Annotated in this window: 60 protein-coding genes, 1 tRNA gene and 1 pseudogene (2 of these 62 running past the window's edge); 51 read left to right on the top strand and 11 right to left on the bottom strand. The window is 29.5% G+C overall.

The window, feature by feature from the left end; translation table 11 throughout:
• Both sdaAB and sdaAA read left to right on the top strand, forming a co-directional pair.
• Positions 1 to 351: the 3' portion of an L-serine ammonia-lyase, iron-sulfur-dependent subunit beta gene (sdaAB, locus tag ACEXNK_RS11975; RefSeq protein WP_373598775.1), read on the top strand. It extends 324 nt beyond the left edge of the window; 351 of the gene's 675 nt are visible here — the last part of the coding sequence; its start codon lies off the left edge, out of view; the stop codon is at positions 349 to 351.
• Between the two features lie 23 nt (positions 352 to 374).
• The gene (sdaAA, locus tag ACEXNK_RS11970) at positions 375 to 1,253 is read left to right on the top strand and encodes an L-serine ammonia-lyase, iron-sulfur-dependent, subunit alpha (RefSeq protein WP_373598774.1); all 879 of its coding nucleotides are present in this window, start codon (positions 375 to 377) and stop codon (positions 1,251 to 1,253) included.
• A 31-nt stretch (positions 1,254 to 1,284) separates the two neighbouring features.
• Here sdaAA and ACEXNK_RS11965 read toward each other — a convergent pair whose 3' ends face one another.
• A complete protein-coding gene (locus tag ACEXNK_RS11965) occupies positions 1,285 to 2,676 on the bottom strand; it encodes a D-alanyl-D-alanine carboxypeptidase family protein (protein ID WP_373598773.1) in 1,392 nt (463 codons plus the stop codon).
• Positions 2,677 to 2,753: 77 nt separating this feature from the next.
• Between ACEXNK_RS11965 and ACEXNK_RS11960 the strand changes: the two genes are divergently transcribed.
• Genes ACEXNK_RS11960 through selB form a run of 4 tightly spaced genes read left to right on the top strand, consistent with a single transcriptional unit; the run spans position 2,754 to position 7,935 of the window.
• Positions 2,754 to 3,506, top strand: a complete 753-nt coding sequence (locus ACEXNK_RS11960) for a helix-hairpin-helix domain-containing protein (protein ID WP_373598772.1) — start codon at positions 2,754 to 2,756, stop codon at positions 3,504 to 3,506.
• A gap of 60 nt (positions 3,507 to 3,566) precedes the next feature.
• On the top strand, positions 3,567 to 4,613 hold the full coding sequence (gene selD / locus ACEXNK_RS11955; protein ID WP_373598771.1) for a selenide, water dikinase SelD: 1,047 nt from the start codon (positions 3,567 to 3,569) through the stop codon (positions 4,611 to 4,613).
• Between the two features lie 26 nt (positions 4,614 to 4,639).
• On the top strand, positions 4,640 to 6,049 hold the full coding sequence (selA, locus tag ACEXNK_RS11950; RefSeq protein WP_373598770.1) for an L-seryl-tRNA(Sec) selenium transferase: 1,410 nt from the start codon (positions 4,640 to 4,642) through the stop codon (positions 6,047 to 6,049).
• A 2-nt stretch (positions 6,050 to 6,051) separates the two neighbouring features.
• Complete coding sequence (gene selB, locus ACEXNK_RS11945; protein WP_373598769.1) at positions 6,052 to 7,935, top strand: selenocysteine-specific translation elongation factor; 1,884 nt, start codon at positions 6,052 to 6,054, stop codon at positions 7,933 to 7,935.
• Between the two features lie 367 nt (positions 7,936 to 8,302).
• On the opposite strand, the gene ACEXNK_RS11940 is transcribed toward selB, so the two are convergent.
• The gene (locus ACEXNK_RS11940) at positions 8,303 to 9,253 is read right to left on the bottom strand and encodes an FAD:protein FMN transferase (RefSeq protein WP_373598768.1); all 951 of its coding nucleotides are present in this window, start codon (positions 9,251 to 9,253) and stop codon (positions 8,303 to 8,305) included.
• 166 nt (positions 9,254 to 9,419) lie between these two features.
• Here ACEXNK_RS11940 and ACEXNK_RS11935 point away from each other — a divergent pair, with 166 nt between their 5' ends.
• The 4 genes from ACEXNK_RS11935 to ACEXNK_RS11920 all read left to right on the top strand — a co-directional run bounded on the left by ACEXNK_RS11935 (position 9,420) and on the right by ACEXNK_RS11920 (position 11,823).
• Positions 9,420 to 9,785 (top strand): NusG domain II-containing protein, encoded by a 366-nt coding sequence (locus tag ACEXNK_RS11935; RefSeq protein ID WP_373598767.1) that lies wholly within the window; start codon positions 9,420 to 9,422, stop codon positions 9,783 to 9,785.
• 16 nt (positions 9,786 to 9,801) lie between these two features.
• A complete protein-coding gene (locus tag ACEXNK_RS11930; RefSeq protein WP_373598766.1) occupies positions 9,802 to 10,476 on the top strand; it encodes a uracil-DNA glycosylase in 675 nt (224 codons plus the stop codon).
• A gap of 251 nt (positions 10,477 to 10,727) precedes the next feature.
• Positions 10,728 to 11,540 (top strand): G5 domain-containing protein, encoded by an 813-nt coding sequence (locus ACEXNK_RS11925; protein WP_373598765.1) that lies wholly within the window; start codon positions 10,728 to 10,730, stop codon positions 11,538 to 11,540.
• Between the two features lie 186 nt (positions 11,541 to 11,726).
• Positions 11,727 to 11,823 (top strand) — tRNA-Sec (locus ACEXNK_RS11920).
• A 60-nt stretch (positions 11,824 to 11,883) separates the two neighbouring features.
• Here the strand turns inward: ACEXNK_RS11920 and ACEXNK_RS11915 are convergent.
• Positions 11,884 to 12,606, bottom strand: a complete 723-nt coding sequence (locus tag ACEXNK_RS11915) for a hypothetical protein (protein ID WP_373598764.1) — start codon at positions 12,604 to 12,606, stop codon at positions 11,884 to 11,886.
• 79 nt (positions 12,607 to 12,685) lie between these two features.
• Between ACEXNK_RS11915 and ACEXNK_RS11910 the strand changes: the two genes are divergently transcribed.
• Positions 12,686 to 13,390, top strand: coding sequence for a tRNA threonylcarbamoyladenosine dehydratase (locus ACEXNK_RS11910; protein ID WP_373598763.1), 705 nt, complete (start codon positions 12,686 to 12,688; stop codon positions 13,388 to 13,390).
• A 419-nt stretch (positions 13,391 to 13,809) separates the two neighbouring features.
• On the opposite strand, the gene ACEXNK_RS11905 is transcribed toward ACEXNK_RS11910, so the two are convergent.
• A complete protein-coding gene (locus tag ACEXNK_RS11905) occupies positions 13,810 to 14,634 on the bottom strand; it encodes a ComEC/Rec2 family competence protein (protein ID WP_373598762.1) in 825 nt (274 codons plus the stop codon).
• 162 nt (positions 14,635 to 14,796) lie between these two features.
• Between ACEXNK_RS11905 and ACEXNK_RS11900 the strand changes: the two genes are divergently transcribed.
• The 5 genes from ACEXNK_RS11900 to holA all read left to right on the top strand — a co-directional run bounded on the left by ACEXNK_RS11900 (position 14,797) and on the right by holA (position 20,617).
• Positions 14,797 to 15,747 (top strand): DUF2156 domain-containing protein, encoded by a 951-nt coding sequence (locus ACEXNK_RS11900; protein ID WP_373598761.1) that lies wholly within the window; start codon positions 14,797 to 14,799, stop codon positions 15,745 to 15,747.
• A 1-nt stretch (position 15,748) separates the two neighbouring features.
• A complete protein-coding gene (locus ACEXNK_RS11895; RefSeq protein WP_373598760.1) occupies positions 15,749 to 16,915 on the top strand; it encodes a GNAT family N-acetyltransferase in 1,167 nt (388 codons plus the stop codon).
• A 154-nt stretch (positions 16,916 to 17,069) separates the two neighbouring features.
• Positions 17,070 to 18,092: a BMP family lipoprotein gene (locus ACEXNK_RS11890; RefSeq protein WP_373598759.1), complete on the top strand. Its 1,023-nt coding sequence runs from the start codon at positions 17,070 to 17,072 to the stop codon at positions 18,090 to 18,092.
• 259 nt (positions 18,093 to 18,351) lie between these two features.
• Positions 18,352 to 19,632 carry a ComEC/Rec2 family competence protein gene (locus tag ACEXNK_RS11885; RefSeq protein ID WP_373598758.1) on the top strand — a complete coding sequence of 427 codons (1,281 nt, stop codon included), beginning with the start codon at positions 18,352 to 18,354 and terminating at the stop codon, positions 19,630 to 19,632.
• Entirely contained in the window at positions 19,586 to 20,617 is a 1,032-nt protein-coding gene (gene holA, locus ACEXNK_RS11880; RefSeq protein WP_373598757.1) for a DNA polymerase III subunit delta, read from the top strand. The genes ACEXNK_RS11885 and holA overlap by 47 nt, the downstream gene beginning before the upstream one ends.
• Positions 20,618 to 21,105: 488 nt before the next feature.
• Here holA and rpsT read toward each other — a convergent pair whose 3' ends face one another.
• On the bottom strand, positions 21,106 to 21,372 hold the full coding sequence (rpsT, locus tag ACEXNK_RS11875; RefSeq protein ID WP_021129043.1) for a 30S ribosomal protein S20: 267 nt from the start codon (positions 21,370 to 21,372) through the stop codon (positions 21,106 to 21,108).
• Between the two features lie 276 nt (positions 21,373 to 21,648).
• On the opposite strand from rpsT, the gene gpr reads away from it, so the two are divergent.
• The 18 genes from gpr (at position 21,649) to ACEXNK_RS11785 (ending at position 42,044) form a co-directional block, all read left to right on the top strand.
• Complete coding sequence (gene gpr, locus ACEXNK_RS11870; protein WP_373598756.1) at positions 21,649 to 22,605, top strand: GPR endopeptidase; 957 nt, start codon at positions 21,649 to 21,651, stop codon at positions 22,603 to 22,605.
• A 10-nt stretch (positions 22,606 to 22,615) separates the two neighbouring features.
• Positions 22,616 to 23,617 (top strand): stage II sporulation protein P, encoded by a 1,002-nt coding sequence (gene spoIIP, locus ACEXNK_RS11865; RefSeq protein ID WP_373598755.1) that lies wholly within the window; start codon positions 22,616 to 22,618, stop codon positions 23,615 to 23,617.
• A 9-nt stretch (positions 23,618 to 23,626) separates the two neighbouring features.
• A complete protein-coding gene (locus tag ACEXNK_RS11860) occupies positions 23,627 to 23,884 on the top strand; it encodes a hypothetical protein (protein WP_373598754.1) in 258 nt (85 codons plus the stop codon).
• A 134-nt stretch (positions 23,885 to 24,018) separates the two neighbouring features.
• Positions 24,019 to 25,824 carry a translation elongation factor 4 gene (lepA, locus tag ACEXNK_RS11855; RefSeq protein WP_373598753.1) on the top strand — a complete coding sequence of 602 codons (1,806 nt, stop codon included), beginning with the start codon at positions 24,019 to 24,021 and terminating at the stop codon, positions 25,822 to 25,824.
• 146 nt (positions 25,825 to 25,970) lie between these two features.
• Positions 25,971 to 26,243 carry a hypothetical protein gene (locus tag ACEXNK_RS11850; protein ID WP_373598752.1) on the top strand — a complete coding sequence of 91 codons (273 nt, stop codon included), beginning with the start codon at positions 25,971 to 25,973 and terminating at the stop codon, positions 26,241 to 26,243.
• A gap of 392 nt (positions 26,244 to 26,635) precedes the next feature.
• Positions 26,636 to 27,781: a hypothetical protein gene (locus ACEXNK_RS11845; RefSeq protein WP_373598751.1), complete on the top strand. Its 1,146-nt coding sequence runs from the start codon at positions 26,636 to 26,638 to the stop codon at positions 27,779 to 27,781.
• A gap of 341 nt (positions 27,782 to 28,122) precedes the next feature.
• A complete protein-coding gene (locus tag ACEXNK_RS11840) occupies positions 28,123 to 28,377 on the top strand; it encodes a hypothetical protein (RefSeq protein WP_373598750.1) in 255 nt (84 codons plus the stop codon).
• A gap of 902 nt (positions 28,378 to 29,279) precedes the next feature.
• Positions 29,280 to 30,608 (top strand): APC family permease, encoded by a 1,329-nt coding sequence (locus ACEXNK_RS11835; RefSeq protein ID WP_373598749.1) that lies wholly within the window; start codon positions 29,280 to 29,282, stop codon positions 30,606 to 30,608.
• 200 nt (positions 30,609 to 30,808) lie between these two features.
• Positions 30,809 to 31,939: a radical SAM family heme chaperone HemW gene (hemW, locus tag ACEXNK_RS11830; protein ID WP_373598748.1), complete on the top strand. Its 1,131-nt coding sequence runs from the start codon at positions 30,809 to 30,811 to the stop codon at positions 31,937 to 31,939.
• 106 nt (positions 31,940 to 32,045) lie between these two features.
• On the top strand, positions 32,046 to 33,065 hold the full coding sequence (gene hrcA / locus ACEXNK_RS11825) for a heat-inducible transcriptional repressor HrcA (protein ID WP_373598865.1): 1,020 nt from the start codon (positions 32,046 to 32,048) through the stop codon (positions 33,063 to 33,065).
• A gap of 15 nt (positions 33,066 to 33,080) precedes the next feature.
• Complete coding sequence (grpE, locus tag ACEXNK_RS11820; protein ID WP_373598747.1) at positions 33,081 to 33,638, top strand: nucleotide exchange factor GrpE; 558 nt, start codon at positions 33,081 to 33,083, stop codon at positions 33,636 to 33,638.
• A 69-nt stretch (positions 33,639 to 33,707) separates the two neighbouring features.
• Positions 33,708 to 35,543 (top strand): molecular chaperone DnaK, encoded by a 1,836-nt coding sequence (gene dnaK, locus ACEXNK_RS11815; RefSeq protein ID WP_373598746.1) that lies wholly within the window; start codon positions 33,708 to 33,710, stop codon positions 35,541 to 35,543.
• Positions 35,544 to 35,647: 104 nt separating this feature from the next.
• Positions 35,648 to 36,802, top strand: coding sequence for a molecular chaperone DnaJ (gene dnaJ / locus ACEXNK_RS11810; protein WP_373598745.1), 1,155 nt, complete (start codon positions 35,648 to 35,650; stop codon positions 36,800 to 36,802).
• Between the two features lie 237 nt (positions 36,803 to 37,039).
• Positions 37,040 to 37,531, top strand: coding sequence for a hypothetical protein (locus ACEXNK_RS11805; RefSeq protein ID WP_373598744.1), 492 nt, complete (start codon positions 37,040 to 37,042; stop codon positions 37,529 to 37,531).
• Between the two features lie 215 nt (positions 37,532 to 37,746).
• The gene (locus tag ACEXNK_RS11800; protein ID WP_373598743.1) at positions 37,747 to 38,454 is read left to right on the top strand and encodes a YjjG family noncanonical pyrimidine nucleotidase; all 708 of its coding nucleotides are present in this window, start codon (positions 37,747 to 37,749) and stop codon (positions 38,452 to 38,454) included.
• A 137-nt stretch (positions 38,455 to 38,591) separates the two neighbouring features.
• On the top strand, positions 38,592 to 39,299 hold the full coding sequence (locus tag ACEXNK_RS11795; protein WP_373598742.1) for a YjjG family noncanonical pyrimidine nucleotidase: 708 nt from the start codon (positions 38,592 to 38,594) through the stop codon (positions 39,297 to 39,299).
• 164 nt (positions 39,300 to 39,463) lie between these two features.
• A complete protein-coding gene (locus ACEXNK_RS11790) occupies positions 39,464 to 40,168 on the top strand; it encodes a response regulator transcription factor (RefSeq protein WP_373601604.1) in 705 nt (234 codons plus the stop codon).
• Complete coding sequence (locus tag ACEXNK_RS11785; protein ID WP_373598740.1) at positions 40,155 to 42,044, top strand: sensor histidine kinase; 1,890 nt, start codon at positions 40,155 to 40,157, stop codon at positions 42,042 to 42,044. The genes ACEXNK_RS11790 and ACEXNK_RS11785 overlap by 14 nt, the downstream gene beginning before the upstream one ends.
• A gap of 54 nt (positions 42,045 to 42,098) precedes the next feature.
• Here the strand turns inward: ACEXNK_RS11785 and ACEXNK_RS11780 are convergent, their stop codons facing one another.
• Both ACEXNK_RS11780 and ACEXNK_RS11775 read right to left on the bottom strand, forming a co-directional pair.
• Positions 42,099 to 42,860, bottom strand: coding sequence for a CPBP family intramembrane glutamic endopeptidase (locus ACEXNK_RS11780; protein WP_373598739.1), 762 nt, complete (start codon positions 42,858 to 42,860; stop codon positions 42,099 to 42,101).
• Positions 42,861 to 42,872: 12 nt separating this feature from the next.
• Entirely contained in the window at positions 42,873 to 43,118 is a 246-nt protein-coding gene (locus ACEXNK_RS11775) for a hypothetical protein (protein WP_373598738.1), read from the bottom strand.
• A gap of 268 nt (positions 43,119 to 43,386) precedes the next feature.
• Between ACEXNK_RS11775 and ACEXNK_RS11770 the strand changes: the two genes are divergently transcribed.
• The 4 genes from ACEXNK_RS11770 to ACEXNK_RS11755 all read left to right on the top strand — a co-directional run bounded on the left by ACEXNK_RS11770 (position 43,387) and on the right by ACEXNK_RS11755 (position 47,204).
• Positions 43,387 to 43,821 (top strand): hypothetical protein, encoded by a 435-nt coding sequence (locus ACEXNK_RS11770; protein ID WP_373598737.1) that lies wholly within the window; start codon positions 43,387 to 43,389, stop codon positions 43,819 to 43,821.
• A gap of 109 nt (positions 43,822 to 43,930) precedes the next feature.
• On the top strand, positions 43,931 to 44,449 hold the full coding sequence (locus tag ACEXNK_RS11765) for a sigma-70 family RNA polymerase sigma factor (protein ID WP_373598736.1): 519 nt from the start codon (positions 43,931 to 43,933) through the stop codon (positions 44,447 to 44,449).
• Entirely contained in the window at positions 44,436 to 45,740 is a 1,305-nt protein-coding gene (locus ACEXNK_RS11760) for a hypothetical protein (protein WP_373598735.1), read from the top strand. Before ACEXNK_RS11765 ends, ACEXNK_RS11760 begins: the two co-directional genes overlap by 14 nt.
• Positions 45,741 to 45,917: 177 nt before the next feature.
• Positions 45,918 to 47,204 (top strand): transcriptional regulator, encoded by a 1,287-nt coding sequence (locus ACEXNK_RS11755; RefSeq protein WP_373598734.1) that lies wholly within the window; start codon positions 45,918 to 45,920, stop codon positions 47,202 to 47,204.
• Between the two features lie 82 nt (positions 47,205 to 47,286).
• Here ACEXNK_RS11755 and ACEXNK_RS11750 read toward each other — a convergent pair whose 3' ends face one another.
• From ACEXNK_RS11750 to ACEXNK_RS11740, 3 genes are read right to left on the bottom strand one after another with little or no spacing between them, the layout of a single operon-like run.
• On the bottom strand, positions 47,287 to 48,600 hold the full coding sequence (locus ACEXNK_RS11750; RefSeq protein WP_373598733.1) for an amidohydrolase: 1,314 nt from the start codon (positions 48,598 to 48,600) through the stop codon (positions 47,287 to 47,289).
• 29 nt (positions 48,601 to 48,629) lie between these two features.
• The gene (locus ACEXNK_RS11745; RefSeq protein WP_373598732.1) at positions 48,630 to 49,100 is read right to left on the bottom strand and encodes a hypothetical protein; all 471 of its coding nucleotides are present in this window, start codon (positions 49,098 to 49,100) and stop codon (positions 48,630 to 48,632) included.
• A gap of 21 nt (positions 49,101 to 49,121) precedes the next feature.
• The gene (locus ACEXNK_RS11740; RefSeq protein WP_373598731.1) at positions 49,122 to 49,970 is read right to left on the bottom strand and encodes a DUF3100 domain-containing protein; all 849 of its coding nucleotides are present in this window, start codon (positions 49,968 to 49,970) and stop codon (positions 49,122 to 49,124) included.
• Positions 49,971 to 50,307: 337 nt separating this feature from the next.
• Here ACEXNK_RS11740 and ACEXNK_RS11735 point away from each other — a divergent pair, with 337 nt between their 5' ends.
• Positions 50,308 to 50,538, top strand: a complete 231-nt coding sequence (locus ACEXNK_RS11735) for a hypothetical protein (RefSeq protein ID WP_373598730.1) — start codon at positions 50,308 to 50,310, stop codon at positions 50,536 to 50,538.
• Positions 50,539 to 50,660: 122 nt separating this feature from the next.
• On the opposite strand, the gene ACEXNK_RS11730 is transcribed toward ACEXNK_RS11735, so the two are convergent.
• Positions 50,661 to 51,050, bottom strand: a complete 390-nt coding sequence (locus ACEXNK_RS11730; RefSeq protein WP_373598729.1) for a DUF2500 domain-containing protein — start codon at positions 51,048 to 51,050, stop codon at positions 50,661 to 50,663.
• A 168-nt stretch (positions 51,051 to 51,218) separates the two neighbouring features.
• On the opposite strand from ACEXNK_RS11730, the gene ACEXNK_RS11725 reads away from it, so the two are divergent.
• From ACEXNK_RS11725 to ACEXNK_RS11670, 12 genes and pseudogenes are all read left to right on the top strand, one after another.
• The gene (locus tag ACEXNK_RS11725) at positions 51,219 to 51,749 is read left to right on the top strand and encodes a hypothetical protein (RefSeq protein WP_373598728.1); all 531 of its coding nucleotides are present in this window, start codon (positions 51,219 to 51,221) and stop codon (positions 51,747 to 51,749) included.
• A 304-nt stretch (positions 51,750 to 52,053) separates the two neighbouring features.
• Positions 52,054 to 52,194: pseudogene (locus ACEXNK_RS11720) on the top strand (IS1595 family transposase); the annotation flags it as partial.
• 177 nt (positions 52,195 to 52,371) lie between these two features.
• Positions 52,372 to 52,521, top strand: coding sequence for a hypothetical protein (locus ACEXNK_RS11715; protein ID WP_283592757.1), 150 nt, complete (start codon positions 52,372 to 52,374; stop codon positions 52,519 to 52,521).
• A gap of 242 nt (positions 52,522 to 52,763) precedes the next feature.
• Positions 52,764 to 53,528: a collagenase gene (locus ACEXNK_RS11710; protein ID WP_373598727.1), complete on the top strand. Its 765-nt coding sequence runs from the start codon at positions 52,764 to 52,766 to the stop codon at positions 53,526 to 53,528.
• Positions 53,529 to 53,589: 61 nt separating this feature from the next.
• On the top strand, positions 53,590 to 54,096 hold the full coding sequence (locus ACEXNK_RS11705; RefSeq protein ID WP_373598726.1) for a GNAT family N-acetyltransferase: 507 nt from the start codon (positions 53,590 to 53,592) through the stop codon (positions 54,094 to 54,096).
• A 108-nt stretch (positions 54,097 to 54,204) separates the two neighbouring features.
• Positions 54,205 to 54,522, top strand: coding sequence for a DUF3784 domain-containing protein (locus ACEXNK_RS11700; RefSeq protein WP_373598725.1), 318 nt, complete (start codon positions 54,205 to 54,207; stop codon positions 54,520 to 54,522).
• A gap of 173 nt (positions 54,523 to 54,695) precedes the next feature.
• Positions 54,696 to 54,857 carry a hypothetical protein gene (locus ACEXNK_RS11695; protein ID WP_373598724.1) on the top strand — a complete coding sequence of 54 codons (162 nt, stop codon included), beginning with the start codon at positions 54,696 to 54,698 and terminating at the stop codon, positions 54,855 to 54,857.
• A gap of 178 nt (positions 54,858 to 55,035) precedes the next feature.
• Positions 55,036 to 55,383 carry a hypothetical protein gene (locus ACEXNK_RS11690; protein ID WP_373598723.1) on the top strand — a complete coding sequence of 116 codons (348 nt, stop codon included), beginning with the start codon at positions 55,036 to 55,038 and terminating at the stop codon, positions 55,381 to 55,383.
• Positions 55,384 to 55,635: 252 nt separating this feature from the next.
• Complete coding sequence (locus ACEXNK_RS11685) at positions 55,636 to 55,818, top strand: helix-turn-helix transcriptional regulator (RefSeq protein ID WP_373598722.1); 183 nt, start codon at positions 55,636 to 55,638, stop codon at positions 55,816 to 55,818.
• 75 nt (positions 55,819 to 55,893) lie between these two features.
• Positions 55,894 to 56,715 (top strand): phage antirepressor, encoded by an 822-nt coding sequence (locus ACEXNK_RS11680; RefSeq protein WP_373598721.1) that lies wholly within the window; start codon positions 55,894 to 55,896, stop codon positions 56,713 to 56,715.
• On the top strand, positions 56,716 to 57,582 hold the full coding sequence (locus ACEXNK_RS11675) for a DnaD domain protein (protein WP_373598720.1): 867 nt from the start codon (positions 56,716 to 56,718) through the stop codon (positions 57,580 to 57,582).
• Positions 57,503 to 57,671, top strand: partial view of an ATP-binding protein gene (locus tag ACEXNK_RS11670; RefSeq protein WP_373598719.1) — the beginning only. Its footprint extends 584 nt past the window's final position; the window shows 169 of its 753 coding nt (coding positions 1-169); it begins with the start codon at positions 57,503 to 57,505; its stop codon lies beyond the right edge, outside the window. Before ACEXNK_RS11675 ends, ACEXNK_RS11670 begins: the two co-directional genes overlap by 80 nt.

The raw sequence follows: 57,671 nt of genomic DNA, 5'->3' as shown, positions 1-57,671 counted from the left end.
GTTAAGATGGAAATGACTCTAGAAGATGGATCTGTTGCTGAAGTAAAAGGTGCATCTATAGGTGGAGGAAACATAAAACTTACTGAGATGGACGGATTACCACTTGACTTCAACGGTTCAAGACCAGCAGTAATACTTGAGATCAAAGATATACCAGGAGCAGTATCTTTTGTAACTGGACTTCTTGCTCATAACAACAAGAATATAGCAAACATGTCTACTAATAAGCCAGCTGGAGCTGACTATACATTTGTTACTATAGAAACAGATGAAGCTTTAGACACTGATGTTTTAGAGCAATTAAGAAAATTCGAAGTAATAGCTAAGGCTGTAGTTTTAGACAAATTCTAATGAGTAAGGAAGGGTGACAGAATATGAAATATAACTTCACAAGTGGAGCAGAATTAATAGAAAAATGTAATGAATTAAACATGACTATAAGTCAATTATGTGTAGAAAGAGAAGCGGAATTAACAGGTCTTTCTAAAGAAGAAGTAAGAGCTAAAATGGCTACAAGTTTAGAAATAATGAAAAACGGAGTTGAAAGAGCTGTAACAGAAGATATAAAATCTGTTGGAGGTCTTATAGGTGGAGAAGCTAAGAAATTAGAAAACCACAGAAATACTCAAAAATCAGTTTGTGGTGGATTAATGAACAAAGCATTAGCTGCTGCAATGGGAACAATGGAAGTTAACGCTTCTATGGGTCTTATAGTTGCTGCACCAACAGCTGGTTCTTGTGGTATATTACCAGGAGCTATAGTTACTATAGGTAAAGAATATGGATGTAGTGATGAAGAAATGTTAGATGCATTATTCACAGCTTCAGCTATAGGAGCTATAATAACTAGAAATGCAACTGTTGCAGGTGCTGAAGGTGGATGTCAAGCTGAAACTGGTGCTGCTGCTGCAATGAGTGCTGCTGGTATAGTTGAATTAATGGGTGGAAGCGTAGAAGCTGCTGTTTCTGCTGCATCTCACTGTTTACAAAACGTAATGGGATTAGTATGTGACCCAATAGCAGGATTAGTTGAAGTTCCTTGTCAAGGAAGAAATGCTATAGGTGTTGCTAATGCTTTAATATCTGCAGAGCTTTGCTTAGCTGGAATATTAAACATAATACCATTTGATGAAACTGTTGAAGCAATGTACAAAGTTGGTAGAGGACTTCCTATGGAGTTAAGAGAAACTGCTTTAGGTGGAGTTGCTGCTACTTGCACAGGAAACTGCTTAACTAAGAAAATATTCGGATAATAAAAAAAGAGGCTTAAGCCTCTTTTTTTTATTATCTTCTTCTACGTCTAGTAGATTTTTTATTTGAATATATATTCTTTTTCTTGTTTGAATATATACTTTTCTTTTTCTTAGAGTATATATTTCTTTTCTTACTATACATAGCTTTTTTTCTTCTATCTCTTCTAATTTTCTTTCTTATTAAAACTAAAGCTATAAATGCTGCTATTACTGAAAGTACAATTTTTATAAATGATAAAATCCCTTTAACTATAGGATGATTTAATATAATAGTAAATATATTGTTAACATCATTTTGAGCTATTAAAGGTATATGAGCTATAGCTTTTGGATCTTCATCTTTATAAACTTCTAATGTACCAACTGTATATCCTCTTTTTATAGGTAAATCTATATCATTTAACTTAGCTTCTGTTTTGTATGTAGGTTGTTTTTCGCCTTTATTAACTACAGTATAGTAACTGTATTTAGGCATATATTCTAATTTTCTTTCTTTAGAGTACCAAATAGATTTAGAATTTAAAAAATTATTTTTATCTATAGATTTCTCAGAATGAAAATTGCTAAAACCGTAATCTAAAAGAGTACGACTATCTGCATATAAATTTGTATCATTATCAGCTTTAAAAACTGCTGAAATTAATCTCATCCCATCTTTTTTTGCACTAGATAATAAACATTTGCCTGCTGCATCTGTGTAACCAGTTTTTATACCATCTACTATATCATATTGAACATCGACCATTTTATTGTCATAAGGTATTTTGAAATCTCCAGTTAAGAATTTATTTGTATTCTTTAGGAATCTTTCAGGATAAAGATCTGTAGCTGGCATTTTATACATTTTTGTTTGTACTATTTCTCTAAAAACATCATTACTCATAGCTTCTCTAGCCATTAAAGCCATATCATAAGCTGTAGTATAATGATTATCATCTGGTAACCCATTTGCATTATTAAAGTGTGTTTCGTTAGCACCGATCTTTTTAGCTTCTTCGTTCATAAGTTTTGCAAACTCAGGAACTGAACCACTTACATGCTCAGCTAACACCACTGCGGCATCATTAGCTGAAACAAGCATTAATCCATAAAGTAGTTGTCTAACTGTAAGCTTTTCACCAGGAACTAAGTACATGCTAGTTCCATCAATATGACCTATATTACCTACACTTACAACTTCATCAAGATTTTTTACGTGTTTTAAGGTAACATAGGCTGTCCAAGCTTTAGTTGTAGAAGCTGGATAAAGCTTTGTATGAGGATTTTTCTCATATAATACTTCTCCGCTAGTATAGTCCATAAGAACTGCATACTGTGCTGTTATAGGTGGTGCTGGAGTTTCGGCAAATGAAACACTATTAAATGCAAACAAATTAACGAACGTTAATATGAATGCTAATAATATTGAACCTTTTTTTATCATTTTTTGTCCTCCGATTGTAAACTTATATTTTAGTATAACATATTTATGGCAATAATCAAATTTGAAGGAGTGATAAAATGGATAAAATTAAAAGGTTTTTGCCTATAATTATTGTTATTGTAATAGGGTCTTTTGTTATGATTAAAAATGCTGATTTTATAGATAATAAAGACTCTTATGTTGTAAGTGAAGCTGAGAATAGCAACAATGAAGAAAATAAAAATAAAATTGAACCAAATAAAGATATAGATAATAATAAAGAAGTTAAAATTGATAAATTAGAAAGCACTAACTATAACAAATCTCAAAGTGACAATGAAAATGTTGGCGAAAATTACCATGTGAAAAATAGTGGCAAAATAACTATATATGTAAGTGGAGAAGTTAACTCTCCAGGCGTAGTAGAATTAGATAGTAATGATAGGTTAATTGATGGAGTAAAACTTTGCCAAGGATTAACTAAGGATGCTGATATGAACAATATAAATCTTGCTATGAAAATACAAGATGAAGGACATTATGTAATACCTAAAATAGGAGAAAATGCACCAGTCAATACACAAGATAATATAAATGTATCTCAAAATACTGATACAAACTCTAATGCCAACCAAAGTGTAAACAATGACACAGATAATAGTAAAGTTAATATAAATAGTGCTGATATTACGCAGTTAGATTCTTTGCCTGGAGTAGGAGAAGTTACAGCACAAAAGATAATAGATTACAGAGAAAAAAATGCAAATTTTAAATCTATAGAGGAAATAAAGAATGTTAAGGGTATAGGCGAAAATAAATTTAATGATTTGAAAGATTATATTAGTATCTAATAGATATAAATTTATGTTATTATTAAATATGTAAGACTTGCAAGGGGAGGAGACTAGAATATGGAAATAAAGAAAAAGCTTACAGATATGACTACATCAGGTGGCTGAGCTGCTAAAATAGGGCCGGAGGTTCTGGCTTCAGTATTAGCTCAATTACCTAAAAATACATCAGATAAGAAAGAGAATTTATTAGTAGGACTTGAAACATCAGATGATGCAGCAGTATATAAAATAAATGATGACACTGCATTAATTCAAACACTTGATTTCTTTACACCTATGATAGATGATCCTTATGTATTTGGACAAATAGCAGCATCTAACTCATTATCAGATGTTTATGCTATGGGAGGAAAGCCTTTGGTAGCTATGAATATAGTATGTTTCCCTGCTTGTCATGATATGAATGTATTAGCAGAAATACTAAAAGGCGGAATGGATAAGGTTAAAGAAAGTGGAGCCTTATTAGTTGGAGGACACACTGTTGATGATAAAGAGCCTAAATATGGACTATCAGTATCAGGAAGTGTACATCCAGATAAAGTTTTATCTAATGCAACTGCAAAAGTTGGAGATAAATTAGTAATTACTAAGCCAATAGGAGTAGGAATTTTAAATACTGCTATGAAAGAAGGTTTAGTTGATGAAGAAACTTCTAAAATCGTAGTTGAAACTATGGTTCATTTAAATAAATATGCGGCAATGAGTTTTGATAATATAAAAGTAAATTCAGTTACAGATATAACTGGTTTTGGACTTTTAGGACATGTTCTTGAGATGGCAAAAGCATCAGATGTTGGTATAGAGTTAGATATAAATGAAATACCTGTATTAAATGGAGCTATAGATTTAGCTAAAATGGGTATTATACCAGCTGGTATGTACAGAAATAAACAATATATATCAAAAGATGTTCACTTAGAGAATATAGATGAGGCGACAGAAGATATACTATATGATCCTCAAACATCAGGAGGATTATTAGTATCAGTAGATAGTGACTTAGCAGAAGAACTAGTAAAAGATATGAAGAAAAATGGTTCTATAGAAGCTAAGATAATAGGGACTGTTGTAGAAAAGGATAAACATTATATAACAGTTAAGTAAGGACTTATAAGGGGAGTGTGATTTTAATGAATAAGAGAGAGTTATTTGCTCAATTACCTTCAGTGGATGAAATGTTAAATCAAGAGAGGATAATAGAATCACTAAATGATTATCCTAGAAACATATTACTTGAAGCTATAAGAGAAAGTATAGAAGATAAAAGAAGAGAAATAGTTAATTTAAAGGAAGAGGACTTTGAAGGATTCAAAGTTTCTATGAATGATATAGTTGAAACAACTATAAATAAATGTAATATAAAGTACTCTTTATCACTTAAAAAAGTTGTAAATGCAACAGGAACAGTACTTCATACTAATTTAGGGCGTTCGCTTTTAAGTGAAAGTGTAAAAGATGATTTATGGGAAGCTGCATCTAGATACTCAAACTTAGAATACGATATAGATAAAGGTCATAGAGGTTCAAGGTATACTCATTTAACTGACACTATAAAGAGATTAACTGGAGCTGAAGATGTTTTAGTAGTAAACAATAATGCAGCAGCAGTTTTACTAGTTCTTAGTACTATGGCAAAAGGTGGAGAAGCTATAGTATCAAGAGGAGAGTTAGTTGAAGTTGGTGGTTCATTTAGAATACCAAGTATAATGGCTTTAAGTGGAGCAGACTTAGTTGAAATAGGTTCTACTAATAAAACTCACTTAAAAGATTATGAAGAAGCTATAACTGAAGAAACTAAAGTACTTATGAAAGTTCATACAAGTAACTATAGAATACTTGGATTTACTCAAAGTGTTGAAGTTGATGAGTTATGTGAGCTAGGTAAAAAGCACAACCTACCTGTTATAGAAGACTTAGGAAGTGGAGTTTTCTTAGATGTATCTAAATATGGATTAACTTATGAGCCAACTGTACTAGATTCTATAAGAAAAGGTGCAGATATAGTTACATTTAGTGGAGATAAAATGCTTGGAGGACCTCAAGCAGGTATAATAGTTGGTAAAAAAGAGTATATTGAAAAAATGAAGAAAAACCAACTTACAAGAGCTTTAAGAGTAGACAAGCTTACTATATGTGCTCTAGAAGCTACATTAAGAATGTATTTAGATGAAGAAAAAGCTAGAAAAGAAATACCTACATTAAGAATGTTAACTTATTCTATGGAAGAATTAGAAGAAAAAGCAAATGCACTATATTCTAAAATAGAACATTTAAATAAATATGCAAATATAAGAATTGAAGATGGATTATCTCAAGTTGGAGGAGGATCTATGCCATTAGAAACTATAGATTCTAAGGTTATAGCTATAACTCCAAATGATATAAATGTAGCACAATTAGAAAAGAAATTAAGGTTAAGTGATGCTCATATAATAGCTAGAGTATACGACGACAAATATGTATTAGATTCTAGAACAATATTTGAAGATGAATTTGAAGTTGTGAAAAATGAGCTAGAAAAAGCTTTAATAGGAGGGTAAATATGAAGAACGTAATAATAGGAACAGCTGGACATATAGACCATGGTAAAACAACTCTTATAAAAGCACTTACAGGAAGAGAAACAGATACTTTAGCTGAAGAGAAAAAAAGAGGTATTTCTATAAATTTAGGATTTACTTACTTTGATTTACCAAGTAATAAAAGAGCTGGTATAGTTGACGTTCCAGGACATGAGAAATTTATAAAAAACATGCTAGCAGGAGCATCTGGACTAGATATGGTTTTACTTGTTGTTGCAGCAGATGAAGGTGTTATGCCTCAAACTGTTGAGCATATGGATATATTAACTTTCTTAAACATTAAAAAAGGTATGATTGTTTTAACTAAGAGTGATACTGTAGATGATGATTTTAGAGAGTTAGTAAAAGAAGATGTTAAAGAACAAGTTAAAGGTACTTTCTTAGAAGATGCTGAGATTGTAGAAGTTGATTCTATATCAAAGCGTGGTATGGATGAACTTATAGCAAAAATTGATAAAATGACAGATGAAATAGAAGATAAAAACTTAGAAACACCAGCAAGACTTAATATAGATAGAGTTTTCTCTATAAAAGGATTTGGAACAGTTGTTACAGGTACTTTAATAGAAGGAAAAATAAGTGTTGATGATGATTTAGTTATATATCCAAAAGAGATAAAGACTAAGATAAGAAGTATACAAGTACATGGAGAAAGTGTAGATACTGCTTATGCAGGTCAAAGAACTGCTATAAACATATCTAATGTTAAGGTTGATGAGATTGATAGGGGAGATGTTTTAGCATCTTCTAACTCACTAGAAGAAGCTATGATGTTAGATGTTAGATTAAGTGTAGTTAAACATATGGATTTAGGTGTTAAGCACTGGGATAGATTAAGACTATATCATGGTACTAGAGAAATTCTTTGTAGAGCAGTTCCTCTAGAAGTTGAGGAAATAAAGCCAGGAGAAAGTGGTTTAGTTCAGTTAAGACTTGAAGAAAGTATAGTTGCTAAAAAAGGTGATAAATTCGTAGTTAGAAGATATTCTCCTATGGAAACTATAGGTGGAGGTATAGTTATTGATACTAACCCTAGAAAACATAAGAGATTTGATAAAAATATTATAGAGGCTTTAAAGGTTAAGGAAAAAGGTGAGCTTACAGATATACTTGAAGAGTACTTAAAGCATAATGCTTCTAGTTATCCTAATGTTAAAGAGATAATGAGTTATAGTGGTGCAAGTGAAGAAAATGTAAAGAAAGCTTTAGATAAACTTGTAGAAGAAAAGAAAGTTGTATGTGTAAACAATATGTATATGCATATGAATCAATATAACTTATTAAAAGATAAAACTGATAAAGAACTTCAAGCATACCATAAGAAGTTTAGACTTAGAAAAGGTATGTTAAAAGAAGAGGTTAGATCTAAGATAGAAAATAAGTTTAAGACTAGAGAGTTTGATATGCTTTTAGATATGTTCATAAGTGATGAACTTGTGAAGGTTGAAGATAATCTTGTTTCGCTTAAAGATTTTAATGTTGTGTTAAATGAGAAGCAAGCTAAGATAAAGAACGAGATAGAAAGAACTTTAAGTTCTGCTGGACTTAATACTATTTATACTATTGAGGATATAACTAATAATAAGAGAGAGTATGAGGAAGTTTTAGAGTCTTTACTTGGAAATTCTGTTGTTAGACTTGAGGATAATTATATTATGTCTGCTAAGGTTTATGGTGATGCTAAGGCTAGACTTGTTAAGTTCTTAGAGGAGAATAAAGAGATAACTCTAGGTGAGTATAGAGATTTAGTTAATTCTAGTAGAAAGAACTGTATGATAATTCTTGAAGACTTTGATAGAAATAAAGTTACTAAGAGAGTTGAAAATAAAAGAGTGTTATTTTAAAAAAGCGAGTAGTGTGTGGCTCGTTAGATAGTTATAGTTGTTTCCTTCACACAAATCCTTTGGGGATTTAAGTGTTGCGTCAACAACTATAACTATCTAACTTCGCCGAGCTACTCTCTTTTTTTGTTTGAAGGGGGATGGTAGTGGCTCCGCTAGGTATGTATGATTGTTTCCTACGCACAAATCCTTTGGGGATTTAAGTGCTGCGTCAACAATTATACATACCTAGCTTCGCCGAGCTACTCCTTTTTTGTTTTTAGTTGGTGTAGTGGGAGGATCGTTAGATAGTTATAGCTGCTTCCTTCACACAAATCCTTTGGGGATTTAAGTGTTGCGTCAGCAGCTATAACTATCTAACTTCGCCAGGCTATTTTTCGTTTTTGATTGTAAAACTTGAGTCTGTTAGCTTAAAGGAATCTTTTAAGCCTGGTGTTGTGTATATTTGTTTGTCTTTTGTTATGAATATTGCTTCTGTGTTTGGTGTTTTTTCTATTAGTTTTAAGCCTTTTTCTAGTCCTAGTGAGAAGGCTGTTGTTGATAGTGCATCACAGTTCATTGAGTTGTCTGAGATTATTGTTACACTGCTAAGGTTGTTTTCTACAGGGTATCCTGTTTTTGGACTTAGTATGTGATGATATATTTTTCCGTCTTTTTCTATATATCTTTCGTATATTCCAGATGTAACTACTGAGTTATTTGTTGTAGTGATGCTTCCGATTGCGTTTCCTCTAGGTTTTGTTGGGTCTTGTATTCCTATGTTGAATTTAGTTTTTCCATCTTTTGTTCCTAGTGTGTAGATGTTTCCTCCTAGGTTTACTATTGCACCTTCTATTTTTTGATCTTCTAGGTACTGTACTACTTTGTCTGCTGCATATCCTTTGGCTATTCCGCCTAAGTCTATTTTGGTTTCAGGATTTTTTAACATTACTGTGCTGTTTTTTTCGTCTAGTATTATGTTTTTGTAATCTACAGAAGGTAGTAGGGCGTTTACTTCTTCTTGTGTTGGTACTTTTGCTTTTTCGTTTCCTATGTTCCAAAGTTGAACTAGTGCACCTATTGTTGCATCAAAGCTGTCGTTAGATACTTCTGAGTAGTGTAGTGAAGCTTTTATAACATTAAAAGTATCTTTTGAAACTTTAACAGGTTCTTTTCCTGCATTTTGATTAATTTTGTAAATGTCACTAGATATTGTAGATGGATTCATTTTGTTATCTATGTCTTTTACTATGTCTTCGCAGTGTGATAGTATTTCGTTTGCTTTAGCTTCGCTTGATTTTGTATATATGGTTACTTCATTTACTGTTCCTAAGTAATACATGGTTTTAGAGTAAGTGTTTACTCTTTTGTTAAATATAAAAAAAGCAGAGATAGCTAATAGGGCAATTAATACTATGTAAAATGTAAGTTTTTTGTTTTTCATGATGTTTCCCCTTTTTAGTATTTATGATATATTTAATTATATTACAAAAGCTTGGAGGAATAAAATGAAAAAAAACGATTTTTTTCTTATATTGCTACTAATTGTTGTCATAGGAGGCGGTTTAGCTTTTAATCATTTTAGACAATCAGATAAAGGCGATAAGGTAGTTATATATGTAGATAAAGAGGTTTATAAAGAAGTTCCCTTAAATAAAAATGAAGAGTTTACAATAAAAACCAAAGAAGGATATAATAAAGTGAAAATTCATGATGGCGGTGTAGAAGTTGTTGAGGCTTCTTGTCCTGATGATGTGTGCGTTAAAACTGGGTTTATAACTAAATCTAATCAAAGTATAGTTTGTATACCTAATAAAGTTAGCATAAAAATAGTGAGTAATGAAAAAAATGATATAGATATAATATCAAATTAATTAAGTAGGTGAGAGTATGGTTAATATAGGAAATGATTGGGATGTAGTTCTAGAAGGTGAATTTGAGAAGCCATATTACCTAGAGCTAAGAGAGTTTTTAAAGGAAGAATATTCAACAAGGATTATATATCCTAATATGAATGATATATTTAATGCGTTAAAATATACATCTTACAAGGATACTAAAATTTTAATATTAGGACAAGATCCATATCATGGTGAAAATCAAGCTCATGGATTAGCTTTTTCAGTTAAGCCTGGTGTTAAGACTCCACCATCATTGTTAAATATGTACAAGGAGTTACGTGATGAGTATGATTGTTTTATACCTAATAATGGATACTTAGTTCCTTGGACAGAGCAAGGCGTTTTACTTTTAAATACAGCACTTACGGTAAGAGCTCATGAAGCTAACTCTCATAAAGGAAAAGGGTGGGAGATATTTACTGATAATGTTATAAAGAAATTAAATGAAAGAGATGAACCGGTTATATTTATACTTTGGGGTAATAATGCCAGAAGTAAGAAGAAGTTTATAGATACTGATAAGCATTATATAATAGAATCAGCTCATCCAAGTCCACTATCAGCTAGTAGAGGATTCTTTGGGTCGAAACCTTTTTCAAAAGCTAATGAAATATTAACTAGCTTAGGAAAAGGTACCATAGATTGGCAAATACCTAACATATAAAAACGTATTTGTAAATAGAAAAAAGTGAAAAAGTAATGGTTTTCCTGAAATGTTAATGAATTAAAATCAAATCAAAAAAACTTAATGTTTAATAGTAAAATATGAATGTGCGTACCTATTGAAAAAACTAGGTAGGCACATTTTTTATTTTTTGTCAATTTGACAAAAGAAAATATTCAAGTTACAATTTTGTAACGAATTAGTAAACAAATACCATAAAAATAGATTAAGAAAAATGAAAGGAGAAATATATGGATTTGAACAGGCAGAAAGTTATTATATTTGTAACTTTAACTATAGCAATCATAGGAATTTTTATAACATCATATTCACAACTTAAAAAAGATGTTGTAGTTACCTTAAAAGGAGAAACAAAAAAGGTAAGTACATTTAAGTCTAATGTAGAGGAATTATTAAAAGAACAAAATATAAAATACGATAGCAATGATAAAATTAATATAGCATTAGATAAAAAATTAGAAGATGGAACAGAGGTAGAGGTTATTGATGTAAAATCAAAAACTGTAAAAAAATATAAAGAAGTTCCATTTGAGGTTGAAATTTTAGAAGATAAAGATTTATTAAAAGGTGAAAGTGAAGTTATTCAAGAAGGTAAATCAGGAAAGAACGAACTTATATATAATCTAACATATCATGATAACAAACAAGTCGATGAAAAATTTGTAAAAGAAGTTGTTTCTAAAGATCCAGTAAACAAGATTATAAGAAAAGGTGTAAAGGAAGAAGTTTTAGTAGCTACATCTAGAGGATCAAGAAGAAACGCTGAAAGTCCAAGAGGAAATAATATGAGAGTAGAAGCTACAGCTTATACAGGTCATGGAATAACCTCTACAGGAACAACGCCTAGATGGGGAACTATAGCAGTTGACCCAAGAATAATCCCGTATGGAAGTAAAGTTTATATACCTCAATTTGATAAAGTATTTATAGCTGAAGATTGTGGAGGAGCAATAAAAGGAAATAAAATAGATATATTTATGCATGATAGTACATCAGTTTATAACTGGGGTAGAAGAAGTATAGATATACAAATAATAGGTTAGGATTTAAGAGGTGCAAATTTTTGCGCCTTTTTTTACCTTAAAAGTATTATTTTGTATTATATAATTTGCTTAAAATAAAAATAAATGTAAAAAAATGAAAATGTTTGCTAAAAATAGTTGCATTATAATTGAGGGTGTGATAATATAAGTTTGTAAGTAAGAGGAGTGAGAAAGACATCCCAATATGGGAGTGGATGGGTGCTGGTGTGCCCTCTAGTCTTCAAAACTAGTATGAGGGGTTAAGAGCTTCTTGGGTGGGTTCGATTCCCACGCACTCCCGCCAATAAAATGAAAGAAGGAACTCTAGTCAGGGTTCCTTTTTTGTGTTTATAATTATATTAAATTACTCATCTATTGGATTTTCTTTTTCATGAATTGTAAACTGACTCAACTCTGGATCCCAAGTATAAACTTCTTTTGAAACTTCTTTGTCTGAATTATCTTCTCCATTTAAATAAGTTTTTATATAAAGAATTTTAGGGGGAATATCTTCTAAAAAATCTATAGTAGCAGATAATATATTTTTACTATTATTAGATGCGTTTGAAATTTCAACATATATATCTTTTTCTAACTTTGAAACATACGAAGAATTTTCTTTAAAAAATATTTCTACAAATTCCTTGTCATTTAAATGATTATTTTTGTTTTCACAACTTTGCTCTACTATTAAAAAGTCATTGAAGAAATAAAAATCATTAATTTCATCTAAGTCATCAACTAGAGAATTAAATGAATATGTATTGTCATTGTTTTTTTTATAAAAAGCTATAAAAGATTTATTTTGCGGTAATGTTATAGTAAAGGCAGTATAGTTGTTTTTATCATTTTCTATAGTTTTATATATATCAAGTTGCATATAGTCTGTATATTTTATAAAATCTTCTTTATGAGTGTCTTTTAAAATTTGGACAATTAAATTATAATTATCACTATTAGACATTGCATTTATGATAATAGATTCATTTATATGAGGTTTATTATTATTTATATCTATTACTAATAATAAGCAAACTAACAAATTAATCATTAGTAAATAGATTAGTAAAGTTATTGTTTTTTTCAAAGCACCACCCCTAATTTGTAAATAGATATTAAATTATATTCTTATACATAAAAAAAATTACACAAGGAGCGTTAAGATTATGGAGAAAAATTTTAGAACTAGAACTGGTCTTATAATAGGAAACGAAGGACTGGATAAATTAAAGAACTCTAATGTTATAGTATTTGGAGTTGGAGGAGTAGGTAGTTTTGCGGCAGAGGCTATAGCTAGAGCTGGTGTTGGTAAGATGACTATTGTAGATTTTGATGATGTTGATATAACTAATATAAATAGACAAATACCTGCGCTTCATTCAACTGTTGGTAGAGATAAGGTTGATGTTATGAAGGAGAGAATTTTAGATATAAATCCTGATATAGATATAAAGGCTGTTAAGGCTAAGTATACGGCTGAGAATAGTGATGAATTACTGTGTGAAGACTATGATTATGTAGTGGATGCTATAGATATGGTTACTTCAAAGATTCATTTAATAGAGAGTTGTGTTAAGAAGAATTTAAAGATAGTTAGTTCTATGGGTATGGGTAATAAGTTAGACCCTACTAAGATTGTTGTTACTGATATATATAAGACTCAAATGTGTCCTTTAGCTAAGGTTATGAGAAAAGAGTTAAGAGATAGAAGAGTTAAGAAGTTAAAGGTTGTTTATTCTACTGAGCAGCCTGTAGAGTTAAAGGAAAAGATAATGAATGGTAAGAAGATTACTCCTGGTAGTATATCTTTTGTTCCTTCTGTTGGGGGACTTACTATAGCATCAGTAGTAGTTAATGAGTTAATAAAGTAAATTTGAAGGGAGTTTTCTGTGGGCGCTCCGTGTGAATATATAATTTATCTCCATACAAGCAAAAAGACGCTTGTAAATGTCGATTAAATTATACATTCACACTCTGCTACACATAAAACTCCCTTTCTTGATTACTTTATAGTTAGGGCGGAAGTGAGGAGCTTCGGGGCAAGTACACCTGTCCACTTCGCTATGTACGGAAATACACCTTTTTATTTATGATAGAGAGGGGAGAAAGTTTAGGGCTTTGTGTGAATATATAATTTATCTCCATACAAGCAAAAGACGCTTGTAAATGTCGATTAAATTATATATTCACACTCCGCTACACATAAAACTCCCTTTCTTGATTACTTTATTATAGAGAGAGGTGTGAGTATATAAAACTCTCTTTTTTAAAAAGTAAAGTGTGTTATAATTTATTTTGGTGGGGCGGAGGTTGTTATTGTGTTTCCGTCGCTGTAGAAGGTTATGTGACCTTGTTTGTCTGTTCGGTAGACTTTTGTATTGTTTTGGGCTAATCTATGTAGTGTGTCTTTGTGAGGGTGTCCGTATTGGTTGTTGTACCCACAGGATATTGTTGCTACATCTGGAGATATTTCTTGAAGAAATTCTTCGCTAGAAGAACTTTTGCTTCCGTGGTGAGCGACTTTTAAAAAGTCTATGTCTTCTAGGTTGAAATTGTTTATAATTTCTAATTCATTTTCGTAAGTACAGTCTCCTGTAAATAAAAAAGATTTATTTATATAGTCTAATTTGAAAACTATAGAGTTTGAATTGTTGTCAGTATGGGTATAAGAAGGATTTAGAACGGTTATTTTTATATTGGGTTCTAAATTAAGGGTATCTCCTGTGTTTAGGTAACTAGGATTTATACCTTTTTTACTACAAGATTGTATTAGATTATAATATGCATCACTTGAAGTTTCTTTGTTTGGAAGGTAAATATTCGATACATCAAATTTATTTATTATATCATCTAAACTTCCAATGTGATCGGTGTCGGGATGAGTTGCTATTATATAGTCTAAGTTTTTTACTTTCTTGTGTTTTAAGAATTTATTTATAATAAGAGAACTGTCTTCGTGGCCACCATCGACTAGTATGTTAGAATTATCTGGAGTTTGGATCAATATACTGTCACCCTGACCAACATCTATCATATGAATAGATAGTAAGTCTTTTTTGCCACACCCAGTTAAAAGTGTTATTATAATAAATATTAAAAATGCAAATTTTTTCATTATTCACTCCAATCATTACCTGTTTATATTATAAATATATAGACAATATTAATTATTAAAGAGTCATTTAATAGTTTAGACTATTATCAATAAAATATTCATATATGGTAATTGTATGAAGTGAAAATATAATATAAAAAGTATCAAAAGGAGAATTTTAGTATGATTTTAAAAGAGATTGACATAAATGTAGAAGACAAATTAAATCCAGTTTTTAAAGAGATTGATATAAATGCTTATGATGAGTTAAGGCCATTTTTTAATTCGGTAGATTATGAAGCATGTGAGTATTGTTTTACTACATTATATATGTGGAGAGATATGTACAAGACTAGTTATTATGCAAATGAGGATTTTGCTATAATTGTAGGGGAGTATGAAGGTGATAGATTCTCTGTACTTCCATTAGCTAATAAGGAAAATATTCATAAAGCATTAGATTTTATGCTTGATTATTTTAAAAATGAAGACCATAAAATATATTTAAGAGCTGTTACAAAGGAAGTTGTAGAGCTTTTACAAAATGATTATCCGGATAAATTTAAGTATATAGAAGAAAGAGATTATTTTGACTATGTTTATGATGGTGAAAGTTTAAGGACTTTAAAAGGTAAAAAGAATCAAAAGAAAAGAAATCACTTGAATTATTTCTTAAAAGAGTTTGAAGGAAGATATGAATATAAAAGACTTGGAAAAGAAAATTTTGATGATTGTATAGCTTTATTAAAAGCTTGGGCTGTTAATAAAGAAGAAAGTGGAGATGCAGAAGAAGGAATAGATGATGAGTTTATAGCAATCAAGAAGATATTTGATCATTATGATGTATTAGAAAATGATGTTAAGATATCTGGAGTATATGTAGATGGTAAGTTAGAAGCTTTCACTATAGGTGAAAATATAAATGAAAATATGGCTGTAATTCATATAGAGAAGGCAAACCCAGAAATTAGGGGATTATACCCATTCATAAATCAACAATTTTTGGTGAATGAATTTGAAAATGTTGAGTTTGTAAATAGAGAAGAAGATTTAGGAATAGAGGGACTTAGAAAAGCTAAACTTTCATATCATCCATGTAAGTTCGTAGAAAAGTACACTGTTATGGAGGCGTAGTATGAATATAAGATATGCTATAGATAGGGATTTAGAGAATATAAAAGATATATGGAATTATTGTTTTGGGGATGAAGAAGCTTTTGTTGAATACTACTTTAATAATAAGTACAAACCAGAGAATACAATTATAATTGAAGAGGATGATGAATTGATGTCATCTCTTCAATTAAATCAATATAGAATAAAGCTAAATAATAAGGTATATGACACTTCTTATGTTGTAGGAGTTTCTACATATCCAAATGCTAGAGGTAAAGGCTATATGAAGGATATGATGGATTTTGCTTTAAATGAGCTTTATAAAAAAGGACAATTAGTATCTTTACTTATGCCTATTGATTATAGACTGTATAGAAAATATGGATATGAACATTGTTATGATCAAATAGAGTATAAATTAGATATAGATGGTTTAAAGCAATTTAAGATAAATGGTGATTTTGAAAAAATAAGTGATAAGCATATACCGTATATGGTGGATATACATAATGAGTTTCTAAAAAATGCAAATGGATATGTAGATAGAGATGAAAGTTATTATGAAAACTTATTTAAAGAAATAAAGTGTGAAAATGGACATATGTATATACATAAAGATGAAGAATATGAAGGATATATCATTTACTTTATAAATGAAGGAACTATGTTTGTAAGAGAGATGTATTATAAAAATATGAACTCTTTAAAATCTATGTTGAAATTCATATTCAATCATAATACACAATGTAAAAAAGTAAGTGTTATGAGTCCTATGACAGATAATATAAGATACATATTATCAAATTTAAAAGATAATGAAGTTAATATAAAACCTTTTATGATGGGAAGAGTTATAAATTTAGAAGGTTACTTAAATAATTTAGAAGTTAATTGTAAGGATTTAGAACCTGTTTATATAGAAGTTGTAGATAATCAAATTAAAGAAAATAATGGAGTTTTTGAAATCTACGTTAAAGATAATAAGGTATTTTCCAAAAAAAGTAATAACAAAGCTAACATGACTTTAAGTATAAACTATATTAGTCAATTGGCATTTTCATATATAGATGTAGAAAAAGTACTATTTTTAAATGATATAAATAAAAGCAAAGAAAACACAAATGAAATTAATTTACTAAATTCTATATTTAACAAATTGGAAAACTATGTAAATGAATATGTATAGAGAATAGAGCTACTTACGGAAAGTAGCTCTATTTTTGTGCTTGAATAAATTATATCGATTCTAAAATATAAATAAGCACGATAGTGAATGTATTTACAAGTGTAAAGACACCTGTTAAAATAAAGTTGAAAATACAATAATTTCAGGAGGGGTCATGGGTAAATTAAGTAAATATCTAAAAGTTTTTATGCTAGCAGGTTTAGTTACAATAGGAGCTGTTGGATGTAGTACAGGTGAGAATACTGATAATAGTAAGGGAAAAGAAGAGAAAGATGAGTTTTCAGTAGGGATTGTTTTAGGTGAAGGTGGAGCTAATGATCAAAGTTTTAATCAATCATCAATTGAGGGATTAGAAAAAGCTAAAAAAGAGTTGGGAATAAAAGGTACGTATTTGGAAGCTAATCAAGATTCTGATTATGTTCCTAATATAGAGACTTTTATAGATCAAGAGACTGATTTGATAATAGGAGTTGGATATACTACTGCTGAACCTATGTTGGATGCAGCTAAGATGTATCCAGATAAAAAGTTTGTTATAGTAGATCATAATTATGAGGAAGAGGGACAAGAAATTCCTGAGAATATGGTGAGTGTTACTTTTGATGAGAAGGAAGCTGCTTATTTAGTTGGATTAATAGCTGGTAAGATGAGTGAAACTGGTAAAGTTGGATTTATAGGTGGTATGAAGATACCTAATATAACTAGATTTGAAGAAGGTTATGTAAAAGGTGTTGAAGCAGTTAATCCTGATATAAAGGTTGTTTCTCAGTATGCAAATTCTTTTGATGATGCTAGTTTAGGTAAGTCTATAGCTAATCAGATGTATTCAAATGATGTGGATGTTATATTTTCAGCAGCTGGTGGAGTTGGAACTGGAGCTATAGAGTCTGCTAAGGAGAATAATAAGTATGCTATAGGTGTTGATATGGATCAAAATAGTTTGGCTCCTGATAATGTTATTACTTCTGCTATGAAGAGAGTTGATATAGGAGTTTTTGATATTATATCTAGAATTGAGTCTGGGCATTTTGATGGTGGAAATGCTGTTGTTTATGGGTTAGAGGAAGAAGCTGTTGGGATTGCTCCTTCTACTTCTAAGAATGTTCCTAAGGATGTTTTAGAGTATGTTGATGGGAAAACTAAAGAAATAATAGATGAAAAAATAGTGATTGATTAGGAAGTTAGTTAGGTGGTTGGTTGTTTGGCGCTCCGGGTGGGAGGTGTAGGTTTTGCTCCATACAAGCGGTAAGGCATGCTTGTAAATGTCGCTGCAACCTACACCTCCCACCCTACGCTTACCAAAATAGTACAACTACATTTTTGTATGGAGAAAAGAGAAAAAAGAAAAGAAGGAAGTATACTTGTAATGTTGAGGTGTGATTTAAAAATATGTATATGTGCATACTCTTAGAAAATAAGTTTTTTAGGAGTTGTGTATGAGAAGGCCACTGTTAGTTGTGTTTTGTGTTGTTTTGATGCTTAGTTTTTTTGTTACGAATACTGATAAGGAGAATGAGGTTGTTTCAGATGAGTTTGTGACTGTGAGTGGGCTTGTTAGTAATAGGGTTGAGAAGGAGAAGTATGTTCAGTTTGATGTTGATGGCTGTTTAGTTAAGGATTATTCTAAGAAGTTGAGTGTTAGAGCTGGTGATGTTGTTAGTGTTAAGGGGAAGTTTAAGCATTATACTAGTTTGAAGTTTGAGGATTTTGATTATGGTAGGTATCTAAAGAGTAATGGGTATGAGGGAGTTTTGGATGTTAAGTCTTATGAGAATGTTGGTAGTAATTTATTTTATTCTAAGGTTTTTACATTTAAGGATAAGATTTCTAAGACTATGAATTATTTGTATAAAGATAAGTCTGAGTTTATTAATTCTATTTTGATAGGCGAGAAGGAAGGTATTGATAAGAATCAGAAGGAAATTTTTTCTAAGACTGGGGTTAGTCATGTTTTGGCTTTGTCTGGTCTTCATGTTAGTATTTTGATAACTATTATAGGTTATAGTGTTGGTGGTATAAATAATTTTTATAAATTAATTTTAGTTGGAGCTATTTTGTGGATTTATAGCATTATGGTTGGGCAATCCCCTTCTATAGTTAGGGCTATAGTTTGTAGCTTGATAGCTTATTTAGCTGTGTTTGTTCAAGAGAAAGTCGATGGCATATCTAGTTTGTCTTTTATAGGTAGCATTTTGGTTATAAGTAATCCTTATATAATTTATAATGTTAGTTTTCAATTGTCTTTTTTGGCAACTTTGTCTATAATATATTTCTATGGTTATATAAATGAAAGAATTAAATTTAAGTTAATCGCACTTACTATATCTGCTAATATTCTTACTGTGCCTTTGGTGTGTTATCATTTTGGTAATATATCATTTATAGCTGTTATTAGTAATGTAGTTGTTGTGCCATTTTTAAGTATTATTATCTATATAAGTATCTTAAGTGTTATAATATTACCTGTGAGTTTGACAATATCTAAAATTATGGTTATAATAAACACCCTTATAATAGATATTATAAATAGGAGTTTGGAATTTTTATACAATCTTAGGTTTAGTTTTGTAGAGGTTGAAAAAACTAATGTAAAGTTTATAATTATATACTATATTGTGGTTGGTATATACATGATATACAAAGAAATAAAGACGATAAAGGAGCAAAAGAATGGATTACAAGGATATCATCAGAAGTATGAAAAACAACGAATTTAAAAGTGCATATCTTTTCTATGGAAGGGAATTTTACTTACTAGAGAATGTAATTAAAACTTGTAAAAAGAGTTTAAATGAAAGTATGATCGACTTTAACATGGATATCCTTGATGGAAAAGAGTTAACATTAGATCAGTTTATGAGCAATGCTGAAACACTTCCTTTTATGGATGAGAGAAAGATATTAATCATAAAGGATTTTGAGCTATTAAAAGGAAAGAAAAAGAATTTTTCTGATAGTGATGAAGCTGAACTTATAGATTATTTAGATAAGATACCTAGTACGACAGTGATAGTTTTTATTGTGTATGGGGATGTAGATAAGAGAAAGAGTTTAGTTAAGAAGATTAATAAGGTCGGGATAGTTAACCATTGTGATAAGTTAGGTGATATGGACTTATTTAAATGGATTAAAAATAAATTTAGACAAAGTGAAGTAGCTATAAATGATTCTGAGGTAATGTACTTTATCGAGCAAGAGGGTTATAGAGATAAAAATAGTGAGAAGACTTTATCTGATTTAGAAAATGAGATTAATAAGATTGCTTCATTTGTAGGTAAAGGAAATAATGTAACTAAGGCTATTATTGATAAGTTGTCTCAGAAGAAAGTTGAGAATGATATTTTTAAGCTTATAGATGAGATAGGTAATAAAAATTCTTCTCATGCTATGAAGATTGTTACAGATATGATTTTAGAAGGTGAGTCTGTGCTTGGGATATTTGCTATGGTTTCTAAGCAGTTTAAGCTTGTTATGCAGTCAAGACAGCTTTTAGAGCAAGGTTACACTTCTAAGGCTATTGCAGAGAAGATAGGTGCACATCCTTTTGTTGTTAATAAGGCTTTGAAGCAAGGTAAGTTATTTGATGATGCAGCTGTTGTTGATATGTTGAATTTTATATTAGAGAGTGATTTTAAAATCAAAAACGGACTTATGAGAGATACTTTAGCAGTAGAGATACTTGTTAGTAAGTACTGTCAGTAAGAAGTTGTTTAAATTATAGGTTACTGAGTGATCGCCGCTCCATGTGAATGTAGTATTTAATACTATATTCACATTCCGCTGGGTTACTTGGGAATGCTTGAGTTTAAGCAACTTCTTATTTTTTTGATAAATGAAACCATATAGGGTTGCCGAGTAATTGGCGCTCCATGTGAATGTAGTATTTACCTCCATACAAGCTGAGAAGCACTTGTAAATGTCGGTTAAATACTACATTCACATTCCGCTAGGGTACTTGGTAATACTTAAGTTTAAGTATATTATTATTTCTTTTATGACAAATGGAATTAGGTAGAGTTACTTAGTAGAATTTAGTTTTAGATGATTTACTAGGTTTTATGATAGTGGAATAGTGCGAAGGCATTGGAGGATCTATGATTGTAAGGGTTATAAGTGATAACGAGTGGGGGATAGGCAAAAGAAAAGACCCTTGATTTTATCAAGGGTCAATATCTATTCTAAACGGGTAATTATGCGTTCATTCCGTTTAATTTTTGAGCTAACTTAGCAACTTTTCTAGCTGCAGCGTTCTTGTGTATAGTTCCTTTAGAAGCTACTTGAGATATTCTCTTTTGAGCGTATTGGAATCTAGCAACAGCCTCTTCTCTATTTCCTGCAGTAACAGCTTCTTCAAACTTTCTTATTGCAGTTTTTAATTGAGATTTTCTAGCTCTGTTTAAAGCTGTTTTCTTCTCTATAACTTTTATTCTTTTCTTTGCTGATTTTATGTTTGCCATCCGTTTCACCCCCTCGTGAGTAGTTTATATTATTCATCGTCAACATATTAGATTTTAACAGAAATAAATCTAAAAATCAAGGATAATTATTATTAACTTTTTAAATATCTTTCCATTTGACTTTTTAGATTATAACCCATATCAAAATATTTTACAACCTACAAATTAATTATTCTAAAAATTTTTAAATTAAATTTAATAGGTTATAAATTTATAAAAATTGTCAACAATGTTTAGTATGATTTAATTTAAACTTTTAAATTGGAGGAATTTTGTATGATAAGTTTGAGAACTGATTTAGCATTAGAGGCTAGAGAAATATATGAACAAGGAAATGATGCTAGTCATATACCTGGAGTTAAAATAGATACCAAAGAGTTAGAGGATTGTATAGTTACGAGAGTCGAAGTTTTGGACGAACAAGGCGCAAATATTATGAATAAGGGTATCGGAATATATACTACTATAGAAAGTAAATTAATGACTTATGATGACGATGAGTCTAGAGAGGAAGTTATAGAGTATTTAAAAGATGAGCTTATAGATATACTTGGAACTGATAAGACTAAGAAAACTTTGGTTATTGGGCTTGGAAACTGGAATATAACATCGGATGCGTTAGGCCCTAAGGCTGTTTCAAAAACACTGGTAACTAGACATATATTTAAAAACTATAACAAAGATTATGATGATGATTTTACAGAAGTAGCGGCACTTAGTCCTGGAGTAATGGGTATTACAGGTATTGAAACAAGTGAAATTGTAAAGTCTATAGTAGATAAAATAAAACCAGATAGAGTAATTGCTATAGATGCATTGGCTTCTAGAAAAATGGAAAGAGTAAATTCTACTATACAAATATCAACAGCAGGGATATCTCCTGGTGGCGGAGTTGGGAACAAGAGAAAAGCACTTAATAAAGAATACTTAGGTGTAGATGTAATAGCAATAGGTGTTCCTACTGTTGTAGATGCTGCAACACTTACTAGTGATGTGCTAGATTTAGCAATTGATAATCTAATGGAACAATCTAAAGAGAGTGAAGGATTTTACAATATGTTAAAGCAATTAAAAGAAGAAGAAAAATATCATCTTATAAAAGATTCTTTAGAACCATATGATAAAAATTTAATTGTTACTCCAAAGGATATAGATGAGACTATAGAAAACCTATCAATAATTATAAGTGAAGGGCTAAATAGATCTCTACATCCTGGAAGAATTACGAATTAGGAGGGGTTTTATGATTCCAAAAAAGATTACAAGTCTTGGAATTGCAGCTTGTATAATTTTCGGAGGATGCATAAATGTATCATATGCATTAGATGATGATGAATTTTTAAAATTTCTTATAAATACAAGTTATCCAGAAACAAAATTAGAACAACCAAAAGAAGAAAGTTCTAAAGATGATAATAAAGAAGATAAAAAGGAAGAAAGTAAAGATACTAAAGAAAATAGCAAAGATAAAAAAGCAGATAATAAAGAAGAAGATTTTATAAAGCCATATGTAGGTGTAGAAAACTTACCACAAATTGAAACCAAATCGGAAGAAGGTAATGAATCAGCAGTTGCATCTATGAGTAGTGGTTATGTAGATAATGTATTAGTTACAAAAGATCAGCCTCAGATACTTGTATATCATACACATGGAGGAGAAACTTATACAAATTCTCCAGAAGGAAACTATCACTCTGAAGATAAAGCTAACTCAACTTTAGAAATAGGAGCATTATTAACTAAAGAGTTAGCAAAAAAAGGTAGGGGTGTAGTTCATAATACTACATACCATGATATACCTGAATTTATAGGTGCATATAGTAGAAGTTTAAAGACTATAGAAGCTATGCAAGCTAAGTATGATAGTTTGGATATAATAGTAGACTTACATAGAGATGGAAGGGATTTTAATAAAATACCTAAAGCAGAATTTCATGATTTATGTACAACTAATATGAATGGTGAATCTGTAGCTAAGTTTTGTTTTGTAGTTGGAGAGAAAAGTGAAAACTATCAACAAAATTTAAAACTAGCACAAGAGATTACTGCTTATGCAGAAAATAAGTACCCTGGAATAACTAGACCTGTAGTTACAAAGGACAATGGAAGATATAATCAATATAAATCTGACAATCCACTGCTAATAGAAGTTGGAGGAAATGCAAATACTATAGAAGAAGCTAAAGCGTCAGTTAAGTACATAGCAGATGTAATAGATGGATATTTCAAACAAAAAGGAATGTAATATTAAACAATGAGCCGTGTAGAGCGAAAACAAGAGGAAAAAAATAAAAAAGCAGCTAGAAAAGTTATATATAGGTTTATATTTCTTACAATTATGATATGTATATTAAGTGTGGGCCTGTTTATAGTAGATAAAGAAGCTACTCTCATGATAGGCGAAGTTGAAGAATATAATATAGAAGTGTTTGTAAAAAACTTTGGTAAATCCGTAATAGAAGCTACCAAAGAAATAGAAGAAAAGCTAAGTAAATTAAATAATTTAAGATAAGTTAGGGTTATCATTTTGATAACCCTAATATTATTTTGAACAACAGTGATTTAAATTGTCGTATCAATATTTACATAATGGCGGATATATTATAAAATAAAAGTTATGATAATAATAAAAAGGAGGAACAAAAGGTGGACAGCAAACAAAGTAGAATGAGAAATTTTAGTATAATCGCACATATTGACCATGGTAAGTCTACCTTAGCAGATAGATTAATTCAACATACAGGGCTTGTTAGTGATAGAGAAATGAAAGACCAGTTACTTGATAACATGGATCTTGAAAGAGAAAGAGGTATCACTATAAAGCTTCAAAATATAAGATTAGTTTATAAAGCTAAGGATGGACAAGAGTATTTCTTAAACTTAATAGATACTCCAGGACACGTAGACTTTAACTATGAGGTTTCAAGAAGTTTAGCAGCTTGTGAAGGGGCTTTACTAGTAGTAGACGCAGCACAAGGTGTTGAAGCTCAAACTTTAGCTAACGTTTATTTAGCATTAGATCAAGATTTAGAAATCTTACCAGTTATAAATAAAATAGACTTACCTAGTGCAAGACCAGATGAAATAAAAGCAGAGATAGAGGATATAATAGGACTTGATGCAAGTGAAGCTCCACTTATATCAGCTAAAAGTGGTTTAAATATAGAAGATGTACTAGAAGCTATAGTTAAAAACGTACCAGCACCACAAGGTGATAAAGAAGCTCCTTTAAAAGCTTTAATATTCGACTCATACTACGATGCATACAAAGGTGTTGTAGCTTATGTAAGAGTATATGAAGGTACTGTTAAAAAAGGTATGACTATAAAAATGATGAACACTAACAAAAAGTTCGAGGTAACTGAGGTTGGTGTTATGGCTCCAGGACAAAGAGAGTTAGACGAATTATGTGCAGGAGATGTTGGATACATAGCAGCAAGTATAAAAGATATAAGAAGTTGTAGCGTTGGTGATACAATAACTGATGCAAATAATCCAACTGAAGAACCAATGCCAGGATACAAAAAGGCAACTCCAATGGTTTACTGTGGTATATACCCAGGTGAAGGAGAAAAATACGAAAACGTAAGAGATGCTTTAGAAAAGTTACAAGTTAATGATGCTGCTCTTGAGTTTGAAGCTGAAAGTTCAGCAGCTTTAGGATTTGGATTTAGATGTGGATTCTTAGGACTATTACATATGGAAATAATCCAAGAGAGATTAGAAAGAGAATTCGACCTAAACATAATAACTACTGCACCATCTGTTATATACAGAGTTACAAAAACTGATGGAGAAATAGTTATGGTACAAAACCCAGCTAACTTACCAGAGCGTGATGAAATAAATATAATAGAAGAGCCTATGGTTAAAGGGGATATAATAGTTCCTAAAGATTATGTAGGTACTGTTATGGAGCTTTGTCAAGAAAGACGTGGAGATATGATAAACATGGAATACATAGATGATAAGAGAGTTATGCTTCACTATGACCTTCCATTAAATGAAGTTGTTTATGATTTCTTCGATGCTCTAAAATCTAGAACAAGAGGATACGGATCTCTAGATTACGAGTTAAAAGGATATGTTCCTTCTAACCTTGTTAAGCTAGATATCTTAATAAATAAAGAACAAGTTGACGCACTTAGCTTTATAGTTCATGAAACTAGAGCTTACCCAAGAGGAAAGGCTATGTGTGAAAAATTAAAAGGTGAAATACCTAGACATCAATTCGCAGTACCTATACAAGCTGCTGTTGGTAACAAGGTAGTTGCTAGAGAAACTATAAGTGCACTTAGAAAAGACGTTCTTGCTAAGTGTTACGGAGGAGATATATCTCGTAAGAAGAAACTTCTTGAAAAGCAAAAAGAAGGTAAGAAACGTATGAGACAAATCGGATCTGTAGAAGTTCCTCAAAAGGCATTCATGTCTGTATTAAAATTAGATAGCTAAGATTATAAAGCGAAATAACATTTGTTATTTCGCTTTTTTTACGTTTAATAGAGGAATTATAGTGTGTAGATTGAGTGAATGCTATAATTAAAGATAAGTTCAAAATTGTTAAAATAGCGTATTAATAATATAACATAGGAGGATTTATGATAAGGATATGGAGATATAAGTTGTTTCAATCTATGGTATTTATATTGATAGAATTGTCATTAGGAATAGTAACGAGTAGATTAGAAACATTACAGTTTTTATTTGAAAATGGTAATTTAGGTATTGGGAATGATGTTGTTAACAGTTTAATAAAAGATATAAAAATTATAAGAATTGTAGCTATTATATTATGGGGACTTGTATTAGGTTTATATTCAAATTTTATATACTCAATTAATAAATCAATAAATGTAAAAAATAATTCATAAATTTAATATATAAGCTCCGAAGACAACTTTATAATATATATAATTTAAATTTAACCTGAGTTTATTTAAAGCTCTCAATTTAGTCTTGTTAATAGATTGTCTTGATATGTTAAATAAGCTTGTAATTTCAATGTCTGAATAGTTTAAAGCATATTTATATTTGATTATTTTTTGTACTTTGGGCGTTAAATCCTTAATTATATCATTAAAAAAATTATATCTAAATTAATATTTAATAAGGTAAAAGGTATACATTTCGTAAACGTAATTGGTAAAAATGTATTTTATTAGTTTTGATTTTTTATAATATTCTTTATTTAATCCCTAACATAGATTTAATTGAAAATAAATGATAGTATAATATAAAAACATTAATTTTATTAGAGGTAGCTATGTATAACAAATTATTTACAGTTAAAATGACATTAACCGAGATTGACTTTAAAAATTTATCCGAAATCCTTATTTGTTCTAAAAAAAGATATTTTATAATATCAACATTAATTAAGTCACTTGCTATTACCATTATTCTTTCAATATTTAAAAATATAACAGATATAAAATATATAGTTTATCTATGGATGATTATTTTAATTCCAATATCTATAGGAATGGCTATATTAAGAAGGCATAGGGTTAATAAAGCTATAATTAGAACGTTCAATAAGAGTAATTCCCAATCATTAATAGTATGTATAGACGTTTATAATGATAGATTTTGTTTATCAAAATTAAATGAAGATAATATGGATGTATTTAAGTTTGATAAACTTTTAAAGATAATTGAAAGCCAAGACTATTTTATTATATATAAAGAATCTAACAAACCAAATTTAATTTCTAAAGAGTTTATGACAGAACAAATGATAAATACATTTAGAGAAAAATGTAAATCATACTCAAAATCTAATTACAAAGAAATTAAATTAATTAGTAACTCAATTATAAAAAAATTTATGTATCCAAAAAGTATAGTTCCTATCTGTGGAATAATAATTATATTTTTATCTTTGTTAGTTATATTTACTCCAATGCAAAAAGACAAAAAAAGTACTGATAATCCAAATATATTTACTGGTAAAATTTATCCTACAGGCACATTAACTTTATTAGACTCCAAAAATTTTAAGTTTGATGAAAATATGTTGAGTTGTCCTATTAGACATATGACTGTTGCTTCTGCGCCCATTTTAGATGATTCAGATGAAAATTATATAAGAAATTTATATTCGAATACTTCTCTGTATATAATTCCTAAAGAGTCTTTTGATAAAATCATTTATACTGAAGATAAGAAGTTATATTCTAAGGTTAGATATCAAACTATATTTAGCTGCGAGTATGATTTTGATAAAACTTATTTAGCGGATGGATATATATATCAAAATGGTGATTTTTATCAAGCAATTTACGATTATAGTCAAGGTGAGTGTAACCCTATTTATGTTAAAGGTAAATTTACTAATGATGAAATGAATCAGTTACAGCAAATATACAATAAAGCTTTTAATTCTAAGTTAAATAAAAAAGTCACTTAAAAAAAGTGACTTTTTTTTATATTGTAGAAACCAATGCAGTTATCGCTGTAACAATTTCAGCTACTGAGGCAACAAGTCCTACAAATTACACCATATTAAACTATAGATATAGTTTCTAAAAATATGTTCTAACTTAATTGGTTTTAATTATTTTCTTATCATAAAATAGGAGAACTTTTTTAAAAAATATCAAGTTAGTTCTAAAATGAAGCGAAGAAGCAATGACACTTAATAATGAATGGGATGTGATTAGGATAAATATAAACAAACTATAGGGAAAAGTAATTTATGGGAATATCAAATGATATAATATAGAAAATATTACAAGAATGGAGAATTACATGGAAGAACTTATTTACGCAAGTGAAGAATTCAAGAAAAAGAATGGCTACACTAGAAAAAAACCATTAACAGCTGCTGAAAGGAAAGAAAATTACAAACAAAGAAACTCTAACTTAATAGATAGAATCAATAAACTATCTACAAATGAAGAAAAGAAAATATCCGTAGTAAAAAATACAGAAACTGTGATAAGTGAAAAACCTACCGTAGAGCAACTTAAAGCTCTAGTAAAAAGTATTCAAAATAATAAGTAATATAAGATTATAATGATATATTATATAGATAAAACGTTAAGTCTTAACAAATATTTATTTATATATGAAAACTTATACTAAAACATTCATAAATTAATAAAATATATATAGTATAATCAGAATAAAAATAAGCTTTAGTTTTTAATGTTAGGTTATGATTCTCGACAAGCCACTATCTTACAAATTGCCGTAGGTAATTTAAGTGGTGGTAATTGACTGTATTACGATTGGTGTAGGATATTTTATCCTACTTTTTTTATGCAACGAACGAAGTAGTTGGAGATATGAAGAAGTTTTGGTTAAAGTAAAGTAAATTTTTAATTCTTTTTAGTGCGTAAAAAAAGTAGAAATCTTATTTTGAAATTAGGTGTTTTTTAGGAAAATTTGGAGTTACAAATAACCTAATATAAGTAAACTTTTAAAGACGTTTTTATTGACTAACGAAATTGTAGAAGCTAAAATTTTTATTTTTTGTAAAGTTAGATTTTCTAATTACTTTAAAAATGAATATATATATTAGATAGTGAAAAAATAACAGTTAAATTATTAAATTTAGTAAACTAGCCATTTTATTCAAATATTAATATACAAATTAGAAATAAAAGTATATTAATTGAATATGTGTTAATTTTAGAAATAAAGATGTTATACATTCAAAAATGAAGAAACGTTTTCATAAAGAGTGCAATTTTAAAAATATAAAGAAAATTGTGCAAATTAATAATATTAAATAATGGCAGATAATTATGAAAAACTTAATTAAACTGCAAAATAAAGAGTAATTATAATTCTAACAGAAAAAAATTAATAAAAGTGTCGAAATCTATTGTTATTTAAGAAAAAATGTAGTAATATTCATATTGGACATTTTAATAACAAAAGATAAACATAGGAGGAAAACGATGAGTAACAAAGGACTTCAAAAGACTTTAGGACTTTCAGCAGCTCTTTCTACAGTTGTAGGTATGGTTATAGGGGCAGGAGTATTCTTCAAGCCACAAGCAATATACCAAGCAACAGGTGGAGCTCCAGGATTAGGTATGTTAGCATGGATTATAGCTGGTGTTATAACAATAGCAGCTGGACTTACAGCAGCTGAGGTTTCAGCAGCAATACCAAAAACTGGTGGAATGATGATATATATCAAAGAGATATATGGTGACAGATTAGGATTTTTAACAGGATGGATGCAAACGGTATTATTCTTCCCTGCTACTGCAGCTGCATTAGGTGTTATATTTGCACAACAAGCAGCTACATTAATAGGTCAAAGTGAAAACAATATGGCTGTTGTTTTACCAATAGCATTAGGAATCATATTATTCTTAGCTGTATTAAATACAGTAGGTTCAAAATTAGGTGGTACTATACAAACTGTTGCCACTATATGTAAATTAATACCATTAGGTGTTATAATGGTATTCGGATTCATAAACGGATCTGGTGATAACTCTATAACTACTCCGTTAGTAGCAGAGAATTTATCAGTAGGTACTGTTTTAGGACAAGTTTTAATAGCAGCATTATTCGCATATGACGGATGGATAAACGTTGGTGCTATAGCTGGGGAAATGAAAAACCCAGGTAAAGACTTACCAAAAGCTATAGTTGGTGGATTATCAATAGTTATGGCAGTTTATGTAGTAATAAACTTAGCTTACTTATGGGTTGTACCAGCTAACGAAATGGCACAAGTAAGTGCTCCAGCAGCATTAGTTGCTGAAAAGATGTTCGGAGCAGTTGGTGGTAAATTAGTTACTGCTGGTATATTAATATCTGTGTTCGGTGGATTAAACGGATACTTATTAACTGGACCAAGAATATCTTACGCTTTAGCTTGTGAAGGTACATTACCAGGAAGCAAAGCATTATCTAAGTTAAACAAAGGTGGAGTTCCAGCAAATGCTACATTCTTAATGGCAATACTTGCTTGTTTATATGCACTTTCTGGACAATTCAACTTATTAACTGACTTAACAATATTCATAATATGGGTATTCTACGTATTAACTTTCGTAGGTGTAATGAAGTTAAGAAAAGATCAACCAAACTTAGAGAGACCATACAGAGTGCCTCTATACCCAATAATACCATTAGTAGCAATAGCTGGTGGATTATTCGTTATAGTTAACCAATTAATGAGCAACACTGTAATAGCAGTTGGTGGATTAATAGTTACAGCTATAGGATTACCTGTATACTCAGTAATGACTAAGAAAAATAATAACTAATATATATATATGAAGAGATAGTGTTTAGGCACTATCTCTTTTTTACTCAAAATGCAAAGAGGTTGTATCTTATTAATAGGTATAACCTCTTTAATTATGTAACAGTATATATAATGAAATAATTGTTAAATTATAAGATTAGCATAGATATATTTTAAGGTATAATAATAACAATGATATTTTACATAAAAGGAGAAATTATGTTAGGACTATATATACATGTGCCGTTTTGTGCACAAAAATGTTTTTATTGCGATTTTAACTCTTACAAAATTAAGAGTAATGAAAAAGAAGACTATTTAATAAACATAGAAAGGGAGATGAAACTATATAAAAAACATTTTAAGGACAAGTGTTTTGATACTGTGTTCTTTGGTGGTGGAACTCCAAGTATATTAAAGCCAGAGGAATTAGAAAAGTTAGTTAAAAGCATGTATGAAAACTTCAATATAAAAGAAGATGCTGAAATAACTATAGAATGTAATCCAGGAACAATAAATAAAGAAAAGTTGATAGCCATGAAAAAAATGGGTATAAATAGATTGAGTATTGGACTTCAAGCTGTTCAAAATCATCATTTAAAATCAATAGGAAGAATACATACATATGAGGAATTTGAGAAAAACTATCATGATGCTATTGATGTAGGCTTTAAAAATATAAATATAGATTTAATGTATGCACTTCCAAATCAAAAGACTGAGGAATGGAAAGAAACATTAGATAAAATTATAGGCTTAAACCCATCACATATTTCGGCATATTCTCTTATATTGGAAGAGGGCACTAAATTATACGATATGTATGAAAGAAATGAATTTGAATTGCAAGATGAAGATACTGATATAGATATGTATGAATACACTATAAATACTTTAAAAGAAAATGGATATAATCAATATGAGATATCTAACTACTCAAAAGAAGGGCATGAATGTAAACATAATATTATCTATTGGAAATGTGATAATTATTTAGGACTAGGGCCTGGAGCTTCAGGATATATAGGTGATGTAAGATACTCAAATGTAGAAAGCTTAAATGAATACAATGAGCGTTTAAATAATAATGAAAAGCCTATAAATGAAGAAAATGAATTGAGTAAACAAGATAAGATTGAAGAGTTTATTTTCATGGGACTTAGAATGAATGAAGGTATAAACTTAGATATATTTAAGGAAAGATTTGAAATAGATTTTTGTGATCTATACAAAAATATTTTAGATAAATTAATTGATAGAAAACTTTTGAAAATAGAGAATTCCAACGTTTTATTAACTCAAAAGGGAAGAGAAATATCAAATAGTGTATTTATTGAATTTATAAATTAATTCAAAAGTGTTGACAAAGGAAATTTAAAGTGATATAAAATATATATAATCTTTTAGCACTCCAAATTGATGAGTGCTAACAAAGAAGAGGAGGCTTAAGGCTATGATGGAATTGAATGAAAGAAAACTAAATATCCTGAAAGCTATAGTTAAAGATTATATAGATACTGCAGAAGCTGTAGGATCTAGAACTCTTTCTAAAAAGTATGAGCTAGGAGTTAGCGCAGCAACTATAAGAAATGAGATGGCTGACTTAGAAGAATTAGGATATTTAATTCAACCTCATACCTCCTCAGGAAGAATTCCTTCAGAAAAAGGATATAAGCTTTATGTAGAGTCTTTAATGAATGAATGTGAGTTAAATGACATTGAAAAACATTTAATAGAGGAATCTATTACAAGTAATATGAATTATATGCAAGATTTAATACATGAAACATCTAAGTTGATATCAAGACTTACAAATTATACAACGATAGCTGTTACTAAAAATGCATTAAATCCTCAGCTTATAAAACATGTTCAGTTAGTTGGTTTAAATGAAAAAAGTGTAGTACTTATAGTAGTAACTGAAAAAGGTGAAATAAAAAATACTACATTATCGACTAATATGCAAATAGATCAATCTAAGCTTAATTTAATTTCTGATAATCTTACTAAAAAGCTTGTAGGAAAAAGTATAACTGAGATTGATGAAGAGTTTTTAAATTATATAAAATATGAAATAACGGAAAACTCTTTATTTATAGATAAGCTTATAGACGCACTAAACTTTGAGTTTGAAGAAAACGAAACGGCAATGTCGTTAAGTGGAGCAACTAATATATTCAACTTCCCAGAGTTTAGCGATGTGGTTAGAGCTAAAACATTTTTAACTATGTTAGAAGAAAAAGAAAATATATCTAACATGTTAAAATCAAAAGGAATTCAAAAAGAAAACCTAAATATAATTATCGGTAGTGATAATAAATGCGAGGTAGCTCAAGATTGTAGTGTTATTACTGCAACTTACAATATAGATAAAAATGTAGTAGGAAAGATAAGCTTGATTGGTCCAACTAGAATGGATTATGCGAAAGTTTACTCGATACTTAATTACATGGGACTACTACTAAACAAAAAATAGTTAGGGGTGTAAGTTTTGGAAAATAATAAGCAAGAAGAAATACAAGAAGAATTAAAAGATAATGCATCAGAGGAAGTAGTAGAAGAAACAATAGAAGAGGCTCAAGAAGAAGCAACTGAAGCTAAAGAAGCAACAGATGCTGATGAAAAAGATAGTAAGATAGAAGAGCTTACTGATACTCTACAAAGACTTCAAGCAGAATATGCAAACTATAGAAGAAGAACTCAACAAGAGAAAGAAACTATGGGTATATATGCTAATGAGAAGATATTAAATGAATTAATACCTGTTATGGATAACATGGAAAGAGCTTTAGATGCTTGTACTGATAAAGAAGATAACATGTACAAAGGTATTGACATGGTGCAAAAACAATTAAAAGCTACATTTGAAAAATTCGGACTAGAAGAAATAAATGCTGATGGTCAAGAATTTGATCCAAACCTACACTTAGCAGTTATGCAAGAAGCAGTAGATGGAGTAGAACCTAACCAAGTAGTTATGGTTTTACAAAAAGGTTATAAGCTAAATACTAAGGTATTAAGACCTACAATGGTTAAGGTATCTTGCTAATATAAATTTTTAAAATCAAGATTGAATTAATATCAATATTATATATAGAAAATCAAGGAGGATATTAAAATGGGAAAAATAATAGGAATTGACTTAGGAACAACTAACTCTTGTGTTGCAGTATTAGAAGGTGGAGAACCTCAAATAATAGCAAACTCAGAAGGTATGAGAACTACTCCATCAGTAGTTGCTTTTACTAAAGATGGAGAAAGAATAGTAGGAGAGCCTGCAAAAAGACAAGCAGTTACTAATGCAGATAGAACAATAATATCAATAAAAACTCACATGGGAACTGATTACAAAGTTAACATAGATGGAAAAGATTATAGTCCACAAGAAATATCAGCTATAACATTACAAAAATTAAAAGCTGATGCTGAAAGCTACTTAGGGCAACCTGTAACTGAAGCTGTTATAACAGTTCCAGCATACTTCACAGATGCTCAAAGACAAGCAACTAAAGATGCAGGTAGAATAGCAGGACTTGATGTTAAGAGAATAATAAACGAGCCAACTGCTGCTGCACTTGCTTACGGTATGGATAAATTAGACCAAGAAAAGAAAATATTAGTATTTGACTTAGGTGGAGGAACTTTTGACGTATCTGTTCTTGAAATAGGAGATGGAACTTTCGAAGTTTTAGCTACTGCTGGTAACAACAGATTAGGTGGAGACGACTTTGACCAAGTTATAATAGACTACTTAGCTGAAGAATTCAAAAAAGCTGAGGGTGTTGATTTAAGAAATGATAAAATGGCTCTTCAAAGATTAAAAGAAGCTGCTGAGAAAGCTAAGAAAGAATTATCTTCAACAATGAGTACTAACATAAACTTACCTTTCATAACAGCTACTGCTGAAGGACCAAAGCATATGAATATAGATTTATCAAGAGCTAAGTTTGATGAGTTAACTGCTCACTTAGTAGAAAAAACTATGGAACCAACAAGAAGAGCATTACAAGATGCTGGACTTTCAACTTCTGATATAGATGATGTATTATTAGTTGGTGGATCTACAAGAATACCAGCTGTTCAAGAAGCTGTTAAGAAATTCATAGGAAAAGAGCCTCACAAAGGTATAAACCCAGATGAGTGTGTTGCTGCTGGTGCTGCTATACAAGCTGGTGTTTTAGCTGGAGATGTTAAAGACTTATTATTACTTGATGTTACTCCATTATCATTAGGAATAGAAACTATGGGTAACGTAATGACTAAGATAATAGAAAGAAATACTACTATACCAACTAAGAAATCTCAAGTATTCTCAACTGCTGCAGATAACCAAACTGCTGTTGATATACATGTTCTTCAAGGTGAAAGAAGTATGTCTTACGACAACACTACTTTAGGTAGATTCCAATTAACTGATATACCACCAGCTCCAAGAGGAATACCTCAAATAGAAGTTACTTTCGATATAGATGCTAACGGTATAGTTCATGTTACTGCTAAAGATTTAGGAACTGGAAAAGAGCAAAAAGTTACTATAACTTCAGGAACTAACTTAAGTGAAGAAGAAATACAAGCAAAAGTTAAAGAAGCTGAAATGAACGCTGAAGCTGATAAAGAGAAAAAAGAGAAAATAGAAGCTGTTAACCAAACAGAAGCTACTATATATCAAATGGAAAAAACTTTAAGTGAAGCTGGAGATAAAGTAGATGCAGCTGCTAAGAGTGAAGTTGAAGCTGAAATAGCTAAATTAAAAGAGTTAAAAGATAAAGAAGGAGTTAAAGCTGAGGAATTAAAGAAAGCATTAGAAGAATTAAATAACAAATTCCACAAAATAGCTGAGCAAATGTACCAACAAGCAGGAGCTCAAGGTGAAGCTGCTGAAGCTCAAGAAGAAACTAACCAAGATGACAATGTAGTAGATGCTGATTTCAGAGAAGTAGATGAGCAAAAATAGTATTTAAAAAAGATTGTTACTTGTATATAATAAATATATAAAATTAATAATAGCTTGTAGTAATCTACAAGCTATTGTTATGTATTAGAAGGTGGTGGCAAGAAGTGGCTAAAAGAGACTATTATGAGGTGCTAGGTGTTGATAAAGGCGCTGATGCACAAGCATTAAAAAAAGCATACAGAAAACTTGCAATGAAGTATCATCCAGATAGAAACCCGGATGATAAAGAAGCTGAAGCAAAGTTTAAAGAAATAAACGAAGCATATGAAGTATTATCAGATGAAACAAAGAGAGCTAACTATGATCAATTCGGACATGAAGGTGTAAACGGAGGATTCGGTGGCCAAGGTGGATTCGGTGGTTTCGGCGGTGGAGCTGGCGGATTCGAAGATATATTTGGTGATATATTCGGAGATATGTTCGGTGGAGGCTTCGGCGGTGGTTCAAGACCTAGAAGAAGAGGACCTGAACGTGGAGCTGATATAAAACAATCAGTTACTATAACTTTTGAGGAAGCTGCATTTGGAGTTAATAAGTCTGTTAAGATAAATAGAACAGAGGAATGTAGTGAGTGTCATGGAAGTGGTGCTAAACCAGGAACTTCTAAGAAGACTTGTCCTACATGTAATGGTTCAGGAGAGGTTAGAACTGCTCAAAGAACTCCATTTGGTAATATAATGAGCTCAAGAGTATGTTCTACATGTAACGGAGAAGGAGAAGTATTTGAGTCTCCTTGTGAAAAGTGTCATGGTTCTGGTAAGATTAGAAAAACTAAGACTATAGAAGTTGATATACCAGCAGGTATAGATGATGGACAAATAATCAAGTTAAGTGGTCAAGGTGATTTAGGTACTAAGGGTGGACCAAGAGGAGATTTATATATTGTTGTTAATGTTAAGTCTCATCCATTATTTACTAGAGATGGATTTGATGTTTACTTTGAGTTACCTATAACTTTTGTTCAGGCAACACTTGGTGATGAGATAGAGGTTCCAACATTAGATGGTAAGGTTATGTATACTGTACCAGCTGGAACTCAAACAGGTACTGTGTTTAGATTAAGAGAAAAAGGTATATCTAAGATGAGAGGAAATTCTAGAGGTGACCAATATGTTAAGGTTACTGTTGAGGTTCCTAAGAAGTTAAATGATAAGCAAAAAGATCTGTTAAAGCAATTTGCTGAATCTTGTGGAGATGAGGTTCACGAGAAAAAGAAAACTTTTGGACAAAAAATAGAAGATTTCTTCAAAGGAAAATAGGATAAACGAGGCTGTCTTTGAGGGGGCGCTCAGGGATGGTGTATAGGTTTTGCTCCATACAAGCTGGAAAGATGCTTGTAAATGTCGCGGCAACCTATACACCAACCCTTCGCTAAGCTCATAAGACAGTCTCTTTTTTGTGGGGAAAAATTGACATTTTTCAATTTATTAATGAACAATTTACACTTGTTAGACATATTATATACTACTCTAAATATGCTATGAGGTGGTGTATGAATGGAGAAGTTCAATTTTATTATAGAGGGTAAGCATATAACTTGCGAAGAGGATTTACATGAGTTTATTTTAGATAAGATAAATGCAGGTCATGGGGATATTATAGTGGATGAGGTAATAGATGAAGATGATTATAGAGGGCGTAAGAAGAAAAAGAAGGTAGAGTGTAAGCCACAAGGCCCTAATCCTGTTTGTCTTAAGTTGATGTTTCCTTATAAGGTAGAGGTTATGTGTGGTTGTAAGCAGATGATTTTTGGTATATTGGTAGATGCTCATGGTCATCCTATAAAAAGTCCTATAGTTGAGTTTGAGTTGTCTGATTATGGGTTGGGTAATCTTAGTTTTAGTCCAGCTCTTAGTTTTGGAGATGGGTGCTTTTGTACTACTTTTATAGGTGAAAGACCTGGTTGTGGGTATATTAAAATGTGGTGTAAGGGTACTGATTTGGAAAAAATTATACCAGTAGAAATAAAGTCCGATTGCGGATGTTAGTAGATACTTGGGGTGTGTTGGGGCGCTCAAGGTGTGTGTGTAAGTTTTGCTCCATACAAGCGATGAAGCTGCTTGTAAATGTCGCTACAACTTACACACACACCTTTCGCTAAAATACACCCCAAGTGTTTTTTTTGTGGGGAGAGATAGAAGAGCGGGGAAATGCATGTTATTTTATATCGAAATATAGTACTATAGTATAAAGGGGTGAGCAGATGAAAAAGTATAAGTATTTAATATTCGACTTAGATGATACCTTGTTAGATTTTAAGGATACGGAGATAAAGGCATTGGAGTTGCTTTTTAGTAAGTATGATATTCCTTTTGAGAAGGATTCTGTTGAGAAGTATAGAGCTATTAATAGAAGGTTTTGGTGTGATTTAGAGAAGGGGCTTGTTACTAAAGAGGAAGTTTTATGTAACAGATTTGAGGAGTTTTTCAAGATTTACGGATATGATATAAAAGGTAGAGTTGTTGAGGATGATTACCGTAAGTATTTAAATGAAGGGCATAAGAAGTTGCCAAATGCAACTGAGCTTTTAGAGTATTTAAAGGATAATGATTATAAGATTTTAGCAGGTACTAATGGTTTAGGGGAAACTCAGAGAAGAAGACTTAAGGATTCAGGTTTAATAGGTTTGTTTGATGATTTATTTATATCTGAAGAGATGGGATTTGAGAAACCTAATGTTAATTTCTATAAGATTATTTTTGATAAGTATGATGATATAACGAAGGCAAATGCTTTGATGATAGGTGATAGTTTAACTTCTGATATACAGGGAGCGTGTAATTTTGGTATAGATTCTGTATGGTTTAATCCTTTAGGGAAAGAGGCTAGTACTGTTAAGCCAACTTATGAGATAAGTGAGTTAATGGAGCTATTATCTATAGTTAATAAAGAAGCTAGTGTTAATGCGTAGGATTTAAAATTTTAAGGTGAAAAATTATATAAATAAGTGATATATAGAGGCTTTCTAGTTAATGGAAGTCTCTTTTTGATGATATAAATATGTTATTTTAAAAGCAAATAGAGTATTATATTAAATGAGGTGAAAGTATGAGACATTATAAAAACTTAATTTTCGATTTAGATGATACTTTACTGGATTTTCAAGATAATGAGAGAAATTCTTTAGAGGTTATTTTTAATAAGTATGGTATTCCTTTTGAGGAAAAGACGATTAATGAGTATAAGACTATTAATAGAGGGTTTTGGAGCAAGATAGAAAAGGGACTTATAGATAAAGAAGAAGCTTTGAGTAAGAGGTTTGAGGACTTTTTTGCTTTATATGGTTATGATATTGATGGGAAAGAAGTTGAAAGAGACTATCAAGATTGTTTAACTAGAGGTCATAAGATTCTTCCTATGTCTATGGAAGTTTTAAAAGAGCTTAGAGATAGAGGTTATAAGATATTTGCTGGGACTAATGGCGTTGGAAGAACTCAACATCAAAGACTTAAGGATTCTAAGATGGGTGAGCTTTTTGATGATGTGTTTATTTCTGAGGAGATGGGCGTTGAGAAACCAAATATTGAGTTTTTTAAGATTATATTTGATAAATATGATTTTTTAAGTAAAGAAGATACTCTTATGATAGGAGATAATTTAGCTTCGGATATTAAGGGTGCTAATAATTTTGGGATTGATTGTGTGTGGTTTAATCCTATGGGAAAAGATCGTAATGGAGTAGCAGTTACTTATGAGATAAAAGAATTAGTGGAGCTTTTAGAAATTTTAAAGAAAGAAGCTTTAGTTACAGCTTAAGGAGTACCGTTTTGGTACTCCTTTATTTTTTGTAATATAAATCTTAAGAAAATCTTAATAAAGTAGTTACTAAATCGTAAAAAAATTAATCCATAATTTAACATATAGGCTAAGGGATTTGTTAAAAGAAATATAGTACAATGGTATAATATGGAAGTGAGGTGATGGAAATGTTTAAAGGGAATGTATTATTAGTTGATGATGATATAGATATAGTAAATTCTATGGAAATACATCTAAGAAATGAAGGTTTAAATGTATATAAGGCTTATGATGGAATTGAGGCTATGGAAGTTTTGATAGAAAAAGATGTTCATATTATATTGATGGACATAATGATGCCAAGATTAGATGGATTAAGTGCTACGTTAAAAATAAGAGAAGAAAAGAATATACCAATAATATTAGTATCTGCAAAGTCTCAAGATACTGATAAGATAATAGGGCTTAATATGGGTGCTGATGATTATATAACTAAACCATTTAACCCATTAGAATTAGTAGCTAGAGTTAAATCTAATTTGAGAAGATATGTAAACCTTGGGAATTACAAAAATGAAGACCAAGATGTATTAAGACATAAAGAGTTAGTTTTAAATAATGTGAGTAAGGAAGTTACTGTAGATGGAGAGTTAGTTAAGTTAACACCTATAGAATATAAAATACTTAAACTATTATTAAAAAACCAAGGAAGAGTATTTTCATCAAGGCAGTTATATGAAAATGTTTGGGAAGAGCCAGGATATAACTGTGATAGAACTGTGGCAGTACATATAAGAAGAATAAGAGAAAAGATAGAAATAAACCCTAAAGAGCCTAAATATATAAAAGTAGTATGGGGAGTGGGATATAAAATTGAAAAAGAATAAGAATATAATAGCTTTACTTATATGTTTTTGTATAAGTATAATAACGTATAATATAGATGATCTAAAATACTATATAGACAATTTTTCTAGTAACTTTTATAAAAGCTATGAGTTAGATTTTTACTTATATGAAGCAGCGAAAAACTCTGTCTATACAGTAGTTGGAGATAATGCAAGTGAAAAAATATTAAAGCATAAAAAAGAAAGCACAAAGATATTAAATGAAGATAAATTAGCTAATATATTTGTTATAAATAATGATAGCAAGCAGATATATTCAAATCAAGGTAATAAGGATTTAGAGGAATATATGAAGAAGGTACAAGACTATCCATATATTCTTGAAATGAATTTTAAAAATGATTCTATGTATTTGCTACAAGATAATAAAAAAATACAATATGAAACTAAGAGTTTTGGAAATATAGCACTTACTAAAAAAGAGAACGTAACTACATATATTGCAATTCCAGATAAAGATGTTATAAGTAAAAGACAAGAAAATAGTAATGATAAGTTGTATATAAGATATAAGCAATATGTAGGGTATAAAAAAGAAGCTATATTATTTATAGGGTCTACGATATTAGCAGGGATAGTTTTAATAGCTATGGGAATTATGTACATGATAAAAAGTAAGAAAAATATAAAAAATAATATTTCTATTTATAACAGTTTATCTATAATAGGTGTAGTAATTATATCTATTGTAAGTCCATATAATCATGATCCAAATATTTTCTATATACTTATAAATACAATTGCAACATTTTTTATATGTTTCTATAGTATGGATTTAATAAAATACATTATAAATAATAATTTAGAACTTAAAGAAAATAAGCTAGTAGTAAAGTATGCAGTTATTTTTATAAGTATAATAGGTATTCAAATTATACTTTCATTTGCAGGCATGCTTATGAATGATAATTTTAGATATATGTCTTCAAGTATGCTTGTTATGAGATTGGCTATTCCTATACTTATGAATGTAGTATTATTTTATTTTATATTAAGGAAAATAAACAAGATGCAACATATACAAAAAGGAATACATGAAATTAGAAAAGGTAATTTAAATTATAAAGTAGATATACCTAATGATGAGTTTTTTAAAGATATGGTAGAAGATGTAAATGAAATAGGCGAGTCTATAAATAATGCAGTGGAAGATAGATTAAAAAGTGAGAGATTAAAAACCGAGTTAATTACAAATGTATCACATGACTTGAAAACTCCACTTACTGCCATAATAAATTATATAAGTCTAATGAAAAAGGAAGATATAAAGCCAGAGCATGTTAAAGACTATGTGAAAGTTTTAGATGCTAGATCTAATAGATTAAAGGTCTTAATTGATGATTTATTTGAAGCTTCTAAGATAAGTAGTAATAATATAGAATTAAAATTAGAAAAAACTGATATAAATCAACTACTAACTCAAAGTATAGTAGAAATGGATAATTTAATAGAAAGTGCCAACTTAGACTTTGTAGTAAATACACCTAATGAAGAAATCTATGTTATGTTAGATGGAGATAAAACTTGGAGAGTATTTGAAAATCTTATATCTAATATAGTTAAATATTCGTTAGAAGCAACAAGAGTATATATAGATATTATAAAAACTGATAATAAAGTTAATATTACTATGAAAAATATATCTAATCATCCGCTAAACTTTGATGCAAATGAAATAATAGAAAAGTGTAAGCGAGGAGATATATCGAGAAATACTGAAGGATCAGGGCTTGGACTTTCTATAGCAAAAGGATTTGTTGAGGCACAAGGTGGAACATTAAATATAGAGATAATAGGAGATATGTTCATAATAAATATAGATTTTGATACAATAGATTCAAATATAGAAATTTAGCAAAGTTTAAGGAGTACCGTTTTGGTACTCCTTGTTTTGTTTTAAAATATTTTATTATTCATATAGTACATGTTCATATTTCTTTGATAACTTTAAAAGTGAGAACACTAAACATCCTAGACCTATTACAAATATTACGTATCCGAAAATTGGACTAATAGCTGTTAACTTAGGAACTATTAATAATCCCATACAGTTAAATACTATATGTAAAATAATGCATCCCCATAGTGAATTAAAGTACATATAAGCTAAGGCTAAAACTATACCAAGTATAAATGTGTATATTCCTTGAACAAGATTACCATGTGCTAGTCCAAATACTAATGCTTGTAAAATAACTGCAAATACTATGTTGTTATGCTCCTTTAAATATCCAAACATAACTCTTCTAAATACTATTTCTTCACATATAGGAATTAATATTATTGTTATAAGTAACTGTAATATAGAATTACTTGCAGTTTTTATTTGCTCTTGTGTATCCATATAGCTTGGAATAAATTTAGTTAATATTCCAGTTAAAGTTAATAAAAGAACACTTAAACCGATTCCTAATAAAGCAATATATACTATATTTTTAAAATCTACTTTATTGAAAATCTCTTTACTTAACAACTGCTTATCATAAACAGAGTATATAAAGTGTAGTAAAATAAGTGAAACTACATCCCCTATAAAAACTAATGTATATAAATATTTACTTATTTCATCAGGATTAACAATTGCTCCCATAAAAGTAACAAAACCTACTATAATCTGGTTTAGAATAAGTACCCCTAGACATAGTCCTATTGATTTGAAAAAATTCTTCATAAATACCTCCTATTAAACCATGTGGTTCATGATTAAATAATATGAAAAAGCAAAATATCCTATTGCTAAAATTAAGCCTACTATACTTAATCCTAAACCTATTTTATAGGCCTTACATTTGTCTTCTTTTAATCTTTTTAATGATATAGCTATTCCAAAACCACTAACTATCATTCCGATTAGTGGAATTATCCATGCTACTAAACTTATTATTCCTAGTACCATAGGTTTTCTAGATTTTCTTACTTCAGTTTCCATAATAAAACCCCCGTTCTTAAAGTAATATTTAAAATAGACTTAATCTATTGATTATATTAAGACACTATAAACCGTTAAAATCAATAAAAGTGGACTAAGATAGTTAATTTACGCACTAAAATAAAGAATTTCTAATATTTCGAAAAATAAATTATTTCAGTCCATTTTTTAGACATTTTAATCCAAAAACAGTATTTTTATGGAATTATGTGGTATTATCAATTCTATTAAAACACTAATACAACCAGAGGGTGGTGAATTTAAAAACATGAAATTAGAATTAATTTCATATAAAGCCATAGGGATATTAGAGTTAGGGATGGAGAATGAAGAGATAGTAAAGGCTTTAAGTATTAAACCTATAACATTTAAGAAAAGTGAAAATGAATGTGTAGATGATTTTGAAGTTATGCATGTATACTATGAGGGTAGTAAAGCTGTAGGATTTGAATTTTTTCCTCCAATAGAAATTATATTTAAAGGAATAAATTTAAGTACATGTAAAATATCTCAAGTTACACAAGTATTTTTACAATTAGATGAGAATTTAAAAATAGATAAATATGGCTTTATATCATATAAATATGGATTTGCAATCTATGGAAAAGAAGAGTATGTTGACTCTGTGTTTGTATTTAAAGAAGGATATTATTCGACTTATATTAACGTAACAAAATTAAAAGCAAATATATACGAAGGTTGATTTATAATTTAAGGAGTACCGTTTTGGTACTCCTTGTTTTGATATTAAAAATAAAAAATTATAACTTTTTATAACTTTCATAAGTCTAATATATGAGAGGAGGTTTAGTATGGAGATTAAGTTAGTAAAAAAAGCTGTAAAAGGAGATTTTGAAGCTTATAGTATTTTAGTAAACAATTTAAAAAATGATGGATATAAAATAGCGTACACAATACTAAGAGAAGAACAAAGTAGTATAGATGCATATTTACAAGCTGTTGAAAAAGGGTTAAAGGGAATAAAAAATTTGAAAGAACCTAAGTATTTTAAAACTTGGTTTTTAAGAATTGTTATAAATGAAGCTAAAAACATATTATCGAAACAAAGTAAAACTATATCTATAGATGAAATAAAAGATACTCAAAAACCTTTAGTAGATAATGATAGCAAATTGGATTTGGAAATGGCTTTAAAAAATATAGATAAAGAAACTAGAGAAATGATTAGATTAAAGTTTTACATGGGATATAAATTAGAGGAAATTTCAAAACTTTTGGATATACCAATAGGAACGGTTAAAGGAAAAATGTACACCGCACTAAAAAATATTAAAAAAGATTTGGAGGTTGTAGAGTATGAAGATAGATGATAAAGATATAGATAAATTATTGGAAAACTTTTCAGGTGAAGATATAGATATTCCTAAGAATTTAGATGAAAAATTAAATGAAAAACTATCTCAAATTAAGCCTAAGAAAAATCATAAACTTTTAAAAATAGCCTCTATATCAATAATTATTTTAATAGGAACTTATTCATTAGTACCTTCTTTTAGAAGCTTTGCAAATGATGTTTTTAAATATATATTTGGAGATATAGGAATTGAAAATGCAGTAAATAATGATTATAAAAATTCAAATAATCAAATTTTAAAAATAGAAAATTATGATATAGAAGTTGAGAATATTTATGTAGACGATTTGAGAATAACTTTTGATGCAATTATAAAAGAAAATAAAACTAGTGATAAAAAAGAAGAAGACGAGGTAAGTTATAGCTTATTTGTAGATACAAATGCACTTAAAAAAGACTATAATACAGATGATATTTCAATAACTAATAACTTTGAAAAAACTGATGAAGGTGATAATAAGATAAATGTACAGATTATAGGAGAAGGTGTAAGTAATATATTATCTAAAGATAAAAATAATATTAAATTAAAATTGGAGCTAAGTAAAAATAGTATAGGCGAAGAAAATGAGGTTATAGGAAGTGAATATATAAATATAGAAAATCCTAATATAGTAAATAAGTCAAAAGTTATACAAATTAATAAATTAATAGAAAAAGATAATTTGAAATTAAGTATAGATAAATTGGATATATCACCTACAATGATGTTTCTTTATAGCAGTGGAGAAATAAAGGATGTTGGGGATATACAGGGATTTTATGATTTTAAAATAGTATCTAGTAATAATAAAGTGTATAAAGAGAATTTAAGCTTATCAGGTAAAGGGGATAAGAATGAGTATAAACAAACTATAGTACCATCTGTTTATTATGATAAAAGTAATAGTTTTAGACTTATAGCTGATGGAGTTTTAGTAAGACCTAAGTATAAGGATATAAAAATAAGTTTAGAGGATAGTTATCCTAAAAAGATAGAGTACTTTGGAAGTACCATGTATATAGAGGATGTAAAATATGAGGATGGTAAATTAAAAGTATATATAAGGGATAATGATAGTGTATATGGGCAATCAGTTTGTTTATTAGATGGGAAAAATGATATAGGTGGCGGAATGAGTGAATATGAAGGTAAATATAGAATTCACAATTTTGATTTTGAGGTTGAGAAAAAAGATAGTTATGTATTTTCACTTCAAATGATTATGAAACAAAAGTTACCTATAGATATAAAGGTAGATATGTAAAGTTTTAAGGAGTACCGTTTTGGTACTCCTTGCTTTGATTATAAATAATAAATTGTATTATTTATTTGAAATAGTATAATATTTATAGTATAAAATATTTTGAAAATAAATATAGATTAGGGGCAATTAAATTAATAGTAAAAGCATTTTAACATGGGTGTTAGTAGGAGGTAGCAGTTGAAGATTGGGATTATAGGACCGTTAGATTCGGGATTAAAGATAAAAAACTATTTAGAAGAAATACAAGATAATATTGAAGCTAAATTGTACATAGGCGAAAGAGTAATAGATACTATAGAATTAATATCAAGTTGTGAAGAAGAATGTGATGCAATAATATTTACAGGCTGTGGAGTAGCAGTTGCTGTTAAAGAAAAATATGATGTGAAAAAAGTAAACTCATTTGTATCTAGAGGTGGTACAAGTATATTAAAAGCCTTTAATGCAGTAAGAGATGCAAATTTAAGTTTAAATAGAATGAGCATAGATGTAGTTGAAAAAGAAATCTTAGATGATATTTTAAAAGAACTAGAAATGAACTCTAATGAAGTATTTTCTCTTCCTTTTTCAAACGAAATAGATGAAATGGAATATGCAAAATGGCATATTGATTTATATACAAACAATAAAATAGATGTGATACTTACTGGATTTGGAGGAGTGTATAAAAAGCTAAAAGAAGAAGGTTATCCAGTATTTAGATTAGAAGCAACTAGACCACAAATAAAGGTTTGTTATGAAAAAATAAAAGAAAAATACGAGCTAGATAAAGCTAAAAGTTATCAAATAGCAGTAGAAATTATAAAGCTAGAAGATTGTAAAGGCTGCAACGAAAGCTATTATAGTAATATGCTAAAAAAGACAGACATGGACAAACTTATAATTGAATATGTTAAAAGTATTCAAGGATCATTATTCAACTTTGGTAGAGATGAATACATTGTATTTGCACATAAAGGGGCAGTAGAAAGTGAAGCTAATTACTCAAGATTATATAAGCTACAAAAGGATATAAAATCAATGGGAATATCTTTTAAAGTAGGAATTGGAGTAGGACATACTGCATATGAAGGAGAAGCAAATGCATATAAAGCTATTTCAAAGACTTTAAAATCTAATGAATTTGAAATATATGTGGTTGATGAAGATAATATAATAAAAGGACCGTTAGGACTTGGAAATGAAATAAGTTATTCATTAGTATCTTCAGATAAAAAAATTATAGATATATCACAAAAGACTGGATTAAGCTGTGAATCTGTAGCAAAGATAATAGCTATTAGTAATTTAAGAGGAAGTTATGTATATGACAGTAAAGAACTAGCAGATCACTTAGACTTAAGTGAAAGAAGTGCAAGACGTATACTTAAAAAAATAACAGAAGCTGAACTAGGACGAGTGTATGCAAAAGAAACAAGTCAAGGTGGAGGAAGACCTAAAAACTTAATTGAAATATTATTTTAGAAAAGAAAATTGGCATCTCATTAACCAAATGAGATGCCACACTTTTATCAAAATCTATTATTATAGAACAATAGCACAGTAATTATATAGTTCTATCGTATTTAGCTAAGAACTCTAAATACTCATCCTTTGTCATAACTGGAGTAAAGCTATCTAATATAGAGTTAGCTTCTTTAGCATTATCAAATAATAAATCTATAACAGTCATAGCCATTGATTTTGCAGGAACTATGTAAGCTAAATCTTCATCAATTATTTCGTACTCTCTAGTATGAAGAGCACCTTTTATACCACCTATCATAGGGTGAAGAGTAGGCATTAAGTGAGATATATCACCAAAGTCAAATGAACCTGTGAAATCTCCACCATCAACTATTTTCTCAGCTTCTACACCTAATGAAACAAGGTTATTACTAAATAAATTATCCATATCTCTATAACGAAGTATTGGTAAATAACCTGGTATTTCAGTTAAAACAACCTCTGCACCAACAGCAGTTCCACCAGCTATTAAAGCTCTATTTATTCTTTCACTAGCATCTATCATACCTTCTATAGTTCTAGCTCTTACATAAGACTCCATTTGAACATCAGCAGGAACAACATTTACTATATCTCCAGCTTTAGTTAAAATTGGATGGAATCTAACTCTTTCACTTTCCTTGAAAGTTTCTCTTAAAGCATTAACATTATTTATAGCAAGCATTGCTGCATTTAAAGCATTTATACCATCATATGGAGCAGAACCTGCATGAGCTTCTTTACCTATGAATTGAACTTTTTTACCTATAAATCCATTACTCTCAGGACCTACTAATGCTTTGTTTTCACCCATATCTAAAGAGTGGAACATCATAGACATATCTACATCATCAAAATAACCTCTTTTAACAAGCTCTTGCTTTCCGCCAAAGTAAGTTATTTCACCATTGTTTTTTAAAGATTGTCTGTATTCTAATTCTATAAATTCTTCAGCTGGAGTAGCCATGAAAGATATTTTTCCATCAAGAGAATCTAGTACACCACTTTTTACTAAACCAACTGCAGCACCTAACATACCAGCTATTTGTATATTATGACCACAAGTATGAGAAGCACCTATGTCATTAGAATCTTTATGCTCTTTACAAGATATACCGTCTAATTCACCTAAGATAGATATATGAGGTCCTTTTTTATCATTATTAACAACAGCCTTACAACCTGTAACAGCTATGTTTTTTTCAACTTCTAATCCTAATTCATCTGTGAAAAAGTTTGCCACAGCTTCAGTAGTTTTGTATTCTTTGTATCCGTACTCTGGAGTTTCGTATATTCCACGACCTACTTCTATTATTTTATCTCTATTATCATCTATTGCTTTTATAACTAATTCTTTTAATTGTTGTTTGTTCATTAGTAAATCCTCCTAAAATTTATGAAAAATTATATAACTCCTTGTAACTTTAAAACTACGTGTCCTATAGTTGCACAAGCAAAGAATATTGTTGTGAATACTACTAAAGATATAACAACTATCTTCCAAGACATTTTCTTTAAATCTTCTATTTTATTACCAACCGATATACCAGCAAATGCTAGTAGTGGAGTAGTAATTGCCATAAAGTTTATATTTGCAACTTGCTCATTAAAAACATCAGATACTGGATTTCCAGGTATACTAAGTAATAAACCTATTATTGTTGCAAATCCGAATGCAGGAAATATTGATTTTGGAAATAAATCCTTTAACATCATAGCAGCCATAGCTGCAGCTATCATTATTAACATACCGGGAAGGGCAGTTATTATTGATGTTCCCTTACTTATATATTGACCTATTAAAATCATTGCACCAACTATTAACATAACTACAAGTTGGTATGAACTTCTTTTTAAATTTATATTAGCAAACATTATTTATACACCTCTCTTAAACTAAGCAGCTTTTTTATTTGATTTAGATGATCTTCTTCCTAATTTAGGTTCTAGTATGTTATATAACTTATTCGTAAATGGAAGAGTTATAAATACTAAGAAGATTAATCCTGTTAAACTAGACATCATGTTACTTGTAGCACCATATGAAAGTATAGTGTCAACCATAGCAGGGTCAGCTGCTATTTCTGGAACTTTCGTAAGTGCAGCAGATGCAGCAGTCATCATACTACCACTTCCAACTCCAGTTGCCATTCCTAGAGCATATGGATGAAGTCCAGTATATATTGAAACTGAACCTAGTATTGAGAAATATATTGTTCCAAGGACTGTTCCCATTAAGTAAGTACCTAAAACTCCACTTCCTTCTGGAGAGTTTATACCGTATTTTTCAGATATAACACCTAAAGAAGTTTCACGACTTATACTAGAACAAGAACCAATAGCTTCTCTTTTGAATCCAAATAATATAGCTAGAGGTAATGCTACTATTGGAGCTAGTATGTGACCAAATTCTTGAGCTAAGAAAGCAGGTCCTGCTTGTATTATTTTTTCAAGGTTAGGTCCAACAGTAGAACCATATTTTATACCAAGTAAAACTAGTGCGATTCCAACAACTTCACCAGCTATATTAATTTCTTTTTCACCTATAGTTTCTTTTAATGCTTTTATTTTTTTACCTAATAAATCTGGGGTAATTATAATACCTACTATAACTGCGTATAACATTGGGAATAACACTAAAGATACAGGACCTATATTAACTGTATACTCACCAATGAATTCACATGTAACAACTATAAGAAAAGCAGTTGTCATTAATTTGATTAAATTTTTGCTATTTTCCATAAAGCCTCCCTAAAATATATCCCTAAAGGGTAATCGTTTTCTTGAAAGATAAATAAAAAAGAAATATTTATCTTTTTATTTAGGACATGTCATTAATATGTCCTAAATTTAGGATAATTTAAATTGAGAAAATTGTCAACAAAAAAAGAAAGAAATGATTAAAAACGTTTTTTGTGGGTATAGCGATATGTAGTTAGGCAGTAAAAATATTATTAATTAGTGAAATGAATATATTATAATATAGTGCTACAATATAGATATATTAACAATTTTTTTACTTAAAATTAAAGGTATGTGGGGGATACAAGGTTAAGTAATTTAAATAGGGGGGATTTTTATGAGTGGGAAGTTTATTTCAAATTTAGCTTTGGGAATTGCGGTTTTTTCAATAGGATTAATAGGTTTAAGGTCGTTTAATATAGTTGATATACCGTTAATGGTTATAAATTTGTTGTTTGTAATTTTACTTAGTATTATGACTTGGATAAATTATAAGAATAATAGAAAATTTCAAATGTATGTTGGAATTGTACTTATGGTAGCTTTTGTTATAGCTGTTGTTTTGTAGAGATTTAGCGAAGTCTAGGCGAATAGGTGCTATATAAGTTTTGCTCCATACAAGCTAAAGATCAAGCTTGTAAATGTCGCTGCAACTTATATAGCACCTATTCGCTGTTTGTTTTATTAGATTTAAATACTTCTGTTAAACTCTAAGTATCTAGTTCCTTGGAATTTTAAAGTTCCTATATCACCTTCAACGAGCATGCCGTATTCTTTTCCTGAAACACTAAATTCCATTCTATCCTTACTTTCAAATTCAAAAGTAACATAATAACTGGTAGAGCTACTTCCATGATGATGCATTCCATTTGCATCAGTATGCCCAGAGTGCCTTGTAACTTCAGTTCTTTTAGAAACAACTCTACATTTTACATCTAATACAGGCTGTTTATTATTATAAGACCATTGATTAACCCCTTTGATAGCAGCGATTATAAAGCTACTTATAACAATAAAAAATATTATAAAAAACATTATTGAAAACAAGTCAAATGTTGGATCACCATAATACATATCCATATTAGCCCCTCCTTGTTATCTTTATATATTCAAACTATGATTTATAATAAGTGTAAGTGATAGATTTATACATTTGGTTACAAATGGGATACAGTAAGGATTTCGATAAGACACACATGGATATTTATGGTATATTAAGAATAATTATTTAATGGGGGTGTGAATACTATGCAAATACTAACACTAAGCCAAGCTATAATAAAAGTAGCTGAATTAGAAAAAATATATAGAACAAAACTACATCAAGTATCTGATGTTCAGAGTACAACAGTTTCATATATATTAGAAGCTGATGGTCAAAAGTATCAGTGTAATGATGAGTTTGATTTTGAAAAAGAATTTAAAGAAACATTAGATTTAGCTAATAATATAGAAAAATTAAGAACTGAAATTGCTAAGTTAAATAATATAACTAAGATAGATATAGAGGGTAAAAATCTAACTATACAAGGTGGATTAAATAGATTAAAAAAATTAAGAGAGCAAGTAGATATAATTGAGATGATAATAGATCAATCAAAGTCATCTAAGCAAAGAAAAGTTGATGCAGCTGCAACTTCTGTATACTACAAAGTTACTGAAGCAAACTTTGATAAATCAGAGATGAAGACTCTACTTGAGAATACAAATGAAGAAATATTAGAGTTAGAATTAGCTATTAATAAAGCTAATAATGAAACTGTTATTACTTTAGCCTAGTGCTAGTAATATATATAAGCATAATTGAAAATTATTTTGGAAATTAAAATTAGAGGATTTTAGATTAAATACAAATTACAACTTACAAATTACAATTTAAAAAAGTCATAAGACTATTATTACAATTTAAGGTTACAATTTTAAGTTCAAATATATTGGATATAAGTATATATATTAAAAAATCAATTATGCTAAAAAACAAGGAGTACCGTTTTGGTACTCCTTGTTTGATATAAAGGAAATTATATTAAATTTAGGCTCTGTTAGCTATCTTCGTGATTAATTATATCTAAAATAGGTTATAATAGCTTGGTTTAAGTTTTTGCAACTAAGCAAAAAGAATAAAAAGAGTGATAGAATCAAAGACATGTTAGTAGATGTAGCCACTAAAGGTACCTATGTAACTAGAGCTACTATTAGAAATAGATTTATTGAATTAACTTAAAATAAGGAACTATACTCCAAATTGATGAGACTATTTTAAAATTGGAAAATAATTGAATATAGTATATAGTATAATCAAGTTCGCAATTGTTATATAATGCGAAGTATAAATACTTCTGATAACATATAGATAAATAGGAATTTGTAGTGGAGATTATTTATACAATAGGAGGTCATAATGAAATTTATTAAAGAACATACAAAAGAAATATATTTTATAGCGGCTGTCTTGATGTTTATAGTTGCGTTTATGCAAAAAAGTACAATTTGGGCAATTTTAGGTTGTGCAAATGTAGTTTTTGGAATAAATTACGGTAAGAAATCTTAAATAGTTTTTGAATACTGACTATTAATATATTACGCACTAAATGTATCAAATTATATAAATAACCACACTTTAGCTTTAAATCCATTGAAAATACTAAAGTGTGGTTGTTTTTTTACTATGATTATCACGAAGTAAGCTAACATAGCCTAAATTTAATATTTTTTAATGAATATGCCTACTAATCTGATAATAATATACTATATATAGTGGAGGATATTTTGTGAAAGGAGCTTAAATGCTAAATGTTGAGAGGAAAAATAAAACAAGTATTTGCATTTGAAAGTATACATGAAGCAGAAAAATACAAAAGTGATATAGAGAATATTTCAATCAAAATAGAAGAGTATCTTAAAGTGTTAGAAAAAGAATATAATTTAATAGATTATCCAAAGGCAATAGTATGGACTAATAATGAATTAGCAACGACAGTTTTTTCTAATGTTCCAATACCAGCCTTTACAAATGAAAGATTCATATGTATTTCACCTGAAATATTTACATGGAAAACTATATATAGAGATATACATAAGGATGTACCTAACGAGAAGGTAGTTAATTATCATAACAATATAACAACGAGTTTGATACTACAGTTATTAGGACATGAGTTCACTCATCATCTGGATCTTTTTTTAGATGATTTTAATGAGGATGATATGGAGAATGGAATATGGTTTGAAGAAGGTATGTGTGAATATCTTAGCAGGAAGTATTTATTAAGTTATGATGAGTTTGAATATATTTCTCAAGTTGAGTGGGATTATATTATGTATTACAAAAATATTTTTAAGGATAATTCAATAGAAGATTTTGGGACAGAAAGTTATTCTAATGAAATGAGAAAAATTATGTATGATTATTATATTAGCTTTCATACTGTGAAAAAAATAGTTGAAGTAGTAGGAGAAGGAAATCCCAAAACAGTTTTTAAATTATATAAGAATTGGGATGAAGAGGGAAGGAAATCAACGCTTAGTGAGTATTTTAATATTGATATATTTAAGTAAAATTCTCAATATAATATAGCTATGGAATTGATAAATATAAATTTATTAGGGGTATGATATTTTGAATATTAATATTAAGGAGATTAATGACTCTTTATTTTTACATACTACAAAAATGATTACAGAATTAATGAATTACCATAGAAAATTAAATAATGCACCAAAAGAGTATTGGCAGACGGATGAACAATCTGTAGAAACTTTAAATGAATGGAAAAAACAAGGATCAGTATATAATATTTTCTCAGATGATAAACCTGTGGGATTCTTCTATATAAGGCTTGGGGGGCAAAATGTAGCTTGGCTAGAAGATTTATTTATACTTGAAGAATATAGAAGTAATGGTATTGGAAAACTTGCAATGCAAAAACTAGATAAACTTATGATTGATAGAGGAGTTGTATCAACGTTTGTTGATGTGATACCTAGAAACACAAGTGCTATGAAATTATATAAAGAATGTGGTTTTGATCACTTAAATATAATTCAGTTGAGAAAAAATTATGACGAGAGATTAAATAAAAAAGATGATGTAGAAATATTAGGGTTTAATTTTAAAAAATATTAAATTAAGAACAGCACAGTTGATGAGAGTAGCACTAAATAAGTTTAAATAATGCTAAAATAAAAATAAGTAGATTATTATATATTGGGAATTAATTCAGGGGGAGAATCTATGTTAAGGATAGCAATAATTATGTCGGGGGCATTGTTTTTATTATCTATGGTAGCTTTTATTTTGAAAGAAAAAGGTGCTTTTTTAATAAACGGGTACTATGCTATTTCAAAGGATGAAAGAGAATTATACGATGAATTAAAATTAAGCAAAGACTATGGAATTATACTTTTAAAAGAAAGTTTGATACTTTTGGTGGGAGTGATTGGATACATTTTTATCTCTCCGTTAATTTTGGGGATAGCAATGTGTGCTTTTATCATATATCTTGCAAAAGTTACTGTGAGTTTTAGGTTTGATAAGTACAAGAGTAAATAGTTTTTATATATTAAAAATATATCATGATAAAAGTAAGGAGTACCGTTTTGGTACTCCTTGTTTTTATAAAAACTATTTTAGTACCAAATTTATAGATGTTAGGCCAATTAACTTTTTAAAAAATTTAATAATGATAAACTATAATCAATAATTTAACGAGGAGAGGAAGAATTATGACAAGTAAAACAAAGTTAATATTATTGGCTATAGCACTTTTGATGCTCTTATATACAAGTATTATAGGCGATGATAGTGCATTTAATCTTATAGCTATAATTTTATTTACAGCAGGAATAAGATATTATGCAGATACACGAGCTGAAGAGAAAAAATAAAAAGTTTCCCAAATACTCTAAATGTCAATGTGAAAATTGAGCTAGTGCTATAATATAGAAAAGGAAGCAATTGTATAAAAGTATGAATTAACTATATTTATAGTAATATATATAGGAATTGGGGGCGGTAACTATGGAGAATAAAAAAAATCCAATCCAAAAATACATGGTACTATATATGAGCCTTGGAATGTGTTTTGGGGTTTCAGGTGGTTTAATATTTGGTACTATTTTCTTTCCTGATAATATGAGTCTTGGGATGTGTTTTGGAATTCCAATCGGAATGTGTATAGGAATGGCAATAGGTCAAGCAAAAGATAAACGACTTTCAGAAAACATAATGATAATAAAAAAAATCGAAACTGCGAAGGATTCGACAGACGTAGTGATTTATGTAATTGATAAAAATGAAATAGAAAAACAATATAGAGTCACTGAGAAAAAAATGAAAGAAGAAAAATTCGTAGAAGGTGACCGAGTAGCAGAAGAAATAGACGGCTATTTAGTTTCATTAGAAAGTAAATAAAATCATATAAATTGAAGTTTAGTAATGGATAATATTAATATATTATAAACTAGATATGTGGGAGCTTATGCTCTCATTTTTTTGTACCCAGAATCTATAAAAAACACCTCTGATGTATCGTAATATCACACATTGTACAAAATATTAAAAAAATTCCATAAAATAGGAAATAATGAGTTGACACACCTACAAAAGGTAGAATACTATTTGAATTGTAAATAATAAAAAATATAACAAAAGGGGATTTGGAAAATGAGTAGCAGAATTAAAATCATAAGAAAGATGAATAAGAAAACAGTACATGAAGTGGCTGAATATCTTGAAATTTCAGAATCTTTTTATTATAAAATAGAACAAGGAACTCGAACGCCAACTTTAAAATTGGCAAAGAAAATATCTGATTTATTTGGAGTACATGTAGAAGAAATATTTTAAATTATTATTTTAAAACTGCACTTATGGTGCAAAATATACACGACATAGTGTATAACAAAGTAGGGGGTAAAATTAATGAATAAAGTGAGATTGTTCAATAACCAAGAATTTGGAGACTTTATAACATTAGACAAACAGGGGGAAACATACATAGAATCAGCAAGAGTTGCATACGTACTAGGGTATAAAAATCCTAGAAAAGCAATAATAAATCACTGTAACAAAAACGGAATAATATTTGAAGCTGTAAACATTCCAGGGGGAAAAAGAGTAGAGAAAAAATTCATAAACGAAGCTAACTTATATCGACTAATCACTAAATCAAAATTACCAAATGCAAAAAGCTTTGAAAAATGGATCTACGAAGAAGTACTACCAAGCATAAGAAAAACAGGAATGTACATGAACGCACAAACAGTAGACAATGTACTAGACGACCCAGACTTATTACTAAAATTAACTCAAAAACTAAAAGAAGAAAAAGAAAAACGAGAAATAGCACAAAATCAAGCCATGAATTTGAAAAACACCATAAACGACAACAAAGGCTACATGCGACTGGGAAAAACTATATCCAGCATAGATGATGGAATAAGTGTAGGAGCATTTGCCAAAGTATTAAACAACATGAACATACCAGTGGGAAGAAATCGACTATATCAATGGCTTAGAGAAAAAGGCTATCTAATAAGTTTTGGAAGAGACAAAAACACACCTAAACAAAATTACCTAGAACAAGGACTATTTAAAACCAAAGAACAGACAGTAGAAACACCAGAAGGAGAAAAACTTGTAGTTAGCACATACATAACGGGAAAAGGGCAATTATACTTAATTAATAAAATACTAGAAGAAAGATTACAAAGAGCAAACAAAGAATACATAGGGGGATTTTAAATGTCGTTGTTTAGAAAAGTACATACAGAGTTTTGGCGTGATCCGAGGGTTTTGGAAGAACTTACACCAGAAGATAAACTATTCTTCTTGTACTTACTAACAAACCCAAACACAACTCAACTGGGAATATATAAAATAACTAAAAAACAAATAGCTTTTGAACTTGGATACTCTATAGAAAGTATAAATATCCTAATGGAAAGATTTGAAAACAAATATGACTTCATAAAATACAACAGTGAAACTAGGGAACTAGCTATAAAGATGTGGGGAAAATACAATTTAACCAGAGGTGGAAAACCAATGATAGATTGTATAGAAAAAGAGATAAAAGAAGTAAAAGACACATCTTTGGTGGATTACATACTAATCAACATAGAAAAAGATGATATAAAAAAGGTGCTTGTAAAATACCTTGAAAACATCAATAACAACGATACGTATGACGATACGCTCCCAAATATTAAACAAGAGAAAGAGAAAGAAAAAGAAGAAGAAAAAGAGAAAGATAAAGACATAGATAAAGAAAAAGTAAGTGATTATGAAAAAATCTATGAAGAAAATATTGGAGTAGTAAATCAAATCGTAAAAGATTGGATAAAAGATATCACAAATAAAATAGACCTAGAACTATTTAAAAAAGCAATAGAAATAGCTACAGACAAAGGTAAATGTAACAAAGGTTATGTAGCAGGAATTATAAATAAGTGGGTGGATAAAGATATAAAAAATATCAAAGCTTTAAATCAACACGAAGAAAAAGTTAAGCTTAGGGGGAAAGCTACAAATGAAGAAGATGGACAATTACCTAGAAAACCAACTGAAAAAGAACTTGAAGAAATCCGAAAAATGCTACAAGAAAAGTAATAGCTACAAATGTGAAAAATGCAAAGACCTAACTTTTATACTAAATGACAACATAGCAACTCCTTGTGAATGTAGAAGCTTAAGAATAT

This window comes from Paraclostridium bifermentans (genome assembly GCF_964259345.1).
In the GTDB taxonomy this organism is placed as follows: Bacteria; Bacillota; Clostridia; order Peptostreptococcales; family Peptostreptococcaceae; genus Paraclostridium; species Paraclostridium bifermentans_B.
Note: the sequence above shows the minus strand (reverse complement) of the source record. Positions and strands in the feature narration are given on the sequence as shown.

What these genes read in the sequence shown, in the direction of transcription:
- sdaAA (WP_373598774.1), top strand. Translation starts at nt 375, where the DNA reads ATGAAATATAACTTCACAAGTGGAGCAGAATTAATAGAAAAATGTAAT.
- ACEXNK_RS11905 (WP_373598762.1), bottom strand. Translation starts at nt 14,634, where the DNA reads ATGAAAAAATTTGCATTTTTAATATTTATTATAATAACACTTTTAACT.
- ACEXNK_RS11685 (WP_373598722.1), top strand. Translation starts at nt 55,636, where the DNA reads ATGAGTAGCAGAATTAAAATCATAAGAAAGATGAATAAGAAAACAGTA.
- ACEXNK_RS11675 (WP_373598720.1), top strand. Translation starts at nt 56,716, where the DNA reads ATGTCGTTGTTTAGAAAAGTACATACAGAGTTTTGGCGTGATCCGAGG.
- ACEXNK_RS11730 (WP_373598729.1), bottom strand. Translation starts at nt 51,050, where the DNA reads ATGGATATGTATTATGGTGATCCAACATTTGACTTGTTTTCAATAATG.
- ACEXNK_RS11725 (WP_373598728.1), top strand. Translation starts at nt 51,219, where the DNA reads ATGCAAATACTAACACTAAGCCAAGCTATAATAAAAGTAGCTGAATTA.
- ACEXNK_RS11965 (WP_373598773.1), bottom strand. Translation starts at nt 2,676, where the DNA reads ATGATAAAAAAAGGTTCAATATTATTAGCATTCATATTAACGTTCGTT.
- selB (WP_373598769.1), top strand. Translation starts at nt 6,052, where the DNA reads ATGAAGAACGTAATAATAGGAACAGCTGGACATATAGACCATGGTAAA.
- ACEXNK_RS11780 (WP_373598739.1), bottom strand. Translation starts at nt 42,860, where the DNA reads ATGAAGAATTTTTTCAAATCAATAGGACTATGTCTAGGGGTACTTATT.
- ACEXNK_RS11695 (WP_373598724.1), top strand. Translation starts at nt 54,696, where the DNA reads ATGACAAGTAAAACAAAGTTAATATTATTGGCTATAGCACTTTTGATG.
- ACEXNK_RS11925 (WP_373598765.1), top strand. Translation starts at nt 10,728, where the DNA reads ATGGATTTGAACAGGCAGAAAGTTATTATATTTGTAACTTTAACTATA.
- rpsT (WP_021129043.1), bottom strand. Translation starts at nt 21,372, where the DNA reads ATGGCAAACATAAAATCAGCAAAGAAAAGAATAAAAGTTATAGAGAAG.
- ACEXNK_RS11835 (WP_373598749.1), top strand. Translation starts at nt 29,280, where the DNA reads ATGAGTAACAAAGGACTTCAAAAGACTTTAGGACTTTCAGCAGCTCTT.
- ACEXNK_RS11700 (WP_373598725.1), top strand. Translation starts at nt 54,205, where the DNA reads ATGTTAAGGATAGCAATAATTATGTCGGGGGCATTGTTTTTATTATCT.
- ACEXNK_RS11930 (WP_373598766.1), top strand. Translation starts at nt 9,802, where the DNA reads ATGGTTAATATAGGAAATGATTGGGATGTAGTTCTAGAAGGTGAATTT.
- ACEXNK_RS11895 (WP_373598760.1), top strand. Translation starts at nt 15,749, where the DNA reads ATGAATATAAGATATGCTATAGATAGGGATTTAGAGAATATAAAAGAT.
- ACEXNK_RS11735 (WP_373598730.1), top strand. Translation starts at nt 50,308, where the DNA reads ATGAGTGGGAAGTTTATTTCAAATTTAGCTTTGGGAATTGCGGTTTTT.
- ACEXNK_RS11935 (WP_373598767.1), top strand. Translation starts at nt 9,420, where the DNA reads ATGAAAAAAAACGATTTTTTTCTTATATTGCTACTAATTGTTGTCATA.
- ACEXNK_RS11860 (WP_373598754.1), top strand. Translation starts at nt 23,627, where the DNA reads ATGAGCCGTGTAGAGCGAAAACAAGAGGAAAAAAATAAAAAAGCAGCT.
- gpr (WP_373598756.1), top strand. Translation starts at nt 21,649, where the DNA reads ATGATAAGTTTGAGAACTGATTTAGCATTAGAGGCTAGAGAAATATAT.
- ACEXNK_RS11850 (WP_373598752.1), top strand. Translation starts at nt 25,971, where the DNA reads ATGATAAGGATATGGAGATATAAGTTGTTTCAATCTATGGTATTTATA.
- ACEXNK_RS11900 (WP_373598761.1), top strand. Translation starts at nt 14,797, where the DNA reads ATGATTTTAAAAGAGATTGACATAAATGTAGAAGACAAATTAAATCCA.
- ACEXNK_RS11760 (WP_373598735.1), top strand. Translation starts at nt 44,436, where the DNA reads ATGAAGATAGATGATAAAGATATAGATAAATTATTGGAAAACTTTTCA.
- ACEXNK_RS11960 (WP_373598772.1), top strand. Translation starts at nt 2,754, where the DNA reads ATGGATAAAATTAAAAGGTTTTTGCCTATAATTATTGTTATTGTAATA.
- ACEXNK_RS11775 (WP_373598738.1), bottom strand. Translation starts at nt 43,118, where the DNA reads ATGGAAACTGAAGTAAGAAAATCTAGAAAACCTATGGTACTAGGAATA.
- ACEXNK_RS11910 (WP_373598763.1), top strand. Translation starts at nt 12,686, where the DNA reads ATGGAGAAAAATTTTAGAACTAGAACTGGTCTTATAATAGGAAACGAA.
- ACEXNK_RS11795 (WP_373598742.1), top strand. Translation starts at nt 38,592, where the DNA reads ATGAGACATTATAAAAACTTAATTTTCGATTTAGATGATACTTTACTG.
- ACEXNK_RS11715 (WP_283592757.1), top strand. Translation starts at nt 52,372, where the DNA reads ATGAAATTTATTAAAGAACATACAAAAGAAATATATTTTATAGCGGCT.
- ACEXNK_RS11710 (WP_373598727.1), top strand. Translation starts at nt 52,764, where the DNA reads ATGTTGAGAGGAAAAATAAAACAAGTATTTGCATTTGAAAGTATACAT.
- hrcA (WP_373598865.1), top strand. Translation starts at nt 32,046, where the DNA reads ATGGAATTGAATGAAAGAAAACTAAATATCCTGAAAGCTATAGTTAAA.
- ACEXNK_RS11805 (WP_373598744.1), top strand. Translation starts at nt 37,040, where the DNA reads ATGGAGAAGTTCAATTTTATTATAGAGGGTAAGCATATAACTTGCGAA.
- dnaK (WP_373598746.1), top strand. Translation starts at nt 33,708, where the DNA reads ATGGGAAAAATAATAGGAATTGACTTAGGAACAACTAACTCTTGTGTT.
- ACEXNK_RS11840 (WP_373598750.1), top strand. Translation starts at nt 28,123, where the DNA reads ATGGAAGAACTTATTTACGCAAGTGAAGAATTCAAGAAAAAGAATGGC.
- ACEXNK_RS11845 (WP_373598751.1), top strand. Translation starts at nt 26,636, where the DNA reads ATGTATAACAAATTATTTACAGTTAAAATGACATTAACCGAGATTGAC.
- ACEXNK_RS11770 (WP_373598737.1), top strand. Translation starts at nt 43,387, where the DNA reads ATGAAATTAGAATTAATTTCATATAAAGCCATAGGGATATTAGAGTTA.
- ACEXNK_RS11680 (WP_373598721.1), top strand. Translation starts at nt 55,894, where the DNA reads ATGAATAAAGTGAGATTGTTCAATAACCAAGAATTTGGAGACTTTATA.
- ACEXNK_RS11885 (WP_373598758.1), top strand. Translation starts at nt 18,352, where the DNA reads ATGAGAAGGCCACTGTTAGTTGTGTTTTGTGTTGTTTTGATGCTTAGT.
- ACEXNK_RS11765 (WP_373598736.1), top strand. Translation starts at nt 43,931, where the DNA reads ATGGAGATTAAGTTAGTAAAAAAAGCTGTAAAAGGAGATTTTGAAGCT.
- ACEXNK_RS11790 (WP_373601604.1), top strand. Translation starts at nt 39,464, where the DNA reads ATGGAAATGTTTAAAGGGAATGTATTATTAGTTGATGATGATATAGAT.
- selA (WP_373598770.1), top strand. Translation starts at nt 4,640, where the DNA reads ATGAATAAGAGAGAGTTATTTGCTCAATTACCTTCAGTGGATGAAATG.
- hemW (WP_373598748.1), top strand. Translation starts at nt 30,809, where the DNA reads ATGTTAGGACTATATATACATGTGCCGTTTTGTGCACAAAAATGTTTT.
- ACEXNK_RS11740 (WP_373598731.1), bottom strand. Translation starts at nt 49,970, where the DNA reads ATGGAAAATAGCAAAAATTTAATCAAATTAATGACAACTGCTTTTCTT.
- spoIIP (WP_373598755.1), top strand. Translation starts at nt 22,616, where the DNA reads ATGATTCCAAAAAAGATTACAAGTCTTGGAATTGCAGCTTGTATAATT.
- ACEXNK_RS11745 (WP_373598732.1), bottom strand. Translation starts at nt 49,100, where the DNA reads ATGTTTGCTAATATAAATTTAAAAAGAAGTTCATACCAACTTGTAGTT.
- holA (WP_373598757.1), top strand. Translation starts at nt 19,586, where the DNA reads ATGGATTACAAGGATATCATCAGAAGTATGAAAAACAACGAATTTAAA.
- ACEXNK_RS11690 (WP_373598723.1), top strand. Translation starts at nt 55,036, where the DNA reads ATGAGCCTTGGAATGTGTTTTGGGGTTTCAGGTGGTTTAATATTTGGT.
- ACEXNK_RS11890 (WP_373598759.1), top strand. Translation starts at nt 17,070, where the DNA reads ATGGGTAAATTAAGTAAATATCTAAAAGTTTTTATGCTAGCAGGTTTA.
- ACEXNK_RS11940 (WP_373598768.1), bottom strand. Translation starts at nt 9,253, where the DNA reads ATGTATTACTTAGGAACAGTAAATGAAGTAACCATATATACAAAATCA.
- ACEXNK_RS11750 (WP_373598733.1), bottom strand. Translation starts at nt 48,600, where the DNA reads ATGAACAAACAACAATTAAAAGAATTAGTTATAAAAGCAATAGATGAT.
- ACEXNK_RS11800 (WP_373598743.1), top strand. Translation starts at nt 37,747, where the DNA reads ATGAAAAAGTATAAGTATTTAATATTCGACTTAGATGATACCTTGTTA.